General features: G+C 45.5%; 45 protein-coding genes. 28 read left to right on the top strand and 17 right to left on the bottom strand.

The annotated features are described in order from the left end of the window. Positions 1-452: 452 nt before the first annotated feature. The 3 genes from JGK16_RS09690 to JGK16_RS09680 all read left to right on the top strand — a co-directional run bounded on the left by JGK16_RS09690 (position 453) and on the right by JGK16_RS09680 (position 8,340). On the top strand, positions 453-5,153 hold the full coding sequence (locus JGK16_RS09690; protein ID WP_293190339.1) for a PAS domain S-box protein: 4,701 nt from the start codon (positions 453-455) through the stop codon (positions 5,151-5,153). Next, on the top strand, positions 5,119-7,143 hold the full coding sequence (locus JGK16_RS09685) for an adenylate/guanylate cyclase domain-containing protein (protein WP_293190341.1): 2,025 nt from the start codon (positions 5,119-5,121) through the stop codon (positions 7,141-7,143). Before JGK16_RS09690 ends, JGK16_RS09685 begins: the two co-directional genes overlap by 35 nt. Before the next feature lie 306 nt (positions 7,144-7,449). Further along, a complete protein-coding gene (locus tag JGK16_RS09680) occupies positions 7,450-8,340 on the top strand; it encodes an alpha/beta fold hydrolase (protein ID WP_293190343.1) in 891 nt (296 codons plus the stop codon). A gap of 297 nt (positions 8,341-8,637) precedes the next feature. Here the strand turns inward: JGK16_RS09680 and JGK16_RS09675 are convergent, their stop codons facing one another. Further along, on the bottom strand, positions 8,638-9,519 hold the full coding sequence (locus JGK16_RS09675) for a Cof-type HAD-IIB family hydrolase (RefSeq protein ID WP_293190345.1): 882 nt from the start codon (positions 9,517-9,519) through the stop codon (positions 8,638-8,640). Between the two features lie 299 nt (positions 9,520-9,818). Between JGK16_RS09675 and JGK16_RS09670 the strand changes: the two genes are divergently transcribed. The 6 genes from JGK16_RS09670 (at position 9,819) to JGK16_RS09645 (ending at position 19,185) form a co-directional block, all read left to right on the top strand. Beyond that, entirely contained in the window at positions 9,819-15,332 is a 5,514-nt protein-coding gene (locus JGK16_RS09670; RefSeq protein WP_293190347.1) for an ATP-binding sensor histidine kinase, read from the top strand. A gap of 47 nt (positions 15,333-15,379) precedes the next feature. Further along, positions 15,380-16,792: an adenylate/guanylate cyclase domain-containing protein gene (locus JGK16_RS09665; RefSeq protein ID WP_293185645.1), complete on the top strand. Its 1,413-nt coding sequence runs from the start codon at positions 15,380-15,382 to the stop codon at positions 16,790-16,792. 156 nt (positions 16,793-16,948) lie between these two features. After that, positions 16,949-18,082, top strand: a complete 1,134-nt coding sequence (locus JGK16_RS09660; RefSeq protein ID WP_293190349.1) for a DUF5009 domain-containing protein — start codon at positions 16,949-16,951, stop codon at positions 18,080-18,082. A 110-nt stretch (positions 18,083-18,192) separates the two neighbouring features. Further along, a complete protein-coding gene (locus JGK16_RS09655) occupies positions 18,193-18,567 on the top strand; it encodes a hypothetical protein (protein ID WP_293185641.1) in 375 nt (124 codons plus the stop codon). A 17-nt stretch (positions 18,568-18,584) separates the two neighbouring features. Continuing rightward, entirely contained in the window at positions 18,585-18,920 is a 336-nt protein-coding gene (locus JGK16_RS09650) for a hypothetical protein (RefSeq protein WP_293185639.1), read from the top strand. A 52-nt stretch (positions 18,921-18,972) separates the two neighbouring features. Further along, positions 18,973-19,185, top strand: a complete 213-nt coding sequence (locus JGK16_RS09645) for a DUF2281 domain-containing protein (RefSeq protein WP_293185637.1) — start codon at positions 18,973-18,975, stop codon at positions 19,183-19,185. A gap of 7 nt (positions 19,186-19,192) precedes the next feature. Here JGK16_RS09645 and JGK16_RS09640 read toward each other — a convergent pair whose 3' ends face one another. Next, the gene (locus JGK16_RS09640; protein WP_293185635.1) at positions 19,193-19,774 is read right to left on the bottom strand and encodes a GNAT family N-acetyltransferase; all 582 of its coding nucleotides are present in this window, start codon (positions 19,772-19,774) and stop codon (positions 19,193-19,195) included. 380 nt (positions 19,775-20,154) lie between these two features. On the opposite strand from JGK16_RS09640, the gene JGK16_RS09635 reads away from it, so the two are divergent. From JGK16_RS09635 to clpP, 3 genes are read left to right on the top strand one after another with little or no spacing between them, the layout of a single operon-like run. Beyond that, on the top strand, positions 20,155-20,376 hold the full coding sequence (locus tag JGK16_RS09635; protein ID WP_293185633.1) for a DUF433 domain-containing protein: 222 nt from the start codon (positions 20,155-20,157) through the stop codon (positions 20,374-20,376). Positions 20,377-20,385: 9 nt separating this feature from the next. After that, the gene (locus JGK16_RS09630; RefSeq protein WP_293190351.1) at positions 20,386-20,526 is read left to right on the top strand and encodes a hypothetical protein; all 141 of its coding nucleotides are present in this window, start codon (positions 20,386-20,388) and stop codon (positions 20,524-20,526) included. Between the two features lie 36 nt (positions 20,527-20,562). Then, positions 20,563-21,195, top strand: coding sequence for an ATP-dependent Clp endopeptidase proteolytic subunit ClpP (gene clpP, locus JGK16_RS09625; protein WP_293149808.1), 633 nt, complete (start codon positions 20,563-20,565; stop codon positions 21,193-21,195). A 431-nt stretch (positions 21,196-21,626) separates the two neighbouring features. Here the strand turns inward: clpP and JGK16_RS09620 are convergent, their stop codons facing one another. Further along, positions 21,627-22,640, bottom strand: a complete 1,014-nt coding sequence (locus tag JGK16_RS09620) for a hypothetical protein (protein WP_293190353.1) — start codon at positions 22,638-22,640, stop codon at positions 21,627-21,629. A gap of 510 nt (positions 22,641-23,150) precedes the next feature. Next, positions 23,151-23,333, bottom strand: coding sequence for a hypothetical protein (locus JGK16_RS09615; RefSeq protein ID WP_293190355.1), 183 nt, complete (start codon positions 23,331-23,333; stop codon positions 23,151-23,153). A gap of 188 nt (positions 23,334-23,521) precedes the next feature. On the opposite strand from JGK16_RS09615, the gene JGK16_RS09610 reads away from it, so the two are divergent. Then, positions 23,522-25,891 carry a ribonuclease R family protein gene (locus JGK16_RS09610; RefSeq protein WP_293186356.1) on the top strand — a complete coding sequence of 790 codons (2,370 nt, stop codon included), beginning with the start codon at positions 23,522-23,524 and terminating at the stop codon, positions 25,889-25,891. A 340-nt stretch (positions 25,892-26,231) separates the two neighbouring features. Then, a complete protein-coding gene (locus JGK16_RS09605; protein ID WP_293190357.1) occupies positions 26,232-26,849 on the top strand; it encodes a flavin prenyltransferase UbiX in 618 nt (205 codons plus the stop codon). Here the strand turns inward: JGK16_RS09605 and JGK16_RS09600 are convergent, their stop codons facing one another. After that, entirely contained in the window at positions 26,850-27,035 is a 186-nt protein-coding gene (locus JGK16_RS09600) for a restriction endonuclease (RefSeq protein WP_293190359.1), read from the bottom strand. Between the two features lie 200 nt (positions 27,036-27,235). On the opposite strand from JGK16_RS09600, the gene JGK16_RS09595 reads away from it, so the two are divergent. After that, positions 27,236-28,111: a LapA family protein gene (locus JGK16_RS09595; RefSeq protein WP_293186343.1), complete on the top strand. Its 876-nt coding sequence runs from the start codon at positions 27,236-27,238 to the stop codon at positions 28,109-28,111. Positions 28,112-28,133: 22 nt separating this feature from the next. After that, positions 28,134-28,727, top strand: coding sequence for a shikimate kinase (locus JGK16_RS09590; RefSeq protein ID WP_293186345.1), 594 nt, complete (start codon positions 28,134-28,136; stop codon positions 28,725-28,727). A gap of 879 nt (positions 28,728-29,606) precedes the next feature. Here JGK16_RS09590 and JGK16_RS09585 read toward each other — a convergent pair. After that, positions 29,607-30,050: a hypothetical protein gene (locus JGK16_RS09585; RefSeq protein WP_293186347.1), complete on the bottom strand. Its 444-nt coding sequence runs from the start codon at positions 30,048-30,050 to the stop codon at positions 29,607-29,609. A gap of 201 nt (positions 30,051-30,251) precedes the next feature. Continuing rightward, positions 30,252-30,656 carry an NIL domain-containing protein gene (locus JGK16_RS09580; RefSeq protein ID WP_293149705.1) on the bottom strand — a complete coding sequence of 135 codons (405 nt, stop codon included), beginning with the start codon at positions 30,654-30,656 and terminating at the stop codon, positions 30,252-30,254. Positions 30,657-30,833: 177 nt separating this feature from the next. Here JGK16_RS09580 and JGK16_RS09575 point away from each other — a divergent pair, with 177 nt between their 5' ends. The 6 genes from JGK16_RS09575 (at position 30,834) to JGK16_RS09550 (ending at position 38,922) form a co-directional block, all read left to right on the top strand. Beyond that, entirely contained in the window at positions 30,834-31,430 is a 597-nt protein-coding gene (locus JGK16_RS09575) for a thioredoxin family protein (protein ID WP_293186349.1), read from the top strand. 547 nt (positions 31,431-31,977) lie between these two features. Further along, positions 31,978-35,199 carry an efflux RND transporter permease subunit gene (locus tag JGK16_RS09570; protein WP_293190361.1) on the top strand — a complete coding sequence of 1,074 codons (3,222 nt, stop codon included), beginning with the start codon at positions 31,978-31,980 and terminating at the stop codon, positions 35,197-35,199. A 267-nt stretch (positions 35,200-35,466) separates the two neighbouring features. Beyond that, positions 35,467-36,072 carry a Uma2 family endonuclease gene (locus JGK16_RS09565; RefSeq protein ID WP_293186353.1) on the top strand — a complete coding sequence of 202 codons (606 nt, stop codon included), beginning with the start codon at positions 35,467-35,469 and terminating at the stop codon, positions 36,070-36,072. Positions 36,073-36,090: 18 nt separating this feature from the next. Further along, the gene (locus JGK16_RS09560; RefSeq protein WP_293186355.1) at positions 36,091-37,221 is read left to right on the top strand and encodes a hypothetical protein; all 1,131 of its coding nucleotides are present in this window, start codon (positions 36,091-36,093) and stop codon (positions 37,219-37,221) included. Positions 37,222-37,386: 165 nt separating this feature from the next. Then, complete coding sequence (locus tag JGK16_RS09555) at positions 37,387-37,677, top strand: hypothetical protein (RefSeq protein WP_293203009.1); 291 nt, start codon at positions 37,387-37,389, stop codon at positions 37,675-37,677. Positions 37,678-37,749: 72 nt separating this feature from the next. Beyond that, the gene (locus tag JGK16_RS09550; RefSeq protein ID WP_293186475.1) at positions 37,750-38,922 is read left to right on the top strand and encodes a TRC40/GET3/ArsA family transport-energizing ATPase; all 1,173 of its coding nucleotides are present in this window, start codon (positions 37,750-37,752) and stop codon (positions 38,920-38,922) included. 43 nt (positions 38,923-38,965) lie between these two features. Here the strand turns inward: JGK16_RS09550 and JGK16_RS09545 are convergent, their stop codons facing one another. From JGK16_RS09545 to JGK16_RS09520, 6 genes are all read right to left on the bottom strand, one after another. Continuing rightward, a complete protein-coding gene (locus JGK16_RS09545; protein ID WP_293203007.1) occupies positions 38,966-39,280 on the bottom strand; it encodes a GNAT family N-acetyltransferase in 315 nt (104 codons plus the stop codon). A 225-nt stretch (positions 39,281-39,505) separates the two neighbouring features. Next, positions 39,506-40,462: a hypothetical protein gene (locus tag JGK16_RS09540; protein WP_293190363.1), complete on the bottom strand. Its 957-nt coding sequence runs from the start codon at positions 40,460-40,462 to the stop codon at positions 39,506-39,508. 600 nt (positions 40,463-41,062) lie between these two features. Continuing rightward, the gene (locus JGK16_RS09535; RefSeq protein ID WP_293190365.1) at positions 41,063-41,494 is read right to left on the bottom strand and encodes a DMT family transporter; all 432 of its coding nucleotides are present in this window, start codon (positions 41,492-41,494) and stop codon (positions 41,063-41,065) included. Positions 41,495-41,535: 41 nt separating this feature from the next. After that, positions 41,536-42,141, bottom strand: a complete 606-nt coding sequence (locus JGK16_RS09530) for a transglutaminase family protein (protein ID WP_293203005.1) — start codon at positions 42,139-42,141, stop codon at positions 41,536-41,538. Positions 42,142-42,154: 13 nt separating this feature from the next. After that, positions 42,155-42,448 (bottom strand): hypothetical protein, encoded by a 294-nt coding sequence (locus JGK16_RS09525; protein ID WP_293203003.1) that lies wholly within the window; start codon positions 42,446-42,448, stop codon positions 42,155-42,157. Continuing rightward, on the bottom strand, positions 42,438-42,734 hold the full coding sequence (locus JGK16_RS09520; protein WP_293203001.1) for a BrnT family toxin: 297 nt from the start codon (positions 42,732-42,734) through the stop codon (positions 42,438-42,440). Before JGK16_RS09520 ends, JGK16_RS09525 begins: the two co-directional genes overlap by 11 nt. A 226-nt stretch (positions 42,735-42,960) precedes the next feature. Between JGK16_RS09520 and JGK16_RS09515 the strand changes: the two genes are divergently transcribed. Then, the gene (locus JGK16_RS09515) at positions 42,961-43,707 is read left to right on the top strand and encodes a calcium-binding protein (protein ID WP_293186488.1); all 747 of its coding nucleotides are present in this window, start codon (positions 42,961-42,963) and stop codon (positions 43,705-43,707) included. A 300-nt stretch (positions 43,708-44,007) separates the two neighbouring features. On the opposite strand, the gene JGK16_RS09510 is transcribed toward JGK16_RS09515, so the two are convergent. The 3 genes from JGK16_RS09510 to JGK16_RS09500 all read right to left on the bottom strand — a co-directional run bounded on the left by JGK16_RS09510 (position 44,008) and on the right by JGK16_RS09500 (position 50,650). Beyond that, positions 44,008-46,317, bottom strand: a complete 2,310-nt coding sequence (locus JGK16_RS09510; protein ID WP_293202999.1) for a DNA phosphorothioation-associated putative methyltransferase — start codon at positions 46,315-46,317, stop codon at positions 44,008-44,010. 232 nt (positions 46,318-46,549) lie between these two features. After that, positions 46,550-49,990, bottom strand: a complete 3,441-nt coding sequence (locus JGK16_RS09505; RefSeq protein ID WP_293190375.1) for a response regulator — start codon at positions 49,988-49,990, stop codon at positions 46,550-46,552. Between the two features lie 228 nt (positions 49,991-50,218). Then, a complete protein-coding gene (locus JGK16_RS09500; RefSeq protein WP_293186494.1) occupies positions 50,219-50,650 on the bottom strand; it encodes a response regulator in 432 nt (143 codons plus the stop codon). A 226-nt stretch (positions 50,651-50,876) separates the two neighbouring features. Between JGK16_RS09500 and JGK16_RS09495 the strand changes: the two genes are divergently transcribed. The 3 genes from JGK16_RS09495 (at position 50,877) to JGK16_RS09485 (ending at position 55,022) form a co-directional block, all read left to right on the top strand. Beyond that, positions 50,877-51,023: a hypothetical protein gene (locus JGK16_RS09495; protein ID WP_293202997.1), complete on the top strand. Its 147-nt coding sequence runs from the start codon at positions 50,877-50,879 to the stop codon at positions 51,021-51,023. 215 nt (positions 51,024-51,238) lie between these two features. Continuing rightward, complete coding sequence (purC, locus tag JGK16_RS09490; protein WP_293186504.1) at positions 51,239-51,967, top strand: phosphoribosylaminoimidazolesuccinocarboxamide synthase; 729 nt, start codon at positions 51,239-51,241, stop codon at positions 51,965-51,967. Between the two features lie 589 nt (positions 51,968-52,556). Continuing rightward, positions 52,557-55,022: a BamA/TamA family outer membrane protein gene (locus JGK16_RS09485; RefSeq protein ID WP_293186496.1), complete on the top strand. Its 2,466-nt coding sequence runs from the start codon at positions 52,557-52,559 to the stop codon at positions 55,020-55,022. Positions 55,023-55,054: 32 nt separating this feature from the next. Here JGK16_RS09485 and JGK16_RS09480 read toward each other — a convergent pair whose 3' ends face one another. Beyond that, on the bottom strand, positions 55,055-55,249 hold the full coding sequence (locus JGK16_RS09480; RefSeq protein WP_293186498.1) for a hypothetical protein: 195 nt from the start codon (positions 55,247-55,249) through the stop codon (positions 55,055-55,057). Between JGK16_RS09480 and lpxC the strand changes: the two genes are divergently transcribed. Together lpxC and fabZ are read left to right on the top strand one after the other, a co-directional pair. Further along, entirely contained in the window at positions 55,248-56,105 is an 858-nt protein-coding gene (gene lpxC, locus JGK16_RS09475) for a UDP-3-O-acyl-N-acetylglucosamine deacetylase (protein ID WP_293186500.1), read from the top strand. The two genes, JGK16_RS09480 and lpxC, sit on opposite strands and share 2 nt — an antisense overlap. A 253-nt stretch (positions 56,106-56,358) precedes the next feature. Then, complete coding sequence (gene fabZ, locus JGK16_RS09470; RefSeq protein WP_293186502.1) at positions 56,359-56,880, top strand: 3-hydroxyacyl-ACP dehydratase FabZ; 522 nt, start codon at positions 56,359-56,361, stop codon at positions 56,878-56,880. Positions 56,881-57,066: the final 186 nt, after the last annotated feature.

Genomic DNA, 57,066 nt, shown 5'->3' with positions numbered 1-57,066 from the left:
TTCCTGTAGTTTTAGGACTGTGGACTAAAATTACCAACGTAGATGTCTAACATTGACTACTTTTGGGTAGCTTTGTCCATGTTTTTACGAGCGGTTAGATGTACGAAAAGACGGATCGCAGCCCTAGAACAGAGTTAAAAAACTCAGGTTTAAAAATCTGGAGTGCCTAATCAATGATTTTTTTGGCAAAACTTAATATTTTCAGGGAATAATTGGATTTGTTTTTACGATAAAATATGGCAACAATTCGGTTAATAGGAGTTGGCAATCTAATATCGGGATCAAAAAAAACTAGGAAAAGGCACGTCAGTCAATGGACTTATCTAAAAAAATCTCTGTATGCTTAGTTTGAAAAGGCTTGATGAATCATTTGATTTTCAGGAAATTAATTTCTCGCTTCATTAAATAATTGACCTGCTAACAATAGACAGGAAAAATGGCTCTAGAAAAAAATGGTAATTGACAAAGAAAGCATTCACATTTTAGTTATTGATGACCAGCCTAACAACCTTCGGTTTATATCAAATATCTTAACGAAAGAAGGGTATAAAGTTCAGCGGGCTATTTCTGGAGGAATGGTTGTAAATGCTAAATTTACCGTTCTACCAGACCTGATTTTGCTAGATATTGCCATGCCCCGAATGAACGGCTACGAAGTATGCGAAAAACTGAAGGCCAACGAAAAGACTCGGGAAATTCCGGTAATTTTTCTGAGCGTTTTTAATGAAACTTTTCATAAGGTAAAAGCTTTTGAAATTGGCGGTGTTGACTACATTTCTAAGCCTTTTCAAGTGGAAGAAGTTTTAGCGCGGATCGAAAGTCAATTGACTATCCAGCAGCTATCGAAACAATTAAAACAGCAGAATGTCCAACTGCAACGAGAGGTAGAATTTCGGAAGCAGACAGAACAAGCACTCCGGGAAAGCAAAGCGCGGTTGCAGAAATTGGCGGTTAATATACCGGGCGTTATTTACCAATTAGTGCAAAATCCACAGGGAAGTTATAAGTTTGAATATATCAGTTATGCTTGTCGGGAAATTTACGAATTAGAGAGCGAAAAGATTTTAAAAGATGCTGGCTTGGTATGGGATCGAAATCATCCAGATGACCGAGAATATGTGATGGAAACGATTGCAGAAAGCGCTCGAACTTTAGAACCTTTTGCCTTTGAATGGCGGATTGTTACGCCGTCGGGAAAACTCAAATGGCTGCAATCTAATTCTCGACCAGAAATGCGCGACAATGGCGATATAGTTTGGTATGGCGTGCTTTTTGATATCAGCGATCGCAAGCAAGCAGAAATAGAAACTGCCGCAGCTAAATCTGCTTTAGAACGGAAAGTTCAGCGAGAGTTGCTGATTGCCAAAATAACTCAAGAAATTCGATCTAGCTTGCATCCAGAACAAATTTTTCAAACAGCCGCAACTCAAATCGGTCAGACATTCTACGTCAATCGCTGCTTGATTCATACTTACATTACTACTCCCCAAGTCGATATTCCTCTGGCGGCGGAGTATCTCGAACCCGAGTGGGAATCTATTTGGAACGTACCCATTCCTATTTGGGGAAATCCTCACATCGTACAAATGATGATACAAGATCGGCCGATCGCCTCCAACAATGTTTACTCAGACCCTCTTTTGCAAGCTATTAGACCGATTTGCCGCGAGATTGGGTTAAAATCGATGCTGGCAATTCGCACTTCCTACCAAGGCAGGGCAAATGGCGCTATCTGCTTGCACCAGTGCGATCGCTACCGGGAATGGACGAAAGATGAAATCGACTTGTTAGAAGCGGTGGCGGCTCAACTAGGGATAGCGCTGGCTCAAGTTCAACTGATCGATCGAGAGAAAAAGCGAATTGGGCAGCTCGATCGGCAAAATAAACAGTTGCAAGCAGAAATTCGCACCCGCATCCTCGCCGAGCAAGCTCTGCAAGAGTCAGAAGCAGAATTGCGGACTATTTTTGCTGCCATGACTGACATAGTTTTAGTGAGAAATGCAGAAGGGCGCTGCATCAAAATCGCACCGACATCAGCGACGAATTTTGCCAAACCTGCCAGCGAAATGATTAACAGAACCGCCCATCAAGTCTTGCCACAATCTGTAGCAGATTTGGTATTAAATACCATCCAACAAGTGATCAAAACGAAGCAAAGCATCAATGTTGAATATAGCTATACAGTTGGAGATCGCGAAGTTTGGCTAGATGCTAAAGTTTCTCCGCTGTCAGCAGAATCAGTAATTATGGTAGCGCGAGATATTACCGATCGCAAACAAGCAGAATCTGCACTCCGAGAAAGCCAGCACTTCATTCAGGCGATCGCCGATTCCAATCCCAACCTATTGTACGTTTACGATTTAATTGAGCAGCGGAATGTCTACACCAACCGCCAAATTGCGACGATCCTCGGCTACGGGGCAGAAGAAATACAAGATATGGGTAAAGCCATGCTCCAAACTCTGGTGCACCCCGAGGATTTATCGGCTTTTTTTCAACATATTCAAAAGTTCGATCGATCTCAAGGTGGTGACATCATCGAATTTCAATACCGGATGAGGCACAAAAACGGCGAATGGCGGTGGATGCACAGTTGGGATACAGTATTTCTGAGACAAGCTGATGGTAAACCGAAACAAATTCTCGGCACGTCTAATGATATCACGGATCGCAAATTAGCCGAAGAAAAACTGCTAGCATCGCAGCAAAGAATCTCATTTTTATTGCAGCAAACGCCGATCGCAGTGATCGAGTTAAACCTGAGTTTAGAAATTATCACTTGGAATCCCGCAGCAGAAGCTATTTTTGGCTACAGCGAGCAAGAAGCCAAAGGGAGAGTCGCCACCGATTTGATTGTACCTGAAAGCTACCGCCAACAAGCATCTGAGATTTTCGATCGTGGCTTGAGTGCCAAATCCAGCGCCACTTCCGAAAATCTGACCAAAGACGGCAGAATTATCATCTGCGAGTGGTACAATACTGAGCTAATTGACGAGAATGGCAAAGCAATCGGTACGGCTTCAATGGCTGTAGATATTACCGAACGCAAGCAAGCAGAAACCGAATTGCAAGAAAGTGCTTTGCGCCAAAGAGCGATCGCCCGCATCATTGAAAGAATGCGGCAGACTTTAGATCTCCGAGAAATTTTTCACGCGACAACCCGAGAATTGCGCCAAACCATGAAATGCGATCGAGTCGGGCTTTACCGTTTCAATCCTGACTGGAGCGGCGAATTTGTAGCCGAATCCGTTGACAGCAAGTGGATTTCTTTCATCCAAGCACAGCAAATAGACCCCAACTTCACAGAAGGCGCCTTAGAAAGCGAAAATTGCCTCGTCCAAAAATTCGATAGCACCTCACAAGAAATCTGCGATACTTATTTGCAAGAAACCGCAGGTGGAGCCTACAGCAGAGGTAAAACTTACCTTTGCGTCCAAGATATTTACAAGCAAGGCTTCAGCCCTTGTTACATCGAATTGCTAGAAAGATTTCAAGCCAAATCCTATATTACCGTCCGAATTTTCTGCGGTGACAAGCTCTGGGGATTGCTAGCATCCTATCAAAATTCAGCTCCCCGTCAGTGGAGCGAAGCTGAAATCAACGTTGCAGTTCATGTAGGCACCCAGCTAGGAGTAGCATTGCAGCAAGCCGAATTGCTCGCTCGCACTCAAAGGCAGTCAATGGAACTGATTAAATCCAAAGAAAACGCGGAAGTTGCCAACCGCGCCAAAAGCCAATTTCTCGCTTCCATGAGTCACGAATTGCGGACGCCTCTCAATGCCATTCTCGGTTTTTCCCAAGTCATGGCTCGCAACATTTCTATCACACCAGAACAAAAAGAATACATAGAAATTATCAACCGCAGCGGCGAACATTTGCTAGAACTCATCAATGATGTTTTGTCAATGTCCAAAATAGAAGCAGGTCAAATTACCATTAATGAAAGCCGCTTCAACCTCTACAACATTCTCGACAGCCTCAGAGAAATGCTGCAACTAAAAGCCAACTCCAAAGGCTTGCATCTAATCTTTGAAAATATCGGCGATTTGCCGCAGTACATTCAAACAGACGAATCTAAATTGCGGCAAGTTTTAATTAACTTGCTCGGCAATGCAATTAAATTTACTCAACACGGAATTGTTACTCTGCGCGTTAGCAGCCAAGCAGAAACCAACGTGAGTGAAGAAAATCAATCTCAATTGCTGTTTGAAATTTCCGACACCGGCCCCGGCATTTCCCCCTTGGAACTTCCCACATTATTCAAGCCCTTCGTACAAACCGAAACAGGTCGAAGATCCATGCAGGGAACCGGGCTAGGATTGCCGATCAGCCAACAGTTTGTCAGGATTATGGGAGGTGATATTTCTGTGGAAAGTCAACTCGGTCAAGGCACAACTTTCACGTTTAATATCCAGGTTAAGTTAGTAACAGAAAGCGACGAACAAGAAAAAACGACGGCAAAACAAGTTATTGCTTTAGAAGCCGGACAGCAAATTTATCGGATATTAATAGTTGAAGATGTAGCCGAAAATCGCCAACTGCTGCTTAAGTTGCTCGCACCGCTGGGATTTGAAGTCGAGGAAGCAACTAACGGTCAAGAAGGAATTGCTTTACAGTCAACTTGGAAGCCGCACCTGATCTTAATGGATATGCTGATGCCAGTGATGGACGGGTACGCAGCAACCAAACTGATCAAACAAACTCCAGAAGGAAAAGAAACCATAATTATTGCCCTGACTGCTAGTGCTTTTGACGAGCAGCGACACATAATTTTGTCTGCTGGTTGTGATGATTTCATTTGTAAACCGTTTCGGGAAGAGGTACTATTTGAAAAGATAGCTCATCACCTGAACCTGCGGTATATTTATGAGGAAGAAAACTCATCTACTTCTGGTTCGGCACCGCAACTGCTGAAAAGTTTGACCGCGGAGGATTTGAGTGTAATGCCCAGAGACTGGGTAGTCGATTTGTACCAAGCAGCACTTTGCGTTGACGACAATCGCATTCTCCAACTGATCGAGCAAATTCCCGAAACTGAAGCAAATCTAGCTAACGCTTTAAAAGATTTGGTCGAGAATTTTCGGATAGATATCATTATTGATTTAACTCAATTATATTATGATGAACGACCAGCCACTACCAGCGACTCCTAGAGACATTCTGATCGTTGACGATATGCCGGACAATTTGCGACTTTTATCCACTATGCTCGGATCCCACGGGTATCAAGTCAGGAAGGCGATTAACGGACAACTGGCTCTGCAAGCGGCACAAATGTCTCCTCCGGATCTAATTTTACTAGATATTAATATGCCGAAAATGAACGGCTATGAAGTTTGTCAGCAGTTAAAAATAATTGAAAATACTAAAGATATTCCGGTGATTTTTATTAGTGCGCTAGATGACGTGCTGGAAAAAGTTAAAGCTTTTCAAGTAGGAGGAGTAGATTATATTACTAAGCCTTTTCAAGTAGAAGAAGTTTTGGCCCGCGTCGAAAACCAACTTTCGCTGCGATCGCTGCAATCGAAACTGCAACAGCAAGCCAGGGAATTGCACGATCGCAATTCGAGATTGCAGGAAGAAATCGCGGAACGGCAGCGGGCTCAAGAATCAATCCGGTTTTTGCTGGAAATTACGCGGGCGATCGGCGAAGCTGTAAACTTTGACTCAGCTTTAGAAGTAATTCTGCACCAAGTTGGCGAAACAATCGGATGGGATTTAGGAGAAGCTTGGATTCCCAATGCAGAAAGAACTTTCCTGGAATCTGCCAGGGGTTGGTATGCGGGCAACGCCAGCATGGACTGGTTCCGCAGGGAAAGCAAAAAACTGACATTTGCCAGGAATATTGGGCTACCGGGACGAGTTTGGGTATCCAAGCAACCGGAGTGGGTAGAAGATATTACCCAGGGCTACCCGCCTTTTACTCGAAGTCAAATAGCACAAGCAACCGGATTTAAAGCAGCTTTTGGTGTGCCGATTGTGGTAGGCGATGAACTCTTGGCAGTGCTGGTTTTCTTTAAAATTTTGCCAGGTAGGAAAGACGCGCGATTTATAGATGTTTTTGATGCTGTAGGCAGTCAATTAGGTTCTTTGATTCAGCGCAAAAAAGCCGAAGAATTACTGCGAATTGCTGAAGAAAGATATCACAGTATTGTCGAAAATGCGATGGAAGGCATTTTTCAAAGCACGCCTTCAGGAGGGTTTATTAGCGCTAATCCAGCTTTAGCAAAATTGTATGGTTATAACTCGCCAGCAGAACTGATGTTATGTATTAAAAATACTTCTCAAGTGTACATTGAGCCGGAACGCCGCCAGGAATTCGAGGCGGCTATGGATGCACAAAATGCTGTGTTGGGGTTTGAATCTATGGTCTCTCACAAAGACGGCCACCGGATTTGGGTATCAGAAAATGCCCGAGCTGTTAGAGATGAAAAAGGTGAGCTGATGTATTATGAAGGTACTGTTTCTGATATTACAGAGCGTAAATTAGCTCAAGAAGCGCTCAAAGTTCAACAGGAACAAAGCGAGAAGTTGCTGTTAAATATTTTACCGAAACCAATAGCTGAACGTTTGAAAGCGGAGCAAACTACAATTGCTGATAGTTTTGCAGAAGTCAGTGTTTTATTTGCTGATATTGTTGGCTTTACTGAACTGTCGGCGAGAATGTCTCCGACGGAGTTGGTAAAGCGATTGAACGTGATTTTTTCGCACTTTGACCAGTTAGCTGAAAAGTACGGTGTGGAGAAAATTAAGACGATTGGTGATGCTTATATGGTAGTTGGGGGATTGCCGACGCCGAGAGACGATCATGCTGAGGCGATCGCCCAAATGGCCTTGGGAATGCAGGCAAAAATAGCTAAGTTGTCGGCCGAGACAGGAGAAAAACTGGCAATTCGCATCGGTATCAATTCCGGGCCGGTGGTAGCGGGAGTGATTGGTGTGAGCAAGTTTACCTATGATTTGTGGGGAGATACGGTGAATGTGGCGGCGAGGATGGAAGTTACGGGATTTTCCGGCAGCATTCAAGTTACTGATGTCACTTATGAGCTTTTGAAAGATAAGTATTTGTTTGAGAGGCGAGGGATGATTCCGGTAAAAGGTAAGGGGGAGATGATGACTTATTGGTTGTTGCAAAAAAAGTAAAAATTGGGAATGGGGCATGGGGCATCGGGCATGGGTCATGGGGCATGGGGCATTGGGCATTGGGCATTGGGCATTGGGCATTGGGCATTGGGTATTGCAACTGACAACAAATAACCAATCACCAATCACAAATCACCAATCACAAATCACCAATCACAAATCACCAATCACAAATCACCAATCACCAATCACCAATCACCAATCATTAATCATTAATCATTAATAATTCATGACTACTGACTACTGACTACTGACTTCTTCCTTCTGCTATGATGAAAGTAGTTAACGAAACTTTACATAATAGCCGTGACTGCACAACAATTAGTATCTGCAACCAGCTTTGAAAAATTAATTTGGACTTGGAAAGGTCACAAAATCCAATATACCGTCCAAGGCACGGGCCGCCCTCTGATTTTGATTCATGGATTTGGGGCTTCGATCGGGCATTGGCGGCAAAATATCCCCGCACTCGCTGCCGGCGGCTACCGCGTATTTGCCCTGGACTTGTTGGGATTCGGGGCTTCCGGGAAACCGGCCCTCGATTACACCCTGGAATTGTGGGAAGAATTACTCACCGATTTCTGGGCAGATTTGGTACAGGAACCGGCGGTATTTGTCGGAAATTCGATCGGCGCATTGCTAAGTTTGATGGTAGTCGCCAACCATCCAGAAATCTCCGCCGGCGGTGTCTTAATCAACTGTGCCGGCGGACTCAACCACCGACCCGAAGAACTGAGTTTTCCCCTGGGATTAATCATGGGGACTTTTGCTAAATTAGTTCGATCGCCCATCATCGGCCCCTTTGTCTTCAACAACATCCGGCAAAAACACCGCATCCGCAACACCCTGCGCCAAGTCTACGGCAATCGGGAAGCCATTACCGACGAACTCGTAGAACTCCTCCACGCGCCCTCCTGCGAGCCCGGAGCTCAACAAGTATTTGCCTCGATTCTCACGGCCCCAGCAGGCCCTCAACCGTCGGAATTGCTGCCAAAGGTCGATCGTCCGTTATTGGTACTTTGGGGCGCAGATGACCCCTGGACGCCGATCGCCGGTAGCCAGATTTACCAAGAATTGGCCACCAACGGTAAACCCGTCAAATTTGTCTCAATTCCCAACACAGGCCACTGTCCCCACGACGAACGACCAAATGAGGTGAATACTCTGATTTTGGACTGGCTGGTTGAATTCAAGTAAATTTTTTCGGCTTGGATGGATGTGCAGGGCGATCGGCTAAACCCTTGCATTACAAAGGTTCTGCCTCGATCGCACGCACCCGCAGCAGACTCAAAAAAAAACTTTTGTTAAAAGTATTGACACAATGTACTGAGTTAGCTATATTAATGGACGTGTGAGGAGCGAACCAGAAGAAGCACCGAGACGAAACACGGCCAGTCGTCGGTGCTTTTTCTGTTGAAAGACATTTTTAAAATTATAGGGACACGGCAGTGCCGTGCCCCTATAATTTTGGGAAAATTATTATTGCTACAAATATCAGCGATCGCCCAAAACAAATTGTTCGATCGCCAACGCCACCCCATCATCCTCCACATCCGGCGCCACCCAATTAGCAACAGCCTTCACCCCATCAGGAGCATTCCCCATCGCCACGCCCACACCCGCGTAGGAAATCATTTCTAGATCGTTAAAATTGTCGCCGATCGCCATCACATTCGCCGCCTGCAAACCCAAAATTTCCTCCGCCAAATACTTCACCGCATCTCCCTTATTCGCCAAAGGATGCGTCGCTTCAAAAAAAGTAGCAACGGATCGAGTTAAATAAAGCTCCGCAGGCGTGTAACGCTCGCGCATACTAATGAGCAAGCCGTCGAGTACCTCCGGATTCTGGCACAAAGCCAAGACTTTCGTCGGTTCCCCCGGAATATCTCGCCGCAAATCTTTAATTACATTTGGTTCAATACCCGATCGTTCGGCATAAAGTCGGGTAGCTGTGGTAATTTCCGGTACATACAGTTTATCGTCAATGTAGAAATGGATCGACAGGAGCGATCGCAATTCCGGTACTTCAAAATGCTCTAACAATTGCAAAGCCCTTGGTATCGACAGCGGTAAGTGGCGCAGCCGCTTTTGACTCGCGACATCTTGAATCCACGCGCCCTGGTAGCAAATCAGCGGCAGAGTTGAGCCGATATGCGAGTGGAAACGCAAAGCAGACTGGTACATCCTGCCCGTAGCGACAGCTACTTTCACTCCCCGCGACTGGGCTGCCGAAATGGCCTGCTTGACCGGTTCTCGGATCTGATTTGACAAACCTGCGATCGTCCCGTCGATATCCACTACCAGTAGTTTAATGTCTGCGGTGCCCAAAGCGCGATCGGTCGCAGTAGCTGGATTTGAGGCAGTTATATTCTGCATGATTGTTTTGAGATTTTACCTGTTGATTTGCACGCACCAGTTTATTTTGGCACTGGCGCGATCGCAAAATACAATTTTTGATTTTTTGAATACTACAATATAGATAAGTATTACCTGAAGTCAGGACACGGCAGTGCCGTTTCCCTACGATTAATCTGGTGTAGAAATCAGGACACGGCAGTGCCGTTTTCCTACGATTAATCTGGTGTAGGGACTAAGGCCAAGCCGTCTCCTCTCTATCATTCCAGCCCAGCCGAAATTTATATAAAACTTCAATTTTTAAATCACTCCCAAACAGCATGATTACTATTCCAGGATACCGCATTGACGGAGAACTTTATACAAACCCCCACACAGTTATTTATCGAGGGATGCAGCTTGAAGAACAAAAACCAGTTATCCTGAAAACTCTCACACCGACCTACCCTACCCCAGCGCGAATAGCCCAACTCCTGCACGAAGCAGAAATCCTTAAAAATTTAAATTTACCAGGAATAGTCAAACTTTACAAGCTTGAAAAATACAATCACTTTCCTGTTTTAATTTTAGAAGATTTTGGTGGCATTTCCCTAAAAGATTTTCTCAGCACCAACCAGCTAGAGTTACAACAATTTCTCCAAATAGGCATAAAACTAGCAGAAACTCTCGGACAACTCCACGAAAATCACATCATTCACAAAGATATTAAACCCAGCAATATTATTGTCAATATCCAGACTGGGGATGTCAAAATTACTGATTTTGCGATCGCCTCCCTGCTACCAGGCGAAAACCCCACCCTGGCCCACCCCCATTTACTCGAAGGAACCCTCGCCTATCTGTCTCCCGAACAAACGGGACGCATGAATCGGGCGATCGACTACCGCACCGATTTTTATTCTTTAGGCGTCACTTTTTATGAAATGCTCTGCGGCGAATTGCCTTTTAATGCGATCGATCCGATGGAATTAGTGCACTGCCATATTGCTAAAACGCCCGTTTCTCCTGGCGAAAATAGAAAGCAGAAAGTCAAAGGCAGCATCAATCAAACAGAAAGCGACGAGATTCCTCTAGCCGTTGACGATATCGTAATGAAGCTATTAGCAAAAACTGCCGAAGACAGGTATAAAAGTGCTTTCGGACTTTTGTACGACTTGGAAAATTGTCTCGCTCAACTCCAAACAAGCGGCGCAATTTCTCACATCACCCTCGGCGAGCAAGATCGGTCAACTCACCTGCAAATTTCCCAAAAACTTTACGGACGAGAAGCCGAAGTTAATCTACTTCTCAATACGTTCGATCGCATGAAGCGAGGCTATACAGAAATCCTACTTATTTCCGGTTGTGCCGGCCTTGGCAAATCGTCGCTTGTCTATGAAATTTACCAACCCATACTCCGGGAAAATGGGTATTTTATTGACAGCAAATTTGAGAAATTCAAGCGCGATATTCCCTACGCTTTTTTGCTCCAAGCTTTTCAAGACTTGTTGCAGCAAATTCTCACAGAAACAGCCGCCAAAGTGCTAGTTTGGAAACAAAAAATTTTAAATGCTCTCGGTAGCAACTGCCAAGTAATTATTGAAGTTATTCCCGAAGTAGAACTGATTGTCGGGTCGCAGCCTTCTGTGCCAGATTTAGGATCGAATGAATCTCAAAATCGCTTTAATTTAGTATTTCAAAAATTCATCCGCATCTTTACTCAAAAAGCACACCCGCTGGTAATTTTTCTCGATGACTTGCAGTGGATTGATTCAGCCTCGCTCAAGTTAATCCAACTGCTAGCAACTGACATGGCCAGCCAATACTTATTAATAATCGGAGCCTATAGAGAATCAGAAGTAGATGCAAATCATCCCGTAATGCTAGCCGCAGAAACAATTAGGAAAGCAGGCGGGAATGTAAGTACGATCGCCCTTTTGCCTTTAGATATTAACAGCGTCAATCAACTCGTCGCGGATACTCTGAGCTGCGCCCCAGAAAAATCGCTACCTTTGGGACAATTACTGTTTCACAAAACCGGAGGAAATCCATTTTTTATAGCCCAATTGCTGAAGTCTCTTTACTCCCAAAAAATGCTACAATTTAAATTTGTAGCCTCTGAAAATTCGGTCGATCGAGCCGAACCTCACTTGTCTGACTTTGCCGAACAAATCCCAGAACAAGCTGTGAAAAAATGCAAAATCACAGGCGAGTGGCAGTGGGACATTGAGCAAATACAAGAAATAGGAATAACTGACAATGTTGTGGAATTAATGATAGACAACATTCAGAAACTTTCAGGTAATACGCAGGAACTGCTAACATTAGCCGCTTGTATAGGCAACAAATTTGATTTAGCAATTCTCTCCCAAATCAGCGAACAACCTCTGACTTCCGCAGCAACACACCTCTGGGAGGCAGTTCAGTCCGGTCTGATTTTGCCCGTGAATAACGCTTACAAAATTCCGATCGCACTAGCAGCAAGCACAGGGTTAACAGACCAAATATCTAGAGACGTTACAGATGAATTGTCCCTACCAGTTGCTGATGCTGGTAGCGCAACTTATAAATTTTTGCACGAGCGAGTTCAGCAAGCAGCTTACGCTTTAATATCCGAATCTCAGAAACAAGAAATTCATCTCAAAATCGGCAGATTCTTGCTGCAAAACGCGCATCCAGAGCAATTAGAAAACCATATTTTCGATTTAGTCAACCAACTAAATGCAGCCCAACCAATCATCAGCAGTGAATTAGAAAAACTTCATTTATGTAAATTAAATTTAATGGCGGGCCGCAAAGCAAAAGCCAGTGCAGCTTATGAACTCGCTGTCAAATATTTGGCCGCAGGTATTGCATTGCTTCCCATGCAAAGTTGGCAAACCGACTACGACTTGACTCTTGCACTCTACGAGTCAGCAGCAGAAGCAGCTTACCTCAATACCGATTTTGAACAAATGGAAAAATGGGCAAAAATTGTCTTGCAATACGCCAAAAATGAACTAGACAAAATCAAAGTTTTTGAAATCCGAATCACAGCTTGTGCGATGCAAACCAAACTGCAAGAAGCGGTAACAATTGGTCGGGAATCACTCACAATGTTAGGAATAAACTTTCCAAAATCGCCAACTCCCCTCCACATTCAGCAAGCACTTACCAAAACCTCAGCTTATTTAACAGGAAAAAAGATAGAAGATTTAATTGACTTGCCTATGATGACCGAGCCGCGTAAATTAGCAACTATGCGCGTCCTTTCCAGTATGTTGTCGGCTACCTCGATTGTTGAACCCATACTGTTGCCGTTGATTGTCTGCGAGCAAGTTAATTTATCTATAAACTACGGAAACTCTGCTTTTTCTGCCTTCGGTTATGCTAATTACGGAGCAATTTTAAAAGGAATAGTTAGAGACATTGAATCGGGCGAGCGATTTGGTCAATTAGCATTAAATTTGATCGCTCGGCTAAATGCTTTAGAATTCAAAAGCAAGACTCTTAATTTAGTTGCCTTCATTTTGATGCACGGCAAACATCACGTTAAAGATACTTTACCTCTGTTAGAAGAAGCCTATCAAAGCGCGCTCGAAAATGGTGATTTAGAATCGGTTGGATATTCTGCCGTAAATATTTGTCAGTCCTTGTATTTTATTGGTCAAGAATTGCCGCAACTGGAACGAAAAATGGTAAATGACAACCATTTGCTATTTCAACTAAAGCAAGAAACGGTATTGACTTGGAATCAAATATATTGGCAAACAGTTTTGCAATTGATGGGGAAAATGGAAAGCCCCGACATTTTATTACGTGAAGCTTACAGCGAAAAAACATTATTGCCGCTGCTGTTGAAAGTTAACGATCGAGTGGGACTTCAAACTTTTTACTTACAGAAATTAATATTAGCCTATTTATTTGGCAATGTCGAGCTGGCGCTAGAAAATGCAGCGCAAGCCGAAGTTTATTTAGACGGAGTTGTGGGGTTTATTAATGTTCCTGAATACCATTTTTATGATTCTCTAGCCCGACTCGCAGCATATCCATCGGCAACAAAAGAGGTACAAGAAGAGCATCTTTTTTACGCAAACACCAACCTAAAAAAAATGCAAAAAAAAGCACTTTCTGCGCCGATGAACCTCCAGCACAAATGTGACTTGATTGCCGCTGAAAAAGCTCGAATATTGGGAGATATTGTGAGAGCAATGGAATATTACGACTCCGCCATTGCCGGAGCGCAAACAAACGGATACATACAGGTACAAGCACTAGCAGCAGAATTGGCAGGAGCATTTTATTTATCGATTGGACGAGAAAGAATTGCGAAAACTTACTTGACAGAAGCGCGTTATTGCTATCAGCGCTGGGGAGCTAAAGCGAAAGTAGCGCATTTAGAATCAAAATACTCGCAGTTGCTGACTTCACCCTCGATTTCAACGAATATCGAAACTCACAAATCTACGAGTAGCGCTTGCACTACGAGCGACGGTGCAGGCGTACTAGACTTGACAACAGCAGTAAAAGCATCGCAAACCTTAGCGGGCGAAATAGTTCTAGACAAACTGCTGGCAAAACTGATGAAAATTGTTATTGAAAATGCCGGGGGACAAAAAGGCTTTTTAATACTAGAAAAATCTGGTCAATGGGTGATTGAAGCATCAGGCTCTGTGGATGTCGAGCGGGTTAATGTAATGCAATCAATTCCGATAGATTTTGTATGTGAAGATCGAGAAGTAACTTTGCTGGCAGTTTCTGTTGTCAACTACGTCGCCCGTACCCAGGAAAGTATAGTTTTAAATGATGCCACCCGCGAAGGACAATTTACTCGCGCACCTTATATAATTGCGGTTCAACCTAAATCAATTCTTTGCACTCCCTTAATCCATCAAGGCAAACTCAGTGGCATTTTATATTTAGAAAACAATCTGACTACAGGCGCTTTTACGCCAGACAGGTTGGAACTATTAAAACTGCTGTCTTCTCAAATTTCTATCTCGATTGAAAACGCCCAACTTTACATGAACTTGCAGCAATTCAATCAGAATCTTGAAAACTTAGTTCAGCAGCGTACCTGCGAATTGTCCCAAACTTTAGAAGACTTAAAATCGGCTCAAAATAAACTGGTAGAAGCGGAAAAAATGGCTGCTCTCGGAGGGTTGGTTGCAGGTGTCGCCCACGAAATAAATACTCCCATCGGCGTAGGTATCACTGCCGCCTCGCTACTGGCTGAAAAAGTCACCAAATTTTTGGATCTTTACAGCAAGGGACAAATTAAACGATCGGAGCTAGAAAAATTCCTGGATACGGCGCTGCAAAGCAGTAATATGATCTTATCCAACCTCACGCGGGCGGCAGATTTGATTCACAGTTTTAAAGAAGTGGCTGTAGATCAGTCGAGCGAATTAAAACGCACGTTTAACGTGAAAAACTATCTAGAGGAGATTTTGACATCCTTAAGCGCCAAACTCAGAAGAACTAAGCACAAAGTAGAGATTAAGTGCGATGAAAATATTGTACTGGACAGTTACCCCGGTGTGTTCTCTCAAATTGTGACAAATCTGGTGTTGAATTCCCTAATTCACGCTTACGATGGAGAAAATGGGGGGATTCTGGCGTTTGATTTGAAACTAGAGGGCGATCGGCTAATATTTGAATATGCCGATAACGGCAAAGGAATTACCCCAGAAAATCTCAGTAAAATTTTTGAACCATTCTTTACGACAAAAAGAGGTCAGGGCGGCACAGGATTGGGACTGCACATTATTTACAACCTTGTCACGCAAAAACTAAAAGGCAGAATTCGCTGCGAAAGTCAAGTACAAAAAGGCACAAAATTTATGATAGAATTTCCTGTTATAAGAAGAAATTAGTTATTATACTGTCAGTTTTAATATAATTCTATTTAGGAGAACGATAAATGTCAGAAGCTAGTAAAAATGTGTTGGCTGCGGGCGATGACGAATTAATAGTGGCAGGCGACGATGAATTAATATTTGCCGACGAAGACGAGACGGAAGACAAGCCGATCGCAGGCAGTTGGAAAATATTGATTGTAGACGATGAAATAGAAATTCATAATATTACAAAACTCGCTTTAAATGAATTTATATTTGAAAACAAAGCGATCGCATTTATCAGCGCTTACTCAGGTAAAGAAGCCAAAGAAATAATCGAAGCCCATCCAGACATAGCCTTGATTTTACTCGATGTAGTCATGGAAACAGAAGAGGCAGGCTTGGAAGTAGTAAAGTACATCCGCGATATTTTAGAGAATCAAGTAGTACGGATTATTTTGCGTACCGGACAGCCAGGACAAGTGCCAGAAGATGTAGTAATTGTCAGCTACGATATTAATGATTACAAAACAAAAACAGAACTAACAAACAAAAAGTTATTTACCACGGTAGTGACAGCACTCAGAGCATTTCGCGCCCTGACTCAAATTGAAGCCAGCAAAAGTGAACTAGAAAAAATAGCAGCAGCGTCAGCGCGCTTTGTACCCAAAGAATTTTTGAAATTCCTCCAAAGAGAAAGCATAGTTGATGCCAGATTGGGAGACTCTGTACAGGCAGAAATGACGATTATGTTTGCTGATATTCGTTCATTTACAAGTTTGTCAGAGAGTATGTCTCCCCGAGAAAATTTTGAATTTCTCAACTCTTACTTAAGCCGAGTTGGCCCAGTTATCCGCCAGTACAACGGTTTTATAGATAAATATATTGGCGACGGGATTATGGCTTTGTTTCCTAACTGTGCTGAAGATGCTGTGCAAGCGGGAATAGAGATGCAGCAGCAAGTTAAAATTTATAACAAACACAGACAAAATTGTGGATACAAACCTATTTCTATAGGGATTGGCTTGCATACTGGAACTTTAATGTTGGGTACTATTGGCGAGGCGGAACGGATGGAAAGTACAGTCATTTCTGATGCTGTAAATTTAGCCTCTAGGGTGGAAGGATTGACAAAGCTTTATGGAGTTGGTATTGTTGCTAGCGTTCAGACTTTGTGCCGGATTGACGACCCCCAACATTATAAGTGCCGATTTCTCGATCGCGTTCAAGTAAAAGGAAAACAAGCGCCGGTGGCTGTGTTTGAGATTTATGACGGCGATTCGGATATGATGATCGAACTAAAAGGAAAAACCCAAACTGATTTTGAACAGGGCATTTTTTTTCACTACCAGCAGCAATTCGCGCAAGCGAGGCAAATGTTTATGCGTGTCTTGCAAGTGAACAAGTATGATAAGGCTGCATTGTTTTATGCAGAACGCTGCGATATGTTGATGAAGAATGCACTGATTATGACTCTGGAAGGGATAGAGATATAGGGCATGGGGCATGGGGCATGGGGCATGGGGCATGGGGCATGGGGCATGGGGCATGGGGCATAGGGAATTGGGCCGAAAAGAATTAGGAAATGGGCATCAGCTAAGACAGTGAACAGTGAACAGTGAACAGTGAACAGTGAACAAATAACTTAATTTATGCGATTAAAATCTCTTGATGTTTTTCGCGGAATTGCGATCGCCTCAATGATTCTAGTGAACAACCCCGGCAGTTGGAAACAGGTGTATCCGCCGCTAGATCACGCAGAATGGCACGGGTGCACCCCGACAGACTTGGTATTTCCCTTTTTTCTGTTCATCGTTGGCTGTGCGATGTCCTTCTCGCTGTCAAAATATACTGAAACTACTACAAAAATAGAAACAAATATTTATTGGCGAATTGCGCGGCGGGCGGCGATTTTATTTGTATTAGGATTGCTGCTAAATACATCTTCGATCGCCCTTGACGTACTTTTGAACGGCGCCCCAGTGGAAAATTTCGGTAAAATCAGGATTATGGGAGTATTGCAGCGCATCGGTTTAGCGTATGCAATTAGTGCGATCGCGATTCTGAACCTTTCCCCCCGCAATCAAAAACTGCTCGCTGTTGCGGTGCTTTTAGGCTATTGGGGCGTATTATTCGTATTTGCTGTAGGGGGGTACACTGAATACGCACTGACGCCAGAGGGATATTTGGGTGGATATGTCGATCGGCTAATTCTGGGTAGCCAACACCTCTACAAAGGCGGCCCCTTCGATCCTGAAGGACTGTTGAGTACGTTACCAGCAGTTGTCACAGTTTTGTCTGGCTATTTTACAGGGGAATGGCTGCGCGTGCAGCCAATCAAAACCCGGACGAGTTTAAATTTAGTAATTAGTGGATTGTGTTGCTTAGTAATTGGTCATTTGTGGGGATTTTTATTTCCGATCAACAAACAATTGTGGACGAGTTCCTTTGTGGTTTTTACCGCTGGTTGGGCGTTGCTATTGCTAGCGGCTTGCTACGAAACAATAGAAGTGCGAAATTGGAAATGGGGATGGCCGTTTGAAATCATGGGATTGAATGCAATTTTCTTGTTTGTTGCCTCTGGTATTGTCGCTAGACTTTTGTTAAAAACTCATATCGGCATTGGTAAAACTGCTCCAACAACTTACACTTGGATTTATGAAAACTGGTTTGTGCCTTGGGCTGGGCCGTTGAATGGTTCTCTGGCTTTTGCAGTGACGGCGGTATTGTGTTGGTGGTTGATTTTGTATGGAATGTACCGTCGAGGTTGGGTGATTAAAATTTGAATTGTGGCTTGTTAAACAAGTGAGTTCGTTGATAAGTTGTGAACAACGAGTCTTGACAGTCAAAAGCTGTTTGTAGTATAATAGTTGTATATTTTTTTACGGTTTTTAACGTGGATATTCTAATTGAGTCAACAAGGGAATTTGAGAAAGATATTGCGCTGCTAAATGAAGATGAGAAAGCCGCAGTAATTCAAAAAATTAATTATTGTGCCAGCCTTTTTCCTACTCAAAAATCAAATGTGTATCGCAAGCTGCGTCGTCTCCCGCTATCGTCAGACCTGAATGGTTACGAGTCTTCGCTTTATACGCTACGAATTTCTCAAAAACTAAGAGTGGTTTTGGCGGTTGACGAAGACCCTATTTTTGGGCAAGCTATTTTTACTCTTTTTCGAGCAGTTCTACACGACGAACTCGATCGAGCATATAACGATGTAGCAGAGTCTTTGTATCAAGACCTACTTCAGGGCGATCGAGAAACTGCCTAGATATCATCAGCTTGGTTATGGCACAAAATCTTACTCTATGCGATGAATATGGCATTATTTACGAAGCTATGAAAATTTTGCCAGATGATGAGCTAAAGATTAGTTTTCTGGAAGCTTTAGCAGAACTTGAAGACCAGGAATGTCACAGAACGAGACAATTTCCCAAAACGAGACTGCATAAAGTTAAAGGTGTGAAGCAGGCAGTTTATCGCGCTGATATTGATAAAGTCTCAGGCTGGCGCATCCACGTTCAGTACGTCAATGGACAGATTCATCTTAAGGATATTATTGAAGGGCAAAGACACGACAATGTAATTGAGGTGATAAAATCCAAGAAGTCACGCTACCAGTAACTCTCAATTTTACCAAAATGTTTTTACTGAAGACAGCTAAGGAGAAGAAACAATGATACAGCCAGTGATTTTAGAAAAATTAGAAGAACTACCAGAGTCTTTTCAGACAGAGGTGCTTCATTACATCGAGTTTTTGATTGAGAAGTACGCTCAAAAATCTCCTCAAGAAAAACCACCGAAAAAGCGTCGTGTTGCAGGAACGATGGAAGGTATGATTATCATGGCAGATGATTTCGATGAGCCGCTTGAGGAAACGATCGACTAAAAAACCCTCAAAGGACTGCTCCATCTAGTTGTTGTACCCCTGGAACACACCAATCGTTTCGCAAAATTGCCCACAATGCCACGTCCTCAAACATCCCCCATTTTCGTACTCGTTGGCGCAGCATCCCTTCGTACACAAGCCCATTTTTTCGCAAAACTTGCCCGGAACTTGGATTTCTAATCATGTGGTAAGCGTAGAGTCGATTGAGTTCTAATTCTTCAAATCCAAATCGCAGCACTGGTTTTAAGGCTTCGCTCATATATCCCTGTCCCCACGCTTCAACGGCCAACCAAAAACTCAATTCAGCCTGAGAATGCTCTCGTTCAATGTCTCGAATTTCAATGATTCCGTTAAACTTCTTTTCAAATCTCTGCTCCATGACAAAGGTGACAGAATGCCCCGCTTCAAACTCAGCCTTTTGTCGAGCAATGTATCGCTCAGCTTCGCCATCGGGATAGGGATGAGGAATTGAAATCATGGTGTCAGCAATCTGACGAACACTAGCAGCAGCCTGGATTGAGGATAAATCTGCGCTAATGAGCGGACGCAAAATTAATCGATCTGTCAGTAGTTTAAATTGAGCGCTCATGAAACTATCCAACTGTGACTCTTTTCTGTTAAGGCACCCATTTGGGATCTGTTCTTAAAATATCAGGCCCAGGGTCAATCCGTCTTAACTAAATACCATTTATAAAAAGTCTTGTTACACAACAATTTTTTGGGTTGTTTGTTGAACGATTGTGTAAGGTGCGTCGCGATCGAGATTGTCGCTCTTTTCTTAGGGATTTTCGATCGCGACACACCCTACGAATACTTGACTGCGGACCGATCGACTAAAATCGATATATAGCCTTTCTCACATTCACGAGGTACAAGTCTTGACCTGAAAAGCTTTACGCTGTAAAGGTTCCAACATATCTTGGCATACCTCATCTTTCTGAAAAAGGCTATATTCAAAATACGTAAGCGATGATGAACCCCAGATTACCTATACCGATCGTTCATAGCGACCCCGACATTTTAGGCGGAACTCCTGTCTTTATCGGCACTCGCGTCCCGATGAAGACTTTGCTTGATTATCTCGAAGCTGGTGATTCGCTCAACGAGTTTCTCGACCATTTCCCTAGTGTCAGCCGCGAACAAGCGATCGTACTTCTCGCCACGATCCGATCGCCGCACAACAACATTTAACATTGATTGATGTCCGCTTCCTCAAGATCGATCGCCCGCCCGATCGGAAATCCGATCGCCCGCCCGACACATTTTCCACAAATTAACAGCCCAACCCTGCCAAACTCAACGATTTTAGCGATTTGCCGATCGCCCGCCAGCGCACCCTAACTATAAATGAGCCCAAATCGTTAAAATAAAAAAAAGATACGTAATAGGCAGGCCCGTTCAATGATCCCAACAGTTATAGAACAATCCGGTCGCGGCGAACGCGCCTTTGACATTTACTCGCGACTCCTGCGCGATCGCATCGTCTTCTTGGGCCAACAGGTTGACTCCGACTTAGCCAACCTGATCGTAGCCCAATTGCTATTTTTAGACGCCGAAGACCCGGAGAAAGATATTTACCTCTATATCAACTCCCCCGGCGGATCGGTAACAGCAGGTATGGGCATTTTTGACACGATGAACCACATCCGCCCCGACATTTGCACTATTTGTCTTGGTTTGGCCGCCAGCATGGGCGCTTTTCTGCTGAGTGCGGGCGCTAAAGGCAAGCGGATGAGTTTGCCTCACTCCCGGATTATGATCCACCAACCTCTGGGCGGAGCTCAAGGACAAGCTACCGATATTGAAATTCAGGCGAAAGAGATTTTGTACCACAAACAGCGCCTGAATCAATTTTTGGCAGATCATACCGGTCAGCCGCTTTCCCGCATTGAAGAAGATACCGAACGCGATTTCTTTATGTCGGCTGAAGAAGCAAAGGACTATGGTTTGGTCGATCAAGTGATCGATCGCCGTCCTTCTGCTAGCCGCCCGATCGCTGCTGTGGCGTAAATAGTCCTAGACGCACGGGTAGTCAGAAACCGGGTTTTTTGCGAAAATCCTTCGTTGTAATCCACAGATTAAGTAAAAAACCCGGTTTCTTTGGCCGGAAGCATCTCAGCTTTGCAAAAAGCATTTTTTTTTATAGTGCTGTCCCCGCTCGCGTATTCTACAACTCGCGAGCGGGGACAGCACTATAAATGCCAAACTGAGATGCCCCCCCTTTGGCCTCAATTCGTCCAGAACTGGTAAATTAAAAATTAAAAATGGAGAATATTTCCCTGTTTTTAATTTTTATTTTTTATGAACCGCTCAATTACTGTTAATAAAAACAGTTTATAGTGATTCACTAAAGTCCGCAAGAAAGAAGGACTGAAGTCCTCACTACAAACCTGCAAGAAAGAAGGACTAAAGTCCTCACTACAAACCTATTTTCCTGATTGTTAAGGTAAAGATTCGAGATATTGCAGGAAGTCGAACAATTCTTCTCTATTTAAGAAATGTCGTGCTTCTTTGCCGTAACCTTGTTTGAGATAATCTTTTCCTTGGTTGGCTGTCCATCCCAATCTCTTGATTTCTTCGGTGGTTCTGCTGTAGATTTCTAGATATTCTAGGAAATCTGCCAACTGTTCGCTAGCAAGTTCTCTCTGCGATGACTTGCCATAATTTTGTTCGAGACAGTCGGTTTCCTGTTTTTTTGTCCATCGCAGCCGTTTGAGAATTGCGTCTATTTGGGCGATCGTATCAGAATCATCTTCGATCGCATCGCTGGGAATTCCTACCGCGATCGGTTGCAATTCCCGGACTTCGGCCGCACCTTGCGACAGTTCGCTTTGGCTAGTATTTGGCACTTCCAATTCTGGAAGCGGTTCGCCGTAGCTGGAAGACAGCCAAGCGTCCGAGTCTAACTGCTTCGGTACAAATCCCACCGCCGGAGGTAAATCGACTGTTGGCGGCAAAGGTTCCGCTACAGGTGCGATCGTCGGCTCTGCATTTAATTTGGTTTCCCTATTGACAAAATTGCTTTGATGTGGTATTTCAACTTTGTCTGGAACAGGCATTTCTAAAACCGGAAGCGGAGCAAGGGCTGGCCCAACGGGAACGGGAACAACAGGAGGGGGGGCTACGGGAACGGGAACAACCGGAGCCGGAGCCGGAACGGGAACAACAGCAACCGGAGCCGGAACGGGAACAGCAGCAACCGAAGCCGGAGCCGGAGCCGGAACGGGAACAGCAGCAACCGGAGCCGGAGCAGCAGCAAATGCGAGGACAGCAATCGCTCGCGATCGGGCGCGGTCTTCAGCATCCTCAACAGACTCAGCAGCGGACATACCAGTAGCGAGAGTTTTGCCGTCAACCTGAACCAGACAGCGAACCACAAACTTACCGTGATGAATAGTCAGCAACTCACAGATCAACTGTCCAGCGGGATAAAGGGCGCGAAATTCAGCAAACATAATTTTTTGACCCCGAAACCAGAAGGGGCTGATGACTTAAGTTTAGTACAACCCAGAGAAAACATTTTTCTGAAAGCACATATTCAACATACAATAAATGTAAGGTGAATCATCCGCGCAACCTTTCACGCGACTAAACCCTATCCCACATCCGGCGGTTTAAGCTAACAAGCACCGGGCGTCATTTCTACCTATAGGAGATGACACAGCAACTAGGCAAAAGTAGTAAAAGTCTCCGGTTTTGTGTACCTTGCACTTTCTACAGCACAGATTGCTCCCTACCCTGAATTGCACCTCCGTCCGCAAGGGCAGAACGCTTGCAAAAACAGGGGTATCGCAGCGGCGAGCTACTAGCAATTTTGCCTTGAGACGGTAAAATCTTTGGCTTTAGCACAAGGCAAGAGGCACTTCAAAAAGCAGAAGAAAGCAGGAAAAAGGCAGAAGGAAAAAGGCAGGAGGCCCAAATGCAAATTTTCTCCCTCTGCATCTCTCCATCTCCCGATCCAGGACTCAACCCGTCGCTTTCAGCATCGAGTCATCTTTTAAGAACCGACAGGGGCTTTCTACTTCGCGAAGAGCTCGGCGCTGCAAGCCAAAAGCAAAGGAACCAACGCTAAAAAATTGTATTGGGGAATAGGGTATGGGGTATTTGTCTGCACCATCATCTGTCATTTGCTGACAGACAGCAGACAATTAGCGACTGCTGGTGTGGGGAAATAATCTGAAAAAATCCCCGCGCACGGGTAGCACCGACTGTGCTGGTATCTCCACCTACTAACCCGCGCATTTGTTGGGAAGCAGGCACAGCGAGGGCAAGAGAGGGTGCGGCTGATTTCGCCAAAATTAGACTAATTGCTGGAAACAAGAGGATCGATCGCTACATGGAATTTTCTATCGCTGCACTGCTGGCAAATTTTACAGAAGACAAATTAGTGGCTCCCAAAGCACTAGAAAAAAAACTCGACTGCAATGATGAAACCAGTCAACTCAAACTTCAAATCGCATTAGAAGCTCTAGAGAAAATTGGCATATTAGTCAAAGACAAAGGCCGCTATCGTCGAGTAGCTGAAGATGACGTGGTAGAAGCAAAACTGCGCTGTTCGAGCAAAGGATTTTGCTTTGCAATTCAAGATGCTGAAGGTTCAGAAGACGTTTATGTGCGGGAAAGTCACCTCTCGACTGCTTGGAATGGCGATCGAGTTTTAGTGAAAATTATCAAAGAAGGTAGCCGCCGCCGATCGCCCGAAGGCGAAGTTATGCTGATCCTCGAACGCGCTAACCCCTCGGTACTGGCGCGAGTCAAGCAAACCGCCACCCCGACCGGCCGCGTCAGCTACAGAGCAATTCCCCTGGACGATCGCCTGCTGTTTGAACTAGACTTGCTCGCCAACGGTACAAATCTCCAAGAGGCGATCGACCATTTAGTACACGTCGAAGTCAAACGCTATCCCCTGGGAACCCACCGCCCAGTCGGGAAAGTAGTACAGGTACTCGGTTCCGACGCCGAAGCCGCCGACGACCTCGACATCGTATGCTGCAAGCACGACTTGCCGCGCTCCTTCCCCGCAGCCGTCATCAAAGCAGCCGAAAATTTGCCCAGCAAAGTCAAAAAAACCGACATCAAAAAACGGCTAGATTTGCGGAACATCTTGACTGTTACCTTCAGCAGAAATGAACCGATAGAAACCAACGGCGAAAATGATGCCCCGAAAACTCAGCAGGAAAGTTTCTCAGACGACGCAACCGAAAACGAGTTTGACCCCACCTCATTCCTCTCAGATCCGCCAATAGAACACGCATTGTCGATCGAAAGTCTGAAGTCCGGCGGCTGGCAAGTTGGAATCCACGTCACCGACGCCGCCGAGTACGTACAGCCCGAAACTCCCCTAGATCGCGAAGCCCGCAAACGAGGCACAGCAGCCCATTTGGGAGAAAAAATCATCGCCGTAGTGCCAGAACTCCTCAACGAGCGCTGCTCCCTGCTGCTAGACACCGAACGGCTGGCATTCAGCATCATGCTCACCCTAGACGAATCAGGAGAACTCCTAGAATACGAAATTCAAACCAGCGTCATTCACATTGACTACCAGCTAACCTACGAGCAAGCTCAAGCAATTATCGAACCAGGCTCCGATGCCGAAGATCCCGCTTTATCCTCCGCCCTCCGTCCTTTCCTCGCTCAAATCTCCGCAGCCTCAAAGGCTGCCAGACAGGCGAGGCTCAAGCGGGGAGCTTTTGAACTAAATTTGCCAGATGCTAACTCTCACTTCGACGACGAAGGCGAATTAGGAGCTTTTGCAACGGCTCCCGCCGCCCAGTCGGCTGTCTCGGAGTTGGTCGTACTTGCCAACGAAGCTGTCGCCACTCACCTGCAAGCCTTGGGAGTCCCAGCAATCTACCGCGTCCAACCGATGCCAGATCCGGCAGACATTCAAGAGTTCATCAAACTCTCCAACAACCTCGGAGGCGAACTGTATCTCGAAAACGAGGAAGAAGTTCTGCCCTTTGACTTCCAGCGATTTACCCAACAGTTTGCCGGCCTCAAGTCCGAAAGAGTTCTCACCTACCTGCTCGAAGACACGATGAAGCCCGCTGTTTACAGCACAACTCCCAAGCCGCACTTCGGTTTGGCCCTGTCAGATGGCTACACGCGCTGCACTTCGCCGCTTTCCCGCTACGCCGATTTGCTGGTGCTGCGGGTGTTGCACGCTGTGTTAGAGCAAGGCCGCAGCAGCCGCACAACTCGTGCGAAAGAAAAAGTCAACCTGCACCATTCCTCCTGTCACGGTCAAATTACTTGGAATGTCCTGCCGCCAGACTTGCACCACGAGTTTGAGACAGAGTTTGCAGCGGCGGTGGTACACCTGACGGAACGCGAAAGGGTTGCTGAGGATGCCGAAAGCGATTTGCAGGGATTGAAGAAAACTGGATTGATGAAAGAGCGCACCGGTCAAACTTTCCAGGGTTTGATTACAGGGGTGCAGTCTTACGGTTTCTTTGTGGAAATTGAGGTGCGGCCGCCGGAAAGTGAACTTTTGCGAGTTGAAGGGTTGGTGCACGTTTCTTCGCTGAAGGATGATTGGTATGAATATCGATCGCGCCAGCAAACTCTAGTTGGTCGCAAAAACCGCAATCAGTACCGTTTGGGCGATCGGGTAGAAGTTCAAGTTAAGAGCGTTGACTACTACCGCCAACAAATTGATTTAGTTGCTGTTGGCGGCGGCAGCCAAGCTTTTGATGATGAGGAATAGTCAGGTGACAGTTGACAGTTGACAGTTGACAGTTGACAGTTGACAGTTGACAGTTGATTTTCCTCAATACTTAGTTGTCATTGTCTAGCAACTAAGTATTGATAAATTGGGAGCAAACTATAGTCATAAATCATCCAAAAATAATTAACAACAGTCAACAGTCAACGGGAGCATCTCAGTTTTGATTTTATAGTGCTGTCCCCGCTCGCGATCTATCCAACTCGCGAGCTCTTAAGCTCGCACTGTGAAGAAATTGCTTTTTTGCAAAAGGTGAGATGCTCCCACAGTCAACTAATAACTAACAAATAACAACTAACAAATAACAACTAACAAATAACAAATGACAAATAACTACCCGCTGATTGTAGGAGTGACTGGAGCATCGGGACTGATTTACGCCGTGCGGACTTTAAAATATCTGTTGGAAGCCGATCGCGCCGTCGAACTGGTAGCATCAAAATCTACCTACATAGTTTGGCAAAGCGAACAGAACATCCGAATGCCCGCAGAACCGACTTTGCAAGAAGAATTCTGGCGAGAACAAGCAGGAGTACCCAATTCTGGCAAACTCCGGTGTCATCCCTGGCAAGATGTTGGTGCTAATATTGCTAGCGGATCGTTTCGCACCGAAGGGATGATGATTATTCCCTGTAGCATGAGTACACTAGGCAAGTTGGCGGCTGGCTTGAGCTCGGATTTACTCGAAAGAGCGGCCGACGTTCAGCTCAAGGAAGGGCGAAAATTGGTACTTGTACCTAGAGAAACCCCTTTTAGTTTGATTCACCTGCGGAATTTAACTACGTTGGCGGAAGCTGGAGCTAGAATAGTGCCAGCGATTCCTGCTTGGTATCACAATCCGCAAACTATTGAAGATTTGGTAGACTTTGTTGTGGCTCGGGCTTTAGATCAGTTGGGGGTTGATTGCGTTCCTCTCAAACGCTGGAAGGAAGAAGAGTAGTCAGTTGGCAGTTGGCAGTTGGCAGTTGGCAGTTGATAGTTGATAGTTGGCAGTTGGCAGTTGGCAGTTGGCAGTTGGCAGTTGATAGTTGATAGTTGGCAGTTGGCAGTTGGCAGTTGGCAGTTGATAGTTGATAGTTGATAGTTGACAATAATCAATAATCAATAACCAATAACCATTACCCATTACCAATTACCAATTACCAATTACCAATTACCAATTACCAATTACCCATTACCAATTACCAATTACCCATTACCAATTACCCATTACCAATTACCCATTACCAATTACCAATTACCCATTACCAATTACCAATTACCCATTACCAATTACCCATTACCAATTACCCATTACCAATTACCCATTACCAATTAAAATTTGATATGCGTCCTGTATTATTGCTCGTGATTGTGGTAGGGCTAACTATTTTTGCCTTACAAAATGTGGAGCCGGCATTATCGCTGGTATTTTTGGGAATTCGATCGCCCGCTTTACCCTTATCTATCTGGATTTTGCTCAGCATGGGGACGGGAGTTGTCACGTCTTTATTGATTTCTGCTTTGCTTTCCTTTTCAAATTACCTATCTCAAACACGAACTCCCAGCGGGCGCAACATTCGCAGCCGTGAGGCTGTCTCAGCAGACAGGAGAACAGCTTACGCGCCTCCTCCTCCTCCCAGAAAACAGGAGATTGACCCCGATTTTGAGACAGAAAATAGCCAAACTTCCGATCGAACTGAGTACGGGACACCGGCAGGCTACACTCCGCAGACTTTCCAACCAGAAACTCCAAACCCTGCTGTTGCCAAGAATTACAATCAACCGACAATTATTCAAGCCGCAGATGATGAAGATGATTGGGTTTCAGATGGCTCAAAATCGGTCTCTGGCGGCAGCGATGATGATTGGGGGGACGATCGCGATTTTGCCGATCGACCGCAGGTAAATGACGTTCCAGCAGCAAATCCGAGGGCTTACGAATCGAAGCAGGAACCAAAAAGCAAGTCTTGGGCTGGCTCAGTATACTCCTATGGCTATCGAGATCCCAGCAAGTCGGGGGTGGGACAAACAGAGTCTGTCTACGATGCAGAGTATCGAGTGCTGGTTCCCCCGCAAGATCCCATACCTCCAGGGGGTGGCGCCCAAGTACCCCAAAATCCTAGTGCAGACACAGAGGATGATTGGGGATTGGATGAGGATGATGTCTTTGATGAGGACGACTCACGTCCCAGCGACGGCCCGATTAACCTGAAAAAATAGCAAAATATTGGAGGATTTGGCGGTGGATTTGTTGAGGGGAGTTAATATCTATCTCGTCGGGATGATGGGTGTGGGCAAAACCACGGTGGGGCGGATTTTGGCAAGGGAATTAAAATACCGTTTTTTTGATACGGATGAACTAATTGTGCGAGTTGCTAATCAGTCAATTGCTGAGATTTTCGATCGCGAAGGCGAAGAGGCTTTTCGGGAATTAGAAACGAAAGTGCTCGGCGAATTGGCTGCTTATCAAAATTCGATCGTGGCTACGGGCGGCGGTATTGTTGCCCGATCGACAAATTGGGGTTACTTGCATTACGGTATAGTGGTTTGGCTGGATGTGCCGATAAACCAATTGTGCGATCGACTGCGATCGGACAGCACTCGGCCCCTACTGCGGGAGGGAGACCTCAAATCTAAGTTGGAAAGCCTTTTGAGCGAACGAGAGCGTTTCTACGCTCAAGCAGATGTCCGAGTTGGCATTTCCGGAGGCGAAAGGCCTGAAGAAGTTGCGCGTCGGGCGATCGAGGAAATCAAAAAAGTTCTAGAGGAAGGAAGAAGGAAGAAGGAAGAAGGAAGAGGGAAGTCGGAAGAAGAAAGCAACGGTTTCGACAATTAAAAACGTCCTAACCCTCTGGCTCGGTTGCTCGATCGGATCTAAAACAGAGTCTGATATCAATTGAGACAGTCATAAAGCGGGTTTCTGGGAAAATAGCCGATTTTTGATGACTTGTGAATTCCGTAAAAATACTGATTTCTGGGTGAGTGTGTCGGTTTTACCACCGAATATTTGGGAATCAACCGGGTTTGAATAAATGTGGCGCGTAAGTTTTATTAAGTGTGAGGATTAAGCGATGGAGCTTTTGTGCAAAAACTAATGGCAGACTCGTCTGATGCGTTAAAGTCGGCTATTGAGTTCTCTCTAAAAATAAAATGGCCCCACCGCTGAAGGGCTGTAGGGCGCAAGGACAGTTAAACGCTAACCTCATTGTCGGAAAAATTAGCATTGATGTTATCCTCCTGTGTGACGATTTTGCGATCGTCCATTGACTCATCAATGCTCTCGTATCAAAAAATGTAACCCAAGATCGATCGAATTCAACCTGTCCTATTCTAAAAACAATACCTCATGCATTCTGACGAGCAGCTCCCTAAAGCTGCTTTTTTATTGGGATTTAGTTTTTGGCTGCCGGAGTTACGGATCTTGGGAATAAGATTTTGAACAACAGTCGCTACAGATTGATATTGCCATAGTGGTTTTCAGTTGCACTCCAGGTTCATTAATTGGTAATGGGGAATTGGGAATTGGTAATTGGTAATTGGGAAGCTCTACCTCATGAAATTTGAAAACTGCTAGAATTAAGGCCCGAAGACCTTAGTCGGGGGCGGTGGGTATTGAAAAAAACGATATGTATTTATTGATGAGCGATCGCATAGTTTTGCGCTAAATATCCGTTGCGAGTTGTAGAATTTGGTTGGGTGAATTGCCCGTTCCTCATTAAGGTAATACTAGCCTGCCTGTTCTTGACAAAAACTCGATCGCTCCGCCCACCCCCAAACCAGTTAAAGAAATAGTAGCTAATATCGCAAAAGTCCGCCATCTTTGGTGCCCAAACATTTGAATATCTAGTCTTGCCAAAGCTCCGGCTGAAGTCAAGACTAAAACCGTCACAAAAAGGTGCATCCAGGTAACAACTATAACTGCCAAAAAAGCTCCTACAATAATCGAAATAAAAGCCCCACTATCACTCGAAAACCAGCGCATGAGCCATCTTTTTATCTCCTTCAGCGGGAATGACAACGCGATAGCTAACACTAAAACAGCAGCCACGGCGAAAAACCAAGTCAGGTGCGGGGGAATATCAAATTCAGATAATTTCCAGCCAAAAATGAAATAAGTAACAAAAAGTAGAGTTAAGGAAAACCAAGAATTTAGTTTCATTCGATATACAAATTAGGGGAACCAAGCAACATAAAGATGACCCCGCCCAAAAACGGTTATTTGCTTGCCGGCACTCATAATGGTCGATTCCAAAATTTTAGACTCATGCTTAAACTTCCAGATTCACGGCGCTACGAGTAAATCTAAAATTATTCAATCTAAAATCTAAAATCGGCTGACCCGATAAATTTGTGTGCGGGCTTAGAGGTTAGTAGAAATAGCTTGCACCGGACAAGTAGGGATGCACTGCTCGCAGACGATACAGCGCGATCGAGCAAACGTTAGTTTAAAGCTTTCTGGGTCAAGGGTCAAGGCTTCTGTCGGGCAAACCCCCGTGCACAAGCCGCAGTGAACGCAGGTATCTTCGTCGATGAGTATTTCCCTGCTGGCTAGGGAAACGCCGATATTTTGCGATCGCATCCAGTCGATCGCCGCTTCTAGTTGGTCAATGTCCCCTGATAACTCTAGCACCAGTTTGCCCACTTGATTCGGAGCCACCTGAGCGCGGATAATGTTGGCTGCAACATTAAAATCCTTGGCCAGTCGATAGGTGACAGGCATTTGGATCGATCGTTGTGGAAACGTCAGCGTTACCCGTTTTTTCACTGTTACCTCGGTAATTTACAAACACAATCTTTCTTATCTTATTGTTTTAGCGCACTTGCTCTAATTACTGGCCTCAGCCAATTTTTTGATGAGATTGGTCTGATTATCTCAAAATGTGGTATAATTTAAAGTGTTTATTAAAAATAAAAACATAGAAATAAGATCCCAATTTATTTTATGAGTCTTAATTCGCCCAACTCAACTCCTGCACCCGCAGATTCCGAAATAAATGCCGCCGCGCGCGTCAGAAACTTATTGATCGTATTAGCAGCGATCGCCCTTTCAGTATCCCTCTTCTTAGGAGTGCGAACTCAAACGCCATCAAGCAGTCTCACCGAAATGGCAAAAGCCTCCGCACCGATAGCAACAGCCTTAACAAACGGCAAGCCAACACTCATGGAATTTTACGCTGATTGGTGCGGTAGCTGTCAAGCAATGGCTAAGGACTTAAGCGCCATCAAACAGAAATATGCCGAACCAATGAATTTTGTCATGCTAAATGTAGACAATGACAAATGGCTGCCAGAAATCACCAAATATCGAGTAGATGGCATTCCACACTTTGTCTATTTGAATAATAAAGGCAGCAGCGTTGCTGAAACGATCGGCGAAACACCGCGCAGTATTATGGAAGATAATTTAGAGGCTTTAATTGCAGGAAAACCAATACCGCACTCGCAATCTTCCGGTCAAGTTTCTGATTTTACTCCCGCCACAGGCCCTGTAAAAACAAGCAGTTCAGACCCGCGCGCCCACGGCAGTCAAGTACAGTAAATTAAGGAAGAAGGAAGAGGGAACAGGCATCTTGCCTGTTGCTATTTGTGGGAGCATCTCAGTTTTGCATTTACAGTGCTGTCCCCGCACAGCAAAGCTTGTACAAGCTTTGCTGTGCGGGGACAGCACTACGATAAAAAATGCTTCTTGCAAAACTGAGATGCTCCCCTATTTGTGATAATGCAAGATGCTTGTTCCACAATCAATAAACATTCTTGTGGAACAGGCATCTTGCCTGTTCCTATTTGCGATAACTTACAGAAATTCAACAGCCGATCGCAACTTATGTCAATTTCGGTTGAGGGCGACTACCTCCAAAGGAATATTCAAAAAAACTTTATTTACATTTTATTGAATTTTATTATAATTGCAAAAAGTGGAGTGTAAATAGTCGATCGCTCCCAATCAACAATAAAATGCGATCGAAAAGAAGTTGGTCGCAATCCCCCGATTCATGCCTTCGCAGGCTGAGTGAGACCCTAAACTTTTCAATCTAAAATCGAATAATCCCCAATAGTCTAATCTAAAATCTCTAATCTAAAATCGCATGACAGCCGACAAACCCGGATTCAGCATTAGCAGCATCTCAATCCGCCGCCACATCGGCACTATAATGCTGACATTGGCGATCGTCGTAGTGGGCATTTTCTACATCACCCAACTGCCCGTTGACTTGCTACCCTCCATCACCTATCCCCGCATCAGCGTGCGCCTAGACGCACCGGGAGTCTCCCCAGAAGTCGCAGTTGACGAAATTACCCGCCCCCTCGAACAAGGACTTTCCGCCACAGAAGGAGTCACGCAAGTGTTTTCCCGCACCCGCGAAGGACAAGTCAGCGTCGATTTATTCTTCAAACCCGGCGGAGATATCAACCAAGCCCTCAACGACGCCACAGCCTCCGTCAACCGCATTCGCAACCGACTTCCCGATACCGTTGCATCCCCCACTCTATTTAAATTTGACCCTTCCCAACAGCCGGTTTACGAATTTGCGCTGACTTCAGACTCGCGCCAAGGCGTAGATTTGCGAGTATTCGCCGATGACGAATTAGCCAGGGAAATTAATGTAATTCCCGGAGTAGCTTCCGTTGACGTTTCCGGCGGCGTTCAAGAAGAAATTCAAGTTAATATTGACCTGAACCGGCTGCAAAGTTTAGGAGTTAATCTTAACGATGTTTTTAGTGCTTTGCGCGATCGCAATTTAGACACTTCCGGCGGCCGACTGCGCCAAGAATCCAACGAACCGCTGACTCGCACAATCGGTCGATTTAAAACAGCCGCCGAAATCAACAACCTTTCCTTTCAAATATCCGGTTCCAACCCGCCAAAACGAGTTTACCTGCGCGATTTTGCCAAAGTCAACGACGGCACAGAAGAACAGCGAGTCAAAGTTTTTCTCAATCAAAAACCCGCCGTTAAAATCAGCATTTTGAAACAGCCGGACGCCAACACAATTACTGTTGTAGACGGCGTAAAAAATCGCCTCAAAGAAATGCAGAAAGCGGGCTTGATTTCGGCAGATATGAAAGTAGTTACTACCTTAGACGAATCCCGCTTTATCCGCAATTCCTTAGCCGATGTAGCGAATGCGGGAATTTCCGGGGCCGTCTTGGCTGCGATCGCCGTTTTGTTCTTTTTAGGTTCCCTCAGACAAACGCTGATTATCTCTCTGACTATTCCCCTGTGTACTTTAGCTGCGATTATTTTAATGCGGCTGTTCGGCTTGTCGCTGAACTTGTTTAGTTTGGGCGGTTTAGCCTTGGGAATCGGTCAGGCAATTGACACCAGCGTAGTTATTTTAGAAAATATTGTAGTCGGTTTAAACAGCAACCCCGACCTCAAAAAAGGCAAAATCAAAAATCGCAAAGAACTCACAATAGAAGAGTCGGTAATGCGAAGTCAAGAAGTAGAATCAGCAATGGTTGCTTCCACGGCGGCGAACTTAGTATCGGTGCTGCCATTTTTGCTGATTGGCGGCTTCTTTTCCCTGCTATTTAGCGAATTAATTTTGACAATTTGCTTTGCAGTAGCAGCATCTTTGCTAGTAGCTGTAACTGTAGTACCGATGCTGACTTCTCGCTTGATGGGAATGTCTTATTCTAGCGGCGTCAGTCAATTCGGGCCGATAAAACATTTCAACCGCGGCTTTGAAAACGGCACGCGGGCTTACGGTGCGGTGCTGTCAAAAGTGCTGGGTTTGCGCTTAATTATCATTCCACTGGCTTTTATAATTTTAGGCTGCGGAACTTGGGTGATGGCAAGTCAAATTCCCCAGGAAATATTGCCAAGAATCAATACCAGCCAAGCCCGATTATTTGCTTTGTTTCCTCCCGGTACTAACTTGGAAACCAATCAAAAAGTAGTTGCAGCCGCCGATAAACTGCTGCTCGCACAGCCAGAAACCGAGTATACTTTAACCACAGCCGGAGGGCTGCTGTTCGGCAACAATACGATCGAGAATTTGCTCCGGGGAAGCAGCACGATTACGCTGAAAAAAGGCACAAATACGATCGCCTTTACGGAAAGAATGACTGAGGAATTAAGGAAAATAGACGTTCCAAAAGGCACTCGCCTGCGCTTAGTCCCAGAGGGAATCAGGGGTTTAGTGTTAACGAATTCCCCAGTCAGGGGTGGCGAAATTGATGTCATACTTCAGGGCCCAACCGAAAAATCATTGCAAGAAGCAGGCCGTAAGATATTAAAAGAATTGGATGAAAAGGTAAAATTAGCGCGGTTTCGGCCGGATGGAGACGCGCCGCAGTCGGAAGTGCAAATCCGTCCTGACTGGGAAAGAGCTTCTTTGTACGGACTCAGCGCCCGAGACATTGGGGAGACGGTTCAAACAGCAATTGAAGGTTCTGTTCCGACTCAAGTGCAGCGGGGAAACCGTTTGGTAGACGTGCGCGTGCAGTTCGATCGCACTTCTGTCAAATCGATCGCCCAACTCGGACAAATTCCGTTATCTGGCAATAATAGCATCGTCCGTTTGAGCGATGTGGCAAAAATTGCGATCGGCCAAGCGCCGGGAGAAATTCAGCGTCTCAACCAGCGGCAAGTTTTCTTAGTTGTGGGAAACTTAAATCGCGGTGCAAGTTTGGGCGATGCTGTCAAACAAGTCGATGCAGTTTTATCAGAAATAAAGCTGCCGCCAGGAGTTACAATTGTGCCGAGTTCGGCTGCGGAAACCAACCAGCAATTGCAAACTTCTCTGAAACTTTTGGGCGGATTGGCGACTTTTTTAGTGTTTGTCGCGATGGCGGTACAGTACAATTCTCTAGTCGATCCGCTGGTGATTTTGCTGACAGTGCCGCTGGCGTTGGCTGGGGGTGTTTTCGGGCTGTACGTGACCAAAACTGCGATCGGGGCGACGGTGATGATCGGGGCAATTTTGCTCGTAGGAATTATCGTGAATAACGGCATTATTATGGTAGAATTAGCCAACCAAATTCGGGAAGACGAAAAGGTCGATCGCGCGACAGCAATTGTCAGGGCGGCACCTCAACGTTTGCGTCCGATTTTGATGACAACTATTACCACAGTTTTGGGTTTATTCCCCCTCGCTTTGGGGATTGGAGAAGGTTCGGAGTTTCTGCAACCTTTGGGAGTTGTCGTATTTTCTGGTTTGTCGCTGGCGACGCTGCTGACGCTGTTTATTATTCCGTGTTTTTATATTTTGCTGCACGACTTCTTCGGGATGTTTGGGGCGAAGAAGAAACCGCAAGCGGTTGCTGTTCCCGTGCAGAAGGCGGGGGAGAAAACTACGAATTGATGATAATTTAGTGCCAGCAAATACGCGCTTTACCGCAGTCCGGCAGGGGTTTAAACCCCTGCCTCATAGACGGTCATGGAATCGAGCGAGTATAATAGACATCTCCAATAATTAATGTGTAACAGGCATCCTGCCTGTTCTTGATAAGGTTTTTTGGAGATGTCTAATAAACTTAGAATCGAGCGAGTATAATAAACTTAGCAGAACTCTACTCCCTACCCGCACGCAAAACTTTTAATTAAGCTACATCTCATTAAGAAAGAACCTATGACATACACCCCATCCAAACTACTTAGCTTTGAGGAGTTTATTGCCCTATATGGGGATAATACACGATATGAACTCATTGATGGAGAACTCAGAGACATGGAACCTACTGGTCCTCACGAAGCGGTTGCAGGTAGTATTGCTGGTAGAATTTACGTAGAAATTTTTCGCGATCGATTCAATTGGTTGGTTCCAAAAACTTGTTTAATAAAACCGCTATACGCTGAGGCCACAGCACTGCGTCCTGATGTAGTTGTTTTAGATAAAGCAGAACTTGGTAGTGAACCCCTTTGGCAAAAAGAACCAGTGATTTGTAAAGATAGTACAATTAAGCTTGTTGCCGAAGTGGTCAGCACTAATTGGCAAGATGATTATGCCAGAAAAGTGGAAGAATACGCTTTTTTGAAGATTGCAGAATATTGGATTGTGGACTTTCGAGGCTTGGGGGGTTTGCAATTTATCGGCTCTCCCAAGCAACCTACTTTCACAGTCTGCCAATTGGTTGATGGAGTTTACCAGCAGCAACAATATCGCTTGGGAGAGCCGATTTCTTCTTATCTATTTCCCAATTTACAATTGCAACTTGACGACATTATGCCGACTTAAAATTCTCGAAATATCTTTATGCTGATTTCCCCAAAATACGAAAGACAAATAGACTGGTCATTCTCATACATAAATCAACCCATTAATTCCCAGTGGGCGACGATAGTCAGCGCCGATCGCCAAAAAGTCACTTTACTCGATCGCAACTTTTCCCCAAAATACGAATACCAGCTTCCCGACGAAATTAGCTGTTTAGCGATCACTCCCAAAGGCGATCGACTAGCAGCAATTATGGCAAATGGCAATCATTTAGCAATTTTGACAGCAAAAAACCAGCTATTGTACGAACAACAGCTACCTAACCCTCCTGTTAAGTATTCACATTTGCACAACAAGAATGGATTTCAGGATTGCTGGTTTGATGCAGACGGGTTGCGTTTTTGGTGCATGAAATTAATTGAAGGCGAGGCAGTCGAGATTCAAATTCGCGATACCAATTCGTGGCAAATTCAACGACAACTTTTGCTCAAAGACCCTTTTGGGGGCAGTTCCTTCTCGTTTCACCCACACCCAGAAAATCAAATTTTAGCCCTTTGGGCTGCCGCAGGTCAACACGGACAGCAAGTCTACTGGCTTTATGATGACGGTATCAAAATTCATGCTGTGGAGGTTGCGTGTCTGGCTGACACAACTCCTCCAGAATTTCACCCCGGAGCTAGCGAATTTTTGGTACTTGATAATACTGGGAGTAAACTCAGTCGGTTCAGTTTTCCTGACTGCAATCTACTGGGAATATGCGAATGCCCTTGTCCTGATTCGGATGATTGGTTTAGATACTCTATGTGCTACCTATCAGACGATCGCGTTCTAATAGACACAGATCGAAGCAGAATGTACATAATCGATATAGACAAAATGGAAACATCAGATGAACTGATTTTAATCGGTCACGAGCCGCGTCTTTCTCAAGAAGTTTACCCTGATATAAATGATATTGAAGAAGGGCTTTTCGGCGACCTGGACTGCTTCTATCATTTTGATTCAGATAGCATTCTGTCCGTTCATTCACAAGTGTTGAGGCAAGAACCTCGCTCTAAACAAAAGACATTAGTTATCTTCGGGGGAGAAGAGTTGTTTGGTTCGCTGGCGAAGGTACAACCATCCGCACCCTACAGTAAATTATTCATTCAATCTTTAGGGATTTCTTAAGGATTTTCAATTTTCAAGAACAGGCTTTCCGGCCTGTTCCACAAAGAAAGAATTAGCAACATTATCCGTAGGGTGCGTCGCGTGCAAAAAATCCCTAAACTTAATCGACAATCTCATAGCGACGCACCGAACACATCGGGTGGGAACACAACCATCTATTTAAATATGCTCAATAAATTTTGTGTGGCACGACTCCCACAAATGGGACAAGGTGCGTCGCCATTAGATTTTCGATCTTTTCTTAGGGATTTTTCCCACGCGACGCACCCTACTAATACTTTGGTATTTGTTTTGAAAAATGGTATCGCAAACAATACTAATACAGCATTTGATGTTAAGCGCGATCGCCCTTCACAAGATTTATCATCGCCCCCTATCATATTTCAAGCCTTTAAGCGACACCCCAGCCACCCCAGCCGACGCCCCACCAGTACCCCACAGACTGATATTTTGTAGCCTCAGTCTCATAAAGTTACATTCCGTTACAATAAAAAAGTAAACAGAACTTGCAGGCGAGCTCAAAAATCAATGCGCTTAATCTTAATGACCGGAAAAGGCGGCGTCGGGAAAACCTCCGTAGCCGCTGCTACAGGGCTGCGATGCGCCGAATTGGGATACAAAACCCTAGTGCTGAGCACAGATCCCGCCCACTCCTTGGCCGACAGCTTCGACATGGAGCTCGGACACGACGCCCGACTCGTAAAACCCAATTTGTGGGGAGCAGAATTGGATGCCCTCAGAGAATTAGAAGGCAACTGGGGAGCAGTAAAACGCTACATTAGTGAAGTTTTGAGAGCCCAGGGACTTGATGGCGTACAAGCTGAAGAACTAGCCATTTTGCCGGGAATGGACGAAATATTCGGTTTGGTGCGGATGAAACGGCATTACGACGAGGGAATATATGATGTTTTAATTATCGATTCTGCTCCCACCGGCACAGCATTGCGGCTCTTGAGTTTGCCAGAAGTTGGCGGCTGGTACATGAGAAAATTTTACAAGCCATTGCAAGGCATATCAGCCGCCCTCAGACCTTTAGTTGAACCGATTTTTAGACCAATTGCGGGCTTTTCTTTGCCGAACAAAGAGGTGATGGATGCACCTTATGAATTTTATGAGCAAATCGAAGCTCTGGAAAAGATTTTAACTGACAATACTGTAACTTCGGTCAGGTTAATTACTAATCCCGAAAAAATGGTAATTAAAGAGTCTTTGCGCGCCCACGCTTATTTGAGTTTGTACAATGTTGCCACAGATTTAATCGTAGCAAATCGGATTATTCCCGAAGAAGTAACCGATCCCTTTTTCAAGCGCTGGAAAGAAAACCAGCAGCAGTACAAGCAGGAAATTCACGAGAACTTCCGGCCGCTACCAGTGAAAGAAGTGCCGCTTTATTCCGAAGAAATGTGCGGTTTGCCAGCCTTGGAACGCTTGAAAGAAACGCTTTACAAAGACGAAGATCCCAGCAAAGTTTATTACACAGAAAATACGATTAGGATTGTGCAGGACAACAATCAATATGTTCTAGAACTGTATTTGCCGGGAATTGCTAAGGATCAGATTCAGTTGAGCAAAACTGGTGATGAGTTGAATGTTCGGATTGGGAATCACCGCCGCAATATGGTATTGCCGCAAGCTTTAGCTGCACTGCAACCTTCCGGGGCGAAGATGGAGGATGATTATTTGAAGATTAAGTTTGCTTAATTTAACAGGACTTACGCAGGCACAATATAAATAGTTTGCCTGCCTAAGCTCTGTTGAATAGTTCTCTACCGATTCCTTGCCCAGCAAATTCTCTGCGGACGAACAACAACGACAGATGATTCCCTCTCCGAAATGCAATAAAACCAACAACTATCCCATTCCATGTAGCGACTAGCTTTTTCTCGCTACTAAAGATTCTTGCTCTTAATTCTTCTAGGTCAGAAATCTTTTTCCATTCGGCAACGCTTTCTGGTGTTCCATCTGTGAGCTCCCATAGATCCGCAGAAGCCCACATACAAGGACTAATTTCTTGTTCGTCCCCAAGCTGCGGAGGTCGATAGGCAATTGAATTCATCATTGTGGTGCGATCGTTGAAATGGTGTACCATGATGAAAGCGAAGTACCCAACCGCTGGTTGTTCGCGACCAAAGAGAGTTTCTGCGTGTATTAGTGTTAGTCTGCCGATCGCAACAGACGAGTAAAACCCTCTTGGTCAAAGTGTCTATCAGTGGTCAAGGCTTCCAGAATACCTCGATCGCGCATCAACACAAAAATTATACCCTTATACAGAGAATAAGTTCGATCATTTCGCTAGACCTTCCTGTTTGATTTCGTATCCCAATAGTCTAGAGAAGTAATCGAAAGTTTCTTGATGTCTGTCATACATATGTATGACCGAAGCCAATTTCCCATCTACAGTGAATACTCCATCAGGACAAACTTTAAAGCGATTCAAGGATTCGCCAGCAATTGTTAGTACAGGGCCTACGGCATTTTCATGAACTTCAAACGGAATATTATTAAACCCATCAGTATAGAAAAGATGATTAAAGACTGATTGCTCGATACCAATAAAGGGAGTTTTCAAAATTTCTGCACATAGAACTTCAAGGAAAGCATCGACTCCCTTGAAGCTTCCCATAATTGTGCCAATGCAAATAGCTGGTTTGCCTACCACCTTTTGCAAAGCCTTGGAACCGTAGCTATCGCCATACCACTTTGTATCCCAGTAATCGTCACCTCCATATTGGACATCCTGCTTAAAAAAGTGTAATTCTGAGGAATCTACCTTATCAAAAAAGGGTGACTGAAAAGCTACATCTTTTACATCTGACATAAAGACTTTCTTATACTGTGGATTCGTTTTTAGGAAGTCTCTGTAAGTGAACCACCGGACAAAATGAGGATGATGCCATAGCTTCAATAGTTGAACGTACATTTCGTAAAATATAATTCTTAATGACGGTATATTTTGAGTTGATAGTGCCAGCCATTTTGTTGGGTAGAGTATGCTTCTATTTAGAAGCTTCGAGAACTTATTTACACTAAAGGAATAGGTATTTGGAGTGTATGAAAATGTTACCGAATACTCTTTGGAAATTTCACAAAGCTGATTGTTAACATTATTCGTGCAGATGACTAAGTCGCATACTTGAGGAGCATAGACGCTACGAAGAGTTTTTGCAAATACCTCTAGTCTCTCTGGATTTAGATTAGTTGCAAATCCAAGGACAACATTCTCAATTTGGTAATCAGACATAGTTATAATCCTTCCTCAAAACAGATAAAACCTAACTATAGCAGCCCTAAATCAGTCGAAAAATTGATGGATGCCAGAACCTTTGCAGTGTAAGCGTTTTACTAGCGTATAATGCCAGCAAATCATTTAGGATTGGTATATCTAATATTACAGGCCGTTTAGGCTGATTGTCAAGTTTCTGGCTAAACACCCTATATGGGTTCAAAAGCCGAAAGTTTATGCCTAAAATCCCTATTTTATCTGATTAGACCGAAAGTTTCTGCCCAATCACCCAAATCGTGGTGTTATGTGGAAAATTTCGGGCATTATTATTTAGACCTGCACGCGATCGAGTGCGAGTCAAGCATTAGTCGTAGGGAGTGATTAGTCCGCTCGATCGCTAGCAAGCAACATCAAGTCAGCGCCGATCGCAATCTATTAGGTGATGGATTAATCGTCACACCCACGCTGAGGATCGCAAATTAAATAATTTACACAAGTTTGTGGGATGGGCGGGAGAGCCCGTTCTTTCTGGACGGGCTCTTCTGGCCCATCCCACAAGAATCATCAAATTATAAGTTATTTAATTCTCATTCCTTAGTGCGTCTAAATTAGGCATTCTCACTGTTTTTGAATCAGGATTACTCCAATCAGCAATAATGCAGTTCCTAAGATGCGAGACACGCTGAGAGAAATCTGGGTAACACCAAATGCGCCAGTAGAATCCAAGACAAGTGCCGCAATCATCTGTCCGGCAATCACCAATGAAAAAACCACCGCCACACCTAATTTCGGGATTGCGATCAATGATGCAACAAGATAGTATGCTGCAAAAACCCCACCGAACCAGGCCCATTGTGGAAGAGAATTGAATGCGGGAATGGAGCGCCGATTAGTCGCTCCGCTGGCCCACACTAAAGCGAGTGAAAGCAGAGTTACGAATACTGAGATCATTGTGGTGAGAACCGGAGAGCCGGTTGACGATCGCAAACGCGCATTCCAAGCCATGTGGTGGTAGTATGTCAGCATCATTTTGCGATCGTCTGCGTTCATAAGACAGTGACTTTTGTAATGAGATGCCGTGTTGTGTTATATCACCACAAGCCATAACTCTTCGCAGACTCCAACGAAATGTCTGGGAGATTGCGAGGCATATCATCCCATGTATTCTGTCCTTGTAATGCTTCTATAACGACTTGAAGTGGCTCTGAGAATATGGCTGGAAAATCTGCCTCTTCAGGAAACTGAATCTTAAATGCTAACTGTTCTTGAGGTGGAGTGAATTGAGCGTTGACTGCTTCTTTATTACCTCTGGCATCAACTCGATACCAACCAACTTCAGGTAAATGGATAGCATTGAAACCGTGCAAACAGTAAGGCGCACCTCGATCGTCAATACTCAACCGCTGGTAACAAAGACCGGCCGGAATGTCATTTGCTCTTAGTAACGCTGCTAACAAGTGACTTTTCGCATAACAATAACCTGTTTTGTGCTGAAGAACATCGGAAGCTCGACAGGTAACAGGACTCATTTGATAGTCATAACTGTGACGAATTTCATCTCGAACCCACTCAAAACACGCTTTGGCGATCGCCCTTGGTGTCTCATGTCCCGATGCGATTTGTTTAGCACATTCCATAATTTTGGGATGTTGCCAATCAATAAATTCACTCACTTTTAAGTATTCTTCCATTTCCATGACTATTACTCTATTAACAGGACTCAGCACGAAGGACTTCCTTTAATGCCTCATCAATCACTGCATCACTGACACCTCGACGCTTCAAACTTGCGACTAGGGCTGTCACTGTCTCGCTCTCAAATCGTTCTAAATCAACGCGCAAACCTTGACCAATATAAGCACGAATTAATGGCTGATAACCCGAAAAACCTAACAATGGTGCAACTTTCTTCAGGTCTTCCACAACATCTTCGGGCATACGGATAGTCACGCTAGTCATTGGACGGTTGCGGTTTAATCGCTGCTTTAATGCTTCAACTTTCATACTCTGCCCTCTCTTGACGAGTTGCTTTACGTGCTGAAATAATCCGAATGACATTCTCTTCACGCTCAATGTGAACCACATACAATAGATTCCACCGACTATCTAGCCCAATCACAGCATCACGCGCTTCGTCATTGCGGCTGGCATCAACGACAACTAGAAATGGGTCAAAGAAGGATTCAGCAGCTTGTTGAAAAGTAATCCCATCATGATTTAGGGGATTAATCCGCGCTTTTCCGTCATCCCATACAAAGGTAATGCCATTGAGCACGAAGTATACATTCATACTCCTTAGTATAGGTAAAATGTATTTACAATGTCAATACGTTATCATAGTACGGTCTGGTGCAGTGATTTCTTAGACCATATTTACTTTGCGGAGTTCTACGTTGCCTCCTTCAAAGACTTGAACCACGATCGGCATTGGCGATTCCTGGGATCGTACAGATGTCTTGGTTCGTCCACCGAATCGGTTAGGATGTATCCGTTCAACCTTAAACAATTGAGAAATAATGGCTCGGATCAACATTTCTGCTGACCCCAATGCACAGGGTACGGATAGTGATGATGTTATCACTGACACTGATAATGGTCGTCGCACCTTTGGCCTCGGTGGCAATGACTTCATCAATGGCTTTGGTGGCAATGATGAGCTGTTCGGGAATCTTGGCCGTGACACGCTACGGGGCGGGGCAGGTTCCGATACGATCTATGGTGGCCAAGATGGAGATGAGCTCTCCGGGGGATTGGATAACGACTTGATTTTCGGCAATCTTGGCACAGACGATCTGACGGGCGATCGAGGTGACGATCGAATGTTTGGCGGACGAGACAACGATCGGATCTCTGGAGGTGATGGAGACGATTTCTTGTCTGGTGATGGGGGGTTTGACATTTTGACAGGTGGCCCCGGACGAGACACCTTTGTGGTTCAAAATGAGCTAGCTACCAACTCTTTCGATCACTTATTTGACTTCGTTCTCGGTGAAGACAAGATTGCTCTTGGCGGTGGTTTATCGTTCAACGACCTACAAATCTCAACTATACCAAGAGAGGTTGCTAATAATCGGGCAAATAATGATTTACTTGACAGACAGTTTGCTCCGTGGTCAGGAGCAATCGCTATTAACAATGATCGCGATCTACTGATTACACTCAGATCAACGGGGCGGACGATCGCTCGTGTGAATAATCTACAAACAGGACAATCTCAAATTACACCAGCCAGCCTGACAGCAGAAAATTTCATCAGTATTTAGGACTTGGTTGCTCATCTACTTAGGAACTTATCCGCTGGGATAAACAACCCGGTTTCGTCAATATCTCTTGATTTGATGTAGGGTTTTGATCGGAAACCGGGTTGTTTGCGGCATATTCTTGAATCTCTGCACCGATGTCATATCAATTCCGGTTGCACCGATGTCATATCAATTCCGGTTACACCGGAATGATAAGAGGAGACGGCTTGGCCTTAGTCCCTACCGTGATTAATTGTAGGGACTAAGGCCAAGCCGTCTCCTCATTTCGACTAAAATCATACTCCGTTTCCATGACTATTCCTATTCCTCTCCCTCTTCTTTTCCATCCTCTGTGCTCTCTGTGTCCTCTGCGGTTCCTTCACTCTTTCCCGCATTAACCTCAATCTTTTGCTGATGACGTTCCGACGCAGTTGTTTGCAGCATTTTCAATTTTTCTGGGTCGGAATCCGATCGCCAAAACAAGCGATGACCCTTGATTTTGACGCAACTTTCCTCCAAACAGTTCAGCAATTCCCGCTCCTTAAATCCACCGGACTTATCAAAAATTCCCAACTTTTCCTCTTGGCGACTGAGCTTCGCAAACTTCTGATAATGCGGATAACTAGATGATACAAAAGCTTCTTTTTTAACTAAAATTGGCGGATTAGACAAATTAGAATAGTCTTGATAGCCGACAGAAAGACCGCGCAAATTGATGTGCATGGAAGTGTGAAGAACTGGATGTGGATCGGTATCAAAATCGGGATAAAATAAATAGGAAATTTTCGGTTTATTAGCATAAAATTTGATGATTGTCGCGCCGTCAAGTCTGCCGATTGTCCGGTTGGCACAGCCTTCGTAGAGTCGCAATAAAGGGTCTAGTTCTTCTAATGCAGAGACGTGAACCGAAAGGGAACCGTGTTGTTTGTAGCCGATCGCACTATCCTCGCAACAGTCCGCCACAATATCCGGTTTGCTCAGGCTATATAGCATTAAATCTGCCAAAGTGCAAGCCCTGTGATAACTGTCAAACAAACCCTTGATGTCATTGCGGATTTGAGCCGGAAGCCGCCGCATCGGAGGGCGATCGCCTAAACCGTTGAGAGCGAGATATACTAGCAAATCCTGGCGGCGCTTGTCGGCGATAGTCTCCCAATCATCCGCATCCGTTGCTTGCAAAATCACCCGCCAAGCGCGGTTAAAACTGTGAAATTCTTCCTTGATTGGCGCTTCTTCGGCTAATTCGCCCTTCACCGGGAGGCGGCCGCGATCGCTCACAAACGCCATCAAAGGAGCCAGCATTTCCTCGTAATCCTCAAAGCGCTTGACTTGCGATCGCACTCTGGGAGTCGATAAGCGCGATCGAAACCGAGAAGCCCGAAAACCCTCACCCTCCGCCGCATCCCGAAACACAAAATAGATCCCCAAAGCCACAGGAATCGCATCAACATTCAAAACTTGATCGATATAAACCTTCAACTCTTCCTGCTCGTAATACTTCTGAAAAGTATTGCGAGAAGTGATCACCCCATCCCCGTAAGCAATTTGACCTCTATCGCCATCATCAATCAAAACCTGAGCCGCCACCACCAATAAATTCTTAGTTAATTCCCAAGCATTTAGCAAAGATTCTCGGCGTTCCGCCAAAGATTCAATCACATTAATTACATAACCAATATTCACAATATCCGCACCAATTTGCGGAGTATCCGGCTGATAGTATGGGTCCCAACCCGCAGCAACATAACCCTCTTGGGCAATATATTTAACATCGCCACCGTAGCCACAGCCGTAATCAAAAAAAGTCATTCCATCAACAAACAAATCAGATTCCAAAACTAGACGCACAGGTTTAGAAATAGAGTTGCGTACCATCGCAGCTTTGTGCCGCTCAATCTTGGGAATTGATAACTCGCTATTCTCCTGTTTCAAACGCTCGACAACAGCATGATCGTGGATTTCAACACCGCAATATCCCAAATATTTAAGCCAACCATCGCGAGTGCCGATCGCGCTTGTATTGTCCAGCAGTCCCCATCCTTCCTCGCAGCGAGTCAGTCGAGCAAACTTCTCGTAATTGGGATAATCCGGTGTCACAAAAGTTTCTTTGCGGTGCAAAACCGGGGGATTTTCACTGTTGCTGTAATCGAAATATTTAATTTCCGCTGTTTCCAGATTAATTTGGATGCTGGTTTGTAAAGCAGGGTGAGCGTCTGTATCGAAATCGGGGTAAAAAAGATAAGATATTTTAGGTTGATTGAGGGAAAACTTAACTAAAGTTGCTTCATCAATATTTTCGAGATGGCGTCTGGCACAATTTTCGTAAATTACCAAGACAGGATTGAGTGCTGACAATGCCGAAACGTGAACGTAAAAAGCCGTTGGTAATTTTTTGCCTATTTTGCTTTCCCGACAGCACCGAGCTATTTTGGCCACCAGACTATCAACAGAAAATTCATTGATTTCTTCGGGCGCACATGGCACAGCATTTACATAACTTTCCCCAGCAAGAGGATTGTTTTCATGTAATAAAACTTCCCGAGCAAAAGCCATCAAAGGCGTTAGAATTTCTCCATTATTTTCTAATGGTTCGCTATGTGAAACAGGGTTTGTATCGGTATCGTAAGTCATAGGTTAACTCATCGATTTTTTCTTAAAGACTGGGCGGTTGAAACCGCGTCTATACAGACAAAACCCGGATGGTGCGCGGGTTGAAGATAATTAGACCGTGCGGTTAAAATTACCTTGTTTTCTTGAGTCAGCCGAGGTGTTCGGCGAGCGAAGTCGAGTCGCGGACATCGTTTGTTTGGCGTGCGATTTTAATCGCCGACTATAATTGCCGACGTATCTAACAACTTAAATATTAACCAAACATTCGAGTTTCCACAAACTCTTGAACTCTGGCTAAATGACTGGACAAACTCGCTAATATGCTTTCAACCCTCTCAATAGTTGACAATCCCGAAGCTGGCGGTTGAGATTGAAAGCCTCGCGCCTGATGCTCCAATTGTGCTGCTAAATCCGACATCTGAGCAACTCCCACATTTGCAGAAGTTCCCTTGAGACGGTGAGCTTGATATTCCACAGTTGACCAATCTTTAGCTTCTGCGGCTATTTTGGCAGCAGCCACATCAGCTTGTGCATTTCCCACAAATGCTTGCAAGAGTCGCTCGGGCAATTTGACATTAACCTGTCCGAGTTGCTGCAATCTGCTTTGGTCGAACAGTCCGTCGCAGTCTGCGTGTTCCCAAGCTTGCAGTTCGTGAAGCGAAGCTATCCCGCAGGGAATCGCCCTTGGTGCCGGCACAGCCACAGGCATTGCTGCTTCCAAAACTTCTGGATAATTTGTTTCTAATTGAGGATTTTGTACCAAATTAATACTTTTAACTCCATACTTATTTTTAAACTCAACATTTTGGGATTCATATTTTTTCAGCGCCACGGCCAAAGTATCTAAATCTACAGGTTTGCTGAGATAATCATCCATCCCCGCCGCCAGACACTTTTCTCGTTCTCCCGGCATAGCGTGAGCCGTTAAAGCAATCACAAAAGTATGCCGATCGCCCTTTTCTCGCTCCCTTAACTTTTTTGTCGTTTCATAACCGTCAAGTATTGGCATTTGACAGTCCATCAACACCAAATTATAGCTTTTTTGTGCCAGCAAGTCTAGCGCTTCTTGACCGTTGGAGGCGCAGTCAGCATGATAGCCTAAAGCTGTCAACTGTTCGACAATAACTTGTTGATTGATCGGGTGGTCTTCCGCCAGCAATATTCTCAGAGATGAGGGTGAATTGGAAGTAACATATCGAGAATTAACTCCTAGCAATTTGCAAGTATTAGCAGCCTCCAAGCTGTCAAAGTCTCCCGTTCCCTTAACCGATGCCAGCAAAGCTTCAAGCAAGCGGGAAGGCCGCACCGGCTCGATTAAATAGCCGCTAAAACCATGACAGCAAAGTGCTTCAGCTTTTCGCTGTTCCCGCAAAGCAGTCATGGCGATTAACGAGGCAAATGTCGAGGTCGATCGCACTTTCCGGGCAAATTCCTCAGCATCCAAATCCGGCATTTGCAAGTCCACCAGCACCGCATCGCAGCTTTTTTCGCCTTCCTCTGAATGCCCAGAAATGCTACTATTGGCATTTTTCAACCAAGTCAAAGCAGCAGCAGCGCTTTCTGCTTCGTAGCAGCGGGCGCCCCACCTTTGAGCGAGCGATCGCACCGCCGCCCTCTTCAAAGCGCTTCCCGAGACTACTAACAGCTTCTTAAGAGCAAGTTCGGCAGTCTGAGGCTCAACTTGCAACTGTTTTTCCAAAGGTACAGCAAACCAAAATGTCGAACCGTTGCCGAGAAAACTGCGAATCCCAATGGCACCTCCCATCATTTCGACTAACTGCTTGCAAATAGCCAAACCCAAACCCGTCCCGCCGTAAGCCCTAGTTGGAGAAGCGTCTACCTGAGAAAAAGATTGGAACAGTTTTGTCTGCCCTTCCGGCGAAATTCCAATGCCAGTATCGCGCACCGAAAATAGCAAATTTTCTCCTTGTCTGCCGTCTGCAAATCGGTTGCTCCGTTTCACCGTCACGTGAACTAAGACTTGGCCGCGATCGGTAAATTTGATCGCATTTACCGTCAAATTGAGCAATATTTGCTTCAACCTGCCCGAGTCGCCCACCAACTTTTTAGGCACCGCACTGTCAATTAAAAAATCCAATTCAAGACTTTTTTCCTCAGCCAAAGGTGCCACCATTTCTATCACCGATTCCAGGCAGCTATCCAAATCAAAATCTGCCTTTTCCAGCCGCATTTCTCCGGCTTCTATCTTAGAAAAATCGAGGATATCATTAATCACGCTCAGCAAATGTTCGGCACTGCGGAAAATAGTCTGAGCCGACTCCCGCTGTTTTGGTTCCAGAGGAGCGCGCAGCAGCAATTGAGCCATGCCCAAAACGCCATTCATCGGAGTGCGAATTTCGTGACTCATGTTCGCCAAAAACTGCGACTTTACCCGGCTCGCTTCTAGGGCAGTTTCCCGCGCTTCCACCAACTCATTAATCTTGTCGGCTACCATTACCATTCCCCCCACTTGGCCGTCGGGATTGTACCAAGGGTGAGCTGCCCAGCGCAGGTATATAACAGAGCCGTCTGCTCGTTCCCAAGCATCTTCGCTCACAGAAACTACCTCACCCTTTAACACTTCTTGATACATCATTTTCCAGCGGTTTGGCGTATCTGGAAACAATTCGTAATGACTGAGATTTGTCAGGGACTGCCACTCAAAATTAAATTGAGTCAGCCATTGGTGAGAGTTAGCTAAATAGCGCATTTGGGTATCGAACATCGCCATTGCTACCGGCACGCAGGTAATAATTTGTTTCAGTTGCTGCCGTTCTCTTTCTAGCGCGTCTTCGGCTTGTTTGCGATCGGTAATATCGCTAATCATGCCGGCCATCCGCAGCGCTTTTCCTTGGGAATTTCGCTGGGCTTTGCCCTGGGAAGTGCAGTAGCGGTAAGCTCCTGAGGAGTGCAGCAGCCGGAATTCTACATTGTAGTTGATCGCTTGTTCTAGATGAGCTGCGATCGCCCGGACGATGCCGTCCTTGTCATCGGGGTGCAGGCGGCTGTAGAGAGCATCCATCGTGCTGCCAAATTGCTCTCGCGGCAAACCGATAATTTCCAAAAGGCGATCGTTCCAATAAACCTCATTTTTACTTAAATCCCAATCCCAAATTCCGTCATTTACACCCTCTAAAACTAACCTGTACCTTTCCTCGCTTTCCTTAAGTTGTTGACTGGCATGAAACGCCTGAGATTCGGCGCGGTAAACGCGAAGGGCATTCTGCAAACTGCGCGACAAACTCTCAGCAGACATCTTGCCTTTAGCGATATAATCAGAAGCTCCCGCCTTCATCAATTCCACAGCAATTTGTTCGTCGCCTTGCCCGGTAAGTACAATTAACGGAACTTTCAGCCCAGATTCCCGTACATTTTTTACCAAACTCAGTCCGTCTCCGTCTGGCAAGCGGTAGTCTAGGAATACGCAGTCAAATTTGCAGTCAAATATCTGATTTAATAGCAGCGAATTGTCTGTTTCCTCAACCTCGCTTAACTTTTGAGATTTATCTGGATGCGAGAGTTTCGCCGCTGCTATACTAGAACTTTTCCTCACCAATAATTTTGCCAGAGCATCGGCGCAGTCTTCGGCTTCAGTAACTTCTACCGAAACCCGAGCAGACTTGAGCGAGCGTTTGACCGCCATGCGATCGACTTCATCGTCATCAACTATCAGAATTTTGATAAGTTTGTCCATAACAACCGAATTGTGAATTAATCTGAAAAAAACTGCGGCATCCCAAAAGTATCTAAAACAAAGGTATAGCCTTTCTCAGAAAGATTCGCGGACGATTGGGCATAGGGCATAGGGCATAGGGCATAGGGCATAGGGCACGCAGGCATACCTCACTTTTTTGAGAACCGCTATACCGCTCCCAAAATCACAACAGCCATCTTGAAATTTTGCTGTTCTCTTTTCTATGGCTTAGGGAATTTCGCTCAGCATCCAGTATTTGTTGAGGGTAGCCATAACTTCCACAAAGTTAGAAAAAGTGACGGGCTTAAGAATATAACCAGCTACATTCAAATTATAAGCTTCTACCTTGTCTCTATCTTCATTAGAAGTTGTCAGGACTATCACTGGAATCGACTTCAATTTTTCATCCAGCCGCAATTCTCGCAAGAACTCGATCCCGTTCATTCTCGGCATATTCAAGTCTAGCAAAATTAACCGGCGCGCTTGAGGCATTGCAGGCTCTGTTTTGCTTTCTTGGCGCAATATATGCAGAGCTTCTAATCCGTTTGCAGCCAAGTAGAGGGGGTTAACAATGTTATTTTTTTTGAACGCTCGCCGGACGTTCATCACATCCACCTCATCATCTTCTACCAAGAGGATATGAATTTTTTTGTCTTCCATAAATCAGCCATTTTACAGATGTTTTTTAAGCGCCAGTCTGTATGGTGAGCTTCATTCAGCACCGATCGCGAACCCAGCAGGTCTAATCTCTATTGTGCTTTGTCAAGAATCATTTATGCCTGGGCCGATCGCAGTATATATCTGGAGGCTTCCACAGTTGACAGTTGACAGTTGACAGTTGACCCCCAGAGAGCGACCTCTACGCAGAAGTCCGAGGATTGAAGTAATGAATAGTCTGATTTTAATTTCTCCCTACAAGGGTTCCGGCTTTAATCCAATTCTTTCTGGTAACAATACTTCGGACAGTTTTAGATCTAGTCGAGCCTCCGAAACCCTTACTGACCATATGCTGGACTATTTTTTCAATGTTTAAGTTCAGCCCTAAGTTTCAGAAAATGCGTAAAAATGGCAGGGCTTACTCGCTCTCGGCTTACACGGCCGTTAAAAAACTGTCCGAAGTATTGTGGTAAGTAAGCTCTAAACCTATACACGATCGGGCATTCCCTATCTAAAATCTCACATCTAAAATGGTATAATTTGCGATCGAGCTACGGTAAAATCTCAAACTCATCTATATTATTAATCGCCATGTCAGCCGATCGCAAACTCTACGAAGGCAAAGCCAAAATCCTGTACTCCACCGAAGACAGCGAAATCTTGCTGACCCACTTCAAAGACGACGCCACAGCCTTTAACGCCCAAAAACGCGGCAGCATCGCCGGCAAAGGCGAAATTAACTGCGCCATATCCGCCCACCTGTTTCGGATGCTAGAAGCCAAAGGCATTCCCACCCACTTCATCGACACGCCCGCCCCCAACCAAATGCGAGTCTGCCGCGTCGGCATCTTGCCCTTAGAAGTCGTCGTCAGAAACATTGCCGCCGGTAGTCTTTGCAAACAAACGGGAATCGCCCTCGGTACAATTATCAATCCGCCGCTGGTGGAATTTTATTACAAAAACGACGATCTGGGAGACCCGCTGCTAACCCGCGGCAGATTGCAGTTAATGCAGCTAGCTACCCCCGAACAAGTAAAGCAACTGTCGATCGCCGCCCGTGAAATTAACGAAATACTCAAAGAATTTTTTACCCTGTGCGGCATCACCCTGGTAGACTTCAAACTGGAATTTGGTATCGACCAACATCAAAATCTGATCCTCGCCGACGAAATCAGTCCCGACACTTGTCGCCTCTGGGACAACGCAGAAACTGACCCCGACGCGCGCGTGATGGACAAAGACAGATTCCGCCGCGACTTGGGCTCGGTAGAAAGCGCTTACCAGCAAGTTCTCCAGCGGGTTCTAGCTCAGAAAGTATAGAGGCTTGAAATGCGCTAGAATTGCACAGTTTGTACCCCTTCTGCCTTTAATGTCAGCAATCAGCCGTGAACAGTCATCAATTAAGTAAGTAGTAGTTCCGAATTAATTACACGAAATTTCGACTGAAACTCTTGCCTAGTAAGGAGTCTTTATGTAATTATTTTTGTGTGGTTATTTAGCGGTCAGTCGATTTTAAATTTTAGATTTACTTCACAAATGAATCTGGGAGGTTGAACTCTTAGTCTAAAATTTGGGGAACACTACGACAGCCCAGCGGGGGATAGATAAACAGTTGACAGTTGACAGTTGACAGTTGACAGTTAACTAATGACTCATGACTAATGCTGTTCGCGAGACCTCTTGCAAAAATCGGAAAACACCCTGAAATCATCTGCGTTTATCTGTGTTTATCTGTCTGACATCTGCGGTTGAAGGATCGCTCAAAGACTTATGGAAGAGGTCTAATGACTAATGACTAATGCCCAATGCCCAATGACTAATGACTGATGACTAATGACTAATGACTAATGACTAATGACTGATGACTAAATAATGTCGTGTGTGCGATCGCCCAAAAGAGTGAACAAAAATGCGTTTATCTGCTGTATTGGTGGCAGTTTTTACTGTCTCAGCAACCTTCGGATTATCAAATTCGGCAAGTGGTCAAACATCCTACTCTGAATCAACAGAGGAAGCTTTGGCTGCCGTTCCTTCCGCCCCGTCGATCGAATTACCCGATCGCCCCGTTCCAGAATTAACCGAAAATTCTCCTCAAAACCGCACAGCCGCTAACAGCAGCCCAGCGGCAGCCCTAAAAATAGCGGCGGCCCCTCGCAGAGGAGAAGACGATCGCGAACCCCCAAACCGAGTCACAGACCCAGTAACCCCGGTTTCGCCCGCACAGGTGCAACTCCAACCGGAGATTGCATCCAATCCCGTCGCCTCTAGCAGCCAAAATGCCCTGCCAGAGGCACAAGTGGCTAGCCCGCTCCCCCCCTCGGAGACGGGTGTTTCGCCCACCTGGGTTGCCGTAGAGCCTCGGAAACAGGACGAATCAGGGGCGATCGTCCAAGACCTCCAAGTTTCTCCTAAACCAGCCCAGGATGAATCAGGGGCGATCGTCCAAAACGCCCAAATTCCCCCCAGACCGGCCCCGGCTAGACCGGCCCCGACCAGACCGGCCCCGACCAGACCGCCGGCTAACACCCTTCCGACATTGCCCTCGGGCCCAGGAACACCGCAGCCCAGACCAGCCCCCGCACCAGCCGGGGCAGCAGAACCGCAAGTGCTAGTTGCCGAAGTTACCGTTACCGGGGCAACCGGAGACCTGGCAAGCGAGATTTACCGAGTCATCAGCACCCAACCGGGACGCACGACCAACCGCAGCCAACTGCAACAAGACATCAACGCCATTTTTGCCACCGGCTTTTTCAGAAACGTGCGTGCAGTCCCGGAAGACACCCCCTTAGGCGTTCGGGTGAGTTTTATCGTGCAGCCAAATCCGGTGCTGCGGGGAGTGACAATCACCGGTCAGCAAGTGCTGCCCCAAAGCGTAATTGACGATAGCTTCCGCGATCAGTACGGCAAAATTCTCAACCTCCGCCGCTTTGAGGAGGGAGTGAAAAAAATTAATGCCTGGTATCAAGAAAACGGCTATGTTTTGGGCCAAATTACTGATGCGCCACAAGTAGCAGACGACGGCACTGTCACCTTGGTAGTGGCAGAAGGCCAGATCGAATCCGTTGATGTCCGCTTCCTGAACAAGGAGGGAGAGGCAACGGATGCGACCGGTCAGACGATCGGAGGTAACACCCGCCGCTATGTCATTACCCGCGAAGTACAACTCAAGCCGGGAGACATCTTTAACCGCACCAAGGCGGAAAGAGATTTGAGGCGAGTGTTTGGTTTGGGGATTTTTGAAGACGTGCGGCTTGCTTTGGAACCGGGAACGACTGACCCCCGCAAGGCAAGGGTAATTGTCAACGTCATTGAGAAAAATACTGGTTCTCTGGCTGCGGGTGCGGGTTTGAGTTCCGCGACGGGTTTGTTCGGTACGGTGAGTTACCAGCAGCAAAACTTGAACGGTAGGAACCAAAAATTGGGGGCTGAAGTACAAATCGGGGAACGCCAAACCCTGTTTGACTTGAGTTTTACCGATCCCTGGATTGCGGGCGATCCTTACCGAACTTCTTTCACGGCTAATATTTTTAGAAGGCGATCGATCAGCGTGATTTTTGACGGCGGCGAGAGGGAAGTCAGATTGGCAAATGACGATCGACCCCGCATCGTCCGCACCGGTGGCGGCATCAATTTTACCCGTCCCTTGTCGCGCGATCCTTTTGCAGATTCTGAGTGGACAGCTTCACTCGGTTTGCAATACCAGCGAGTCTCAATTACCGATCGCAAAGGCCGGCGCGAATCCGAGGATGCACTCGGCAACCAGCTAAGTTTTAGCAACTCTGGTTCCGATGACTTGACAACCATTCAAGCAGGTGCTGTGCGCGATCGGCGCAACGACCCACTCCGCCCCACCAGCGGTTCCCTGCTCAGATTTGGCATGGAACAATCAATTCCTGTAGGTTCCGGCAGCATCCTGCTCAACCGCCTGCGTGCCAGCTACAGCTTTTATCTACCAGTCAAGTACACAAACTTTACCCCCGGCCCCCAAACCCTGGCATTTAGCTTCAAAGCCGGCACCGTATTCGGAGATTTGCCTCCCTACGAAGCCTTTGCCTTAGGTGGTGCCAACTCTGTGCGCGGATACAACGAAGGCGAAATCGGAGCCGGCCGCAGCTTCCTAGAAGGCAGCGTGGAGTACCGTTTCCCGATTATTTCGTTTATCGGCGGAGCGCTATTTTTGGATGCAGGCACCGACTTGGGCACGGGCAAAGATGTCCCCGGCGACCCGGCTGGTGTTCGCAGAAAGCCCGGTAGCGGTTACGGTTACGGCCTCGGCGTGCGGATTCAATCTCCTTTAGGCCCGATCCGGATCGATTACGGTATCAACGACGGCGGGGACAATCAAATTCACTTTGGGATTGGCGAGCGATTCTAATTGAAGAGTCATTAGTCAGTAGTCATTAGTCATTAGTTAGGGGTAATGGGTAATTGGTAATTGGTAATTGGTAATTGGGGAAAAGGTAATTGGGGAAAAGGTAATTGGTAATCGCTAATTACTGATTCTCCCTCTCTCCCCCTCTTCCTTCTTCCCTCTTCCTTCTTCCCTCTTCCTTCTTCCCTCTTCCTTCTTCCTTCTTCCTTCTTCCTTCTTCCTTCTTCCATGACTCAAAGTACCTTAAAATCTAAATTTGAAGTGTCGGGAATTGGTTTGCACAGCGGCGAACAAACTCGCGTCCGAGTCTTGCCCGCTGCGGTTGGAGAAGGCCGCTATTTTGTCAGAATTGACTTGCCCGGTGCTCCGATAATTCCGGCAACAATTGAGGCGGTTTGTCAGACTGCACTTTCTACTGAATTGGCTGGTGCGACAGGTGATCAAATTCGCACTGTAGAGCATCTATTAGGCGCTTTGGTGGGGATGGGAACGGATAATGCTCGAATTGAGGTTGATGGGCCAGAAGTACCGCTGCTGGACGGTTCGGCTCTGGTTTGGGTAGAGGCGATCGCCCATAGTGGCCTAATTCCTCAAGAATCGCAGGAAGAGCCAAATCCCTCATTCGTCCTGACTGAGCCGATTTGGGTGCGTCACGGGGATGCTTTTGTCGCCGCCTTACCGTCGGATCGAACTCGGTTTAGTTACGGAATTGATTTTGAGGAACAGGCGATCGGCAATCAATGGTACAGTTGGTCGCCAGAGGTAGAAAGTTTTGCCAGCGCGATCGCCCCAGCCCGAACTTTTGGACTTGCCCGCCAAGTTGAACAATTGCGACAAGCAGGTTTGATCAAAGGTGGTACCCTAGAGAACGCCCTAGTTTGCGATCGATCCGGCTGGCTCAACCCGCCCTTGAGATTTGCCAACGAACCAGTGCGGCATAAAATCTTAGACTTAGTAGGCGACCTCAGCCTGCTGGGAACTTTGCCAAAAGCTCATTACTTGGCTTACAAAGCCAGTCACAACCTCCACGTCCAACTTGCCAAAGCCCTGAACTCCCAAGCTTCAGCCGTGCTGGAGACAAGTTAGAAAAGGTTCCAGGCTATATACAGTTATAGTTTGCAGTTACAATTCACAACCAAAGACGCGATCCCTTGCGTTTATGTAGCAACGGCCAAGGCGCTTAGAACATTCTTAATTGCTGAAACCATTGCAGTGAATCTGTTCTCTTGCGGCGATAACTAAAGCCTTCCATCTTCCATCTTCCATCTTCCATCTTCCTTCTTCCATCTTCCTTCTTCCATCTTCCTTCTTTCATACCACACTCAAAAGTCTTCAAGCAATGTCCACGCTGACTGAAGTTAACACCCTCAATACTGCTAATTCCGAATCCGTTTCCACAGAAAACGGTGAGAATTCTCCAGCGGTTAAATCTACTTTTACTCTCGAAGAAATCCAGAAAATATTGCCTCACCGCTATCCTTTTGCACTCGTAGACAGGATTGTTGATTACGTGCCGGGAGTGCGGGCTGTAGGAATTAAAAATGTGACTTTCAACGAACCACATTTTCAAGGGCATTTTCCCGGAAGACCGATTATGCCGGGTGTCTTAATTGTCGAAGCGATGGCTCAAGTTGGCGGTATGGTTCTCGGTCAGTTACCGGACATTGAGCAAGGATTGTGGATGTTTACCGGCATTGATAAAGTCAAATTCCGCCGTCAGGTTGTACCGGGCGATCGGTTGCTGATGACTGTAGAATTGCTCTGGGTAAAACGCCGCCGCTTCGGAAAAATGCAGGCGATTGCAGAAGTGGACGGGCAAAAAGTTTGTGAAGGAGAATTGACGTTTTCGATGGTAGATTAAATTGTTATTGGTTATTGGTTATTGGTTATTGGTTATTAGTTGTTGAGGAATTTTTATTTGTTCCTGATGACAACTGAAAACTGACAATTGACCAAAGAGCGAGACGCAAGCCCCTGGCTTTAGACATGGGGATAAGTCGGTAGCGGTTTCAACCGCCTTCTGTATTTAACAAAGCTTAATAAAGAA

Source organism: Microcoleus sp. PH2017_09_SFU_O_A, assembly GCF_020738625.1.
Lineage (GTDB): Bacteria > Cyanobacteriota > Cyanobacteriia > Cyanobacteriales > Microcoleaceae > Microcoleus.
The sequence above is the reverse complement of the archived record's forward strand: the minus strand, read 5'-3'. Positions and strand labels throughout refer to the sequence as shown.

Excerpts from the sequence above, each read along its gene's own strand:
- JGK16_RS09690 (WP_293190339.1), top strand. The coding sequence starts at position 453 with ATGGTAATTGACAAAGAAAGCATTCACATTTTAGTTATTGATGACCAG.
- JGK16_RS09685 (WP_293190341.1), top strand. The coding sequence starts at position 5,119 with ATGATGAACGACCAGCCACTACCAGCGACTCCTAGAGACATTCTGATC.
- JGK16_RS09675 (WP_293190345.1), bottom strand. The coding sequence starts at position 9,519 with ATGCAGAATATAACTGCCTCAAATCCAGCTACTGCGACCGATCGCGCT.
- JGK16_RS09670 (WP_293190347.1), top strand. The coding sequence starts at position 9,819 with ATGATTACTATTCCAGGATACCGCATTGACGGAGAACTTTATACAAAC.
- JGK16_RS09665 (WP_293185645.1), top strand. The coding sequence starts at position 15,380 with ATGTCAGAAGCTAGTAAAAATGTGTTGGCTGCGGGCGATGACGAATTA.
- JGK16_RS09660 (WP_293190349.1), top strand. The coding sequence starts at position 16,949 with ATGCGATTAAAATCTCTTGATGTTTTTCGCGGAATTGCGATCGCCTCA.
- JGK16_RS09650 (WP_293185639.1), top strand. The coding sequence starts at position 18,585 with ATGGCACAAAATCTTACTCTATGCGATGAATATGGCATTATTTACGAA.
- JGK16_RS09645 (WP_293185637.1), top strand. The coding sequence starts at position 18,973 with ATGATACAGCCAGTGATTTTAGAAAAATTAGAAGAACTACCAGAGTCT.
- JGK16_RS09640 (WP_293185635.1), bottom strand. The coding sequence starts at position 19,774 with ATGAGCGCTCAATTTAAACTACTGACAGATCGATTAATTTTGCGTCCG.
- JGK16_RS09635 (WP_293185633.1), top strand. The coding sequence starts at position 20,155 with ATGATGAACCCCAGATTACCTATACCGATCGTTCATAGCGACCCCGAC.
- JGK16_RS09630 (WP_293190351.1), top strand. The coding sequence starts at position 20,386 with ATGTCCGCTTCCTCAAGATCGATCGCCCGCCCGATCGGAAATCCGATC.
- JGK16_RS09620 (WP_293190353.1), bottom strand. The coding sequence starts at position 22,640 with ATGTTTGCTGAATTTCGCGCCCTTTATCCCGCTGGACAGTTGATCTGT.
- JGK16_RS09610 (WP_293186356.1), top strand. The coding sequence starts at position 23,522 with ATGGAATTTTCTATCGCTGCACTGCTGGCAAATTTTACAGAAGACAAA.
- JGK16_RS09605 (WP_293190357.1), top strand. The coding sequence starts at position 26,232 with ATGACAAATAACTACCCGCTGATTGTAGGAGTGACTGGAGCATCGGGA.
- JGK16_RS09600 (WP_293190359.1), bottom strand. The coding sequence starts at position 27,035 with ATGGGTAATGGTTATTGGTTATTGATTATTGATTATTGTCAACTATCA.
- JGK16_RS09595 (WP_293186343.1), top strand. The coding sequence starts at position 27,236 with ATGCGTCCTGTATTATTGCTCGTGATTGTGGTAGGGCTAACTATTTTT.
- JGK16_RS09585 (WP_293186347.1), bottom strand. The coding sequence starts at position 30,050 with ATGAAACTAAATTCTTGGTTTTCCTTAACTCTACTTTTTGTTACTTAT.
- JGK16_RS09575 (WP_293186349.1), top strand. The coding sequence starts at position 30,834 with ATGAGTCTTAATTCGCCCAACTCAACTCCTGCACCCGCAGATTCCGAA.
- JGK16_RS09570 (WP_293190361.1), top strand. The coding sequence starts at position 31,978 with ATGACAGCCGACAAACCCGGATTCAGCATTAGCAGCATCTCAATCCGC.
- JGK16_RS09565 (WP_293186353.1), top strand. The coding sequence starts at position 35,467 with ATGACATACACCCCATCCAAACTACTTAGCTTTGAGGAGTTTATTGCC.
- JGK16_RS09560 (WP_293186355.1), top strand. The coding sequence starts at position 36,091 with ATGCTGATTTCCCCAAAATACGAAAGACAAATAGACTGGTCATTCTCA.
- JGK16_RS09555 (WP_293203009.1), top strand. The coding sequence starts at position 37,387 with ATGCTCAATAAATTTTGTGTGGCACGACTCCCACAAATGGGACAAGGT.
- JGK16_RS09550 (WP_293186475.1), top strand. The coding sequence starts at position 37,750 with ATGCGCTTAATCTTAATGACCGGAAAAGGCGGCGTCGGGAAAACCTCC.
- JGK16_RS09545 (WP_293203007.1), bottom strand. The coding sequence starts at position 39,280 with ATGATGAATTCAATTGCCTATCGACCTCCGCAGCTTGGGGACGAACAA.
- JGK16_RS09540 (WP_293190363.1), bottom strand. The coding sequence starts at position 40,462 with ATGTCTGATTACCAAATTGAGAATGTTGTCCTTGGATTTGCAACTAAT.
- JGK16_RS09535 (WP_293190365.1), bottom strand. The coding sequence starts at position 41,494 with ATGAACGCAGACGATCGCAAAATGATGCTGACATACTACCACCACATG.
- JGK16_RS09530 (WP_293203005.1), bottom strand. The coding sequence starts at position 42,141 with ATGGAAATGGAAGAATACTTAAAAGTGAGTGAATTTATTGATTGGCAA.
- JGK16_RS09525 (WP_293203003.1), bottom strand. The coding sequence starts at position 42,448 with ATGAAAGTTGAAGCATTAAAGCAGCGATTAAACCGCAACCGTCCAATG.
- JGK16_RS09520 (WP_293203001.1), bottom strand. The coding sequence starts at position 42,734 with ATGAATGTATACTTCGTGCTCAATGGCATTACCTTTGTATGGGATGAC.
- JGK16_RS09515 (WP_293186488.1), top strand. The coding sequence starts at position 42,961 with ATGGCTCGGATCAACATTTCTGCTGACCCCAATGCACAGGGTACGGAT.
- JGK16_RS09510 (WP_293202999.1), bottom strand. The coding sequence starts at position 46,317 with ATGACTTACGATACCGATACAAACCCTGTTTCACATAGCGAACCATTA.
- JGK16_RS09505 (WP_293190375.1), bottom strand. The coding sequence starts at position 49,990 with ATGGACAAACTTATCAAAATTCTGATAGTTGATGACGATGAAGTCGAT.
- JGK16_RS09500 (WP_293186494.1), bottom strand. The coding sequence starts at position 50,650 with ATGGAAGACAAAAAAATTCATATCCTCTTGGTAGAAGATGATGAGGTG.
- JGK16_RS09495 (WP_293202997.1), top strand. The coding sequence starts at position 50,877 with ATGAATAGTCTGATTTTAATTTCTCCCTACAAGGGTTCCGGCTTTAAT.
- purC (WP_293186504.1), top strand. The coding sequence starts at position 51,239 with ATGTCAGCCGATCGCAAACTCTACGAAGGCAAAGCCAAAATCCTGTAC.
- JGK16_RS09485 (WP_293186496.1), top strand. The coding sequence starts at position 52,557 with ATGCGTTTATCTGCTGTATTGGTGGCAGTTTTTACTGTCTCAGCAACC.
- lpxC (WP_293186500.1), top strand. The coding sequence starts at position 55,248 with ATGACTCAAAGTACCTTAAAATCTAAATTTGAAGTGTCGGGAATTGGT.
- JGK16_RS09480 (WP_293186498.1), bottom strand. The coding sequence starts at position 55,249 with ATGGAAGAAGGAAGAAGGAAGAAGGAAGAAGGAAGAAGGAAGAGGGAA.
- fabZ (WP_293186502.1), top strand. The coding sequence starts at position 56,359 with ATGTCCACGCTGACTGAAGTTAACACCCTCAATACTGCTAATTCCGAA.